The organism is Flavobacterium sp. LHD-80, assembly GCF_030929605.1.
GTDB lineage: Bacteria > Bacteroidota > Bacteroidia > Flavobacteriales > Flavobacteriaceae > Flavobacterium.
Window position 1 is genome coordinate 115,344 of the sequence record NZ_JAVFVS010000012.1, and the last position, 57,671, is coordinate 173,014.

Annotated in this window: 38 protein-coding genes, 2 tRNA genes and 1 pseudogene (2 of these 41 cut by a window edge); 15 read left to right on the forward strand and 26 right to left on the reverse strand. The window is 34.0% G+C overall.

Features of this window, described 5'->3' with window-relative positions; genetic code table 11:
- The 3 genes and pseudogenes from RB619_RS17475 to RB619_RS17485 form a co-directional block, all read right to left on the reverse strand.
- Positions 1-156: the start of a BamA/TamA family outer membrane protein gene (locus tag RB619_RS17475; protein WP_308099842.1), read on the reverse strand. It extends 2,139 nt beyond the left edge of the window; only the first 156 of its 2,295 coding nucleotides appear in the window; it begins with the start codon at positions 154-156; its stop codon lies off the left edge, out of view.
- Positions 157-160: 4 nt separating this feature from the next.
- Positions 161-5,260: a translocation/assembly module TamB domain-containing protein gene (locus RB619_RS17480; RefSeq protein WP_308099844.1), complete on the reverse strand. Its 5,100-nt coding sequence runs from the start codon at positions 5,258-5,260 to the stop codon at positions 161-163.
- Between the two features lie 195 nt (positions 5,261-5,455).
- Positions 5,456-6,413, reverse strand: a pseudogene (locus RB619_RS17485) (GSCFA domain-containing protein).
- Positions 6,414-6,658: 245 nt separating this feature from the next.
- Here RB619_RS17485 and RB619_RS17490 point away from each other — a divergent pair.
- Positions 6,659-7,807 carry a M12 family metallopeptidase gene (locus tag RB619_RS17490; RefSeq protein WP_308099846.1) on the forward strand — a complete coding sequence of 383 codons (1,149 nt, stop codon included), beginning with the start codon at positions 6,659-6,661 and terminating at the stop codon, positions 7,805-7,807.
- An 18-nt stretch (positions 7,808-7,825) separates the two neighbouring features.
- Here RB619_RS17490 and RB619_RS17495 read toward each other — a convergent pair whose 3' ends face one another.
- Positions 7,826-8,572 (reverse strand): membrane lipoprotein lipid attachment site-containing protein, encoded by a 747-nt coding sequence (locus tag RB619_RS17495; RefSeq protein WP_308099848.1) that lies wholly within the window; start codon positions 8,570-8,572, stop codon positions 7,826-7,828.
- Between the two features lie 376 nt (positions 8,573-8,948).
- Between RB619_RS17495 and RB619_RS17500 the strand changes: the two genes are divergently transcribed.
- Positions 8,949-10,694, forward strand: coding sequence for an ABC transporter ATP-binding protein (locus RB619_RS17500; RefSeq protein WP_308099850.1), 1,746 nt, complete (start codon positions 8,949-8,951; stop codon positions 10,692-10,694).
- Between the two features lie 94 nt (positions 10,695-10,788).
- On the opposite strand, the gene RB619_RS17505 is transcribed toward RB619_RS17500, so the two are convergent.
- Entirely contained in the window at positions 10,789-11,166 is a 378-nt protein-coding gene (locus RB619_RS17505; protein WP_308099852.1) for a GxxExxY protein, read from the reverse strand.
- Between the two features lie 182 nt (positions 11,167-11,348).
- Complete coding sequence (gene alaS, locus RB619_RS17510; RefSeq protein WP_308099853.1) at positions 11,349-13,979, reverse strand: alanine--tRNA ligase; 2,631 nt, start codon at positions 13,977-13,979, stop codon at positions 11,349-11,351.
- A 247-nt stretch (positions 13,980-14,226) separates the two neighbouring features.
- Between alaS and RB619_RS17515 the strand changes: the two genes are divergently transcribed.
- The 7 genes from RB619_RS17515 to RB619_RS17545 all read left to right on the forward strand — a co-directional run bounded on the left by RB619_RS17515 (position 14,227) and on the right by RB619_RS17545 (position 20,874).
- Complete coding sequence (locus RB619_RS17515; RefSeq protein ID WP_308099855.1) at positions 14,227-15,204, forward strand: peptidoglycan DD-metalloendopeptidase family protein; 978 nt, start codon at positions 14,227-14,229, stop codon at positions 15,202-15,204.
- 46 nt (positions 15,205-15,250) lie between these two features.
- Positions 15,251-15,583, forward strand: coding sequence for a MerR family transcriptional regulator (locus RB619_RS17520; protein ID WP_053470537.1), 333 nt, complete (start codon positions 15,251-15,253; stop codon positions 15,581-15,583).
- A 37-nt stretch (positions 15,584-15,620) separates the two neighbouring features.
- A complete protein-coding gene (locus RB619_RS17525; RefSeq protein ID WP_264552092.1) occupies positions 15,621-16,208 on the forward strand; it encodes a LemA family protein in 588 nt (195 codons plus the stop codon).
- A 90-nt stretch (positions 16,209-16,298) separates the two neighbouring features.
- Positions 16,299-16,736 (forward strand): TPM domain-containing protein, encoded by a 438-nt coding sequence (locus RB619_RS17530; protein WP_308099859.1) that lies wholly within the window; start codon positions 16,299-16,301, stop codon positions 16,734-16,736.
- Positions 16,737-16,739: 3 nt separating this feature from the next.
- Entirely contained in the window at positions 16,740-17,570 is an 831-nt protein-coding gene (locus tag RB619_RS17535; RefSeq protein WP_308099860.1) for a TPM domain-containing protein, read from the forward strand.
- A gap of 94 nt (positions 17,571-17,664) precedes the next feature.
- A complete protein-coding gene (locus RB619_RS17540) occupies positions 17,665-18,078 on the forward strand; it encodes an Rrf2 family transcriptional regulator (protein ID WP_053470541.1) in 414 nt (137 codons plus the stop codon).
- Positions 18,079-18,327: 249 nt separating this feature from the next.
- Positions 18,328-20,874: a TonB-dependent receptor gene (locus tag RB619_RS17545; RefSeq protein ID WP_308099863.1), complete on the forward strand. Its 2,547-nt coding sequence runs from the start codon at positions 18,328-18,330 to the stop codon at positions 20,872-20,874.
- 211 nt (positions 20,875-21,085) lie between these two features.
- Here RB619_RS17545 and RB619_RS17550 read toward each other — a convergent pair whose 3' ends face one another.
- The 3 genes from RB619_RS17550 to era all read right to left on the reverse strand — a co-directional run bounded on the left by RB619_RS17550 (position 21,086) and on the right by era (position 26,502).
- Positions 21,086-23,842 carry an outer membrane beta-barrel protein gene (locus RB619_RS17550; protein WP_308099865.1) on the reverse strand — a complete coding sequence of 919 codons (2,757 nt, stop codon included), beginning with the start codon at positions 23,840-23,842 and terminating at the stop codon, positions 21,086-21,088.
- A gap of 123 nt (positions 23,843-23,965) precedes the next feature.
- Positions 23,966-25,276 carry a ribosome biogenesis GTPase Der gene (gene der, locus RB619_RS17555; RefSeq protein ID WP_308099867.1) on the reverse strand — a complete coding sequence of 437 codons (1,311 nt, stop codon included), beginning with the start codon at positions 25,274-25,276 and terminating at the stop codon, positions 23,966-23,968.
- 344 nt (positions 25,277-25,620) lie between these two features.
- A complete protein-coding gene (gene era, locus RB619_RS17560; RefSeq protein ID WP_308099869.1) occupies positions 25,621-26,502 on the reverse strand; it encodes a GTPase Era in 882 nt (293 codons plus the stop codon).
- A gap of 116 nt (positions 26,503-26,618) precedes the next feature.
- Between era and RB619_RS17565 the strand changes: the two genes are divergently transcribed.
- Positions 26,619-26,691, forward strand: a tRNA-Met gene (locus RB619_RS17565).
- An 86-nt stretch (positions 26,692-26,777) separates the two neighbouring features.
- On the opposite strand, the gene RB619_RS17570 is transcribed toward RB619_RS17565, so the two are convergent.
- From RB619_RS17570 to RB619_RS17610, 9 genes are all read right to left on the reverse strand, one after another.
- Positions 26,778-27,413, reverse strand: coding sequence for a hypothetical protein (locus RB619_RS17570; protein WP_308099871.1), 636 nt, complete (start codon positions 27,411-27,413; stop codon positions 26,778-26,780).
- Between the two features lie 160 nt (positions 27,414-27,573).
- Positions 27,574-28,389: a DUF5694 domain-containing protein gene (locus RB619_RS17575; protein ID WP_308099873.1), complete on the reverse strand. Its 816-nt coding sequence runs from the start codon at positions 28,387-28,389 to the stop codon at positions 27,574-27,576.
- Between the two features lie 302 nt (positions 28,390-28,691).
- Complete coding sequence (locus RB619_RS17580; RefSeq protein WP_308099875.1) at positions 28,692-29,069, reverse strand: nuclear transport factor 2 family protein; 378 nt, start codon at positions 29,067-29,069, stop codon at positions 28,692-28,694.
- 102 nt (positions 29,070-29,171) lie between these two features.
- Positions 29,172-29,972 carry an SDR family NAD(P)-dependent oxidoreductase gene (locus RB619_RS17585; protein ID WP_308099877.1) on the reverse strand — a complete coding sequence of 267 codons (801 nt, stop codon included), beginning with the start codon at positions 29,970-29,972 and terminating at the stop codon, positions 29,172-29,174.
- A gap of 61 nt (positions 29,973-30,033) precedes the next feature.
- Positions 30,034-32,046 (reverse strand): M13 family metallopeptidase, encoded by a 2,013-nt coding sequence (locus tag RB619_RS17590; protein WP_308099882.1) that lies wholly within the window; start codon positions 32,044-32,046, stop codon positions 30,034-30,036.
- Between the two features lie 210 nt (positions 32,047-32,256).
- Positions 32,257-32,904: a hypothetical protein gene (locus tag RB619_RS17595; RefSeq protein WP_308099884.1), complete on the reverse strand. Its 648-nt coding sequence runs from the start codon at positions 32,902-32,904 to the stop codon at positions 32,257-32,259.
- Positions 32,905-32,942: 38 nt separating this feature from the next.
- Complete coding sequence (locus RB619_RS17600; RefSeq protein ID WP_308099886.1) at positions 32,943-33,401, reverse strand: SRPBCC domain-containing protein; 459 nt, start codon at positions 33,399-33,401, stop codon at positions 32,943-32,945.
- Between the two features lie 70 nt (positions 33,402-33,471).
- Complete coding sequence (locus tag RB619_RS17605; RefSeq protein ID WP_308099888.1) at positions 33,472-33,963, reverse strand: hypothetical protein; 492 nt, start codon at positions 33,961-33,963, stop codon at positions 33,472-33,474.
- Positions 33,956-34,570 carry a hypothetical protein gene (locus RB619_RS17610; RefSeq protein WP_308099890.1) on the reverse strand — a complete coding sequence of 205 codons (615 nt, stop codon included), beginning with the start codon at positions 34,568-34,570 and terminating at the stop codon, positions 33,956-33,958. Before RB619_RS17610 ends, RB619_RS17605 begins: the two co-directional genes overlap by 8 nt.
- 400 nt (positions 34,571-34,970) lie before the next feature.
- Between RB619_RS17610 and RB619_RS17615 the strand changes: the two genes are divergently transcribed.
- Together RB619_RS17615 and RB619_RS17620 are read left to right on the forward strand one after the other, a co-directional pair.
- Positions 34,971-35,042: transfer RNA gene (locus RB619_RS17615), tRNA-Glu, on the forward strand.
- 405 nt (positions 35,043-35,447) lie between these two features.
- Positions 35,448-36,542 (forward strand): exopolyphosphatase, encoded by a 1,095-nt coding sequence (locus tag RB619_RS17620; protein ID WP_308099892.1) that lies wholly within the window; start codon positions 35,448-35,450, stop codon positions 36,540-36,542.
- 76 nt (positions 36,543-36,618) lie between these two features.
- Here RB619_RS17620 and nagA read toward each other — a convergent pair whose 3' ends face one another.
- The 8 genes from nagA to RB619_RS17660 form a co-directional block, all read right to left on the reverse strand.
- Positions 36,619-37,737: an N-acetylglucosamine-6-phosphate deacetylase gene (gene nagA / locus RB619_RS17625; protein ID WP_308099894.1), complete on the reverse strand. Its 1,119-nt coding sequence runs from the start codon at positions 37,735-37,737 to the stop codon at positions 36,619-36,621.
- Positions 37,738-37,904: 167 nt separating this feature from the next.
- Positions 37,905-39,200: a serine hydrolase gene (locus RB619_RS17630; protein ID WP_308099896.1), complete on the reverse strand. Its 1,296-nt coding sequence runs from the start codon at positions 39,198-39,200 to the stop codon at positions 37,905-37,907.
- A gap of 4 nt (positions 39,201-39,204) precedes the next feature.
- Positions 39,205-41,706: a family 20 glycosylhydrolase gene (locus RB619_RS17635; protein WP_308099898.1), complete on the reverse strand. Its 2,502-nt coding sequence runs from the start codon at positions 41,704-41,706 to the stop codon at positions 39,205-39,207.
- Positions 41,707-41,716: 10 nt separating this feature from the next.
- The gene (locus tag RB619_RS17640) at positions 41,717-43,198 is read right to left on the reverse strand and encodes a family 10 glycosylhydrolase (RefSeq protein ID WP_308099900.1); all 1,482 of its coding nucleotides are present in this window, start codon (positions 43,196-43,198) and stop codon (positions 41,717-41,719) included.
- Between the two features lie 192 nt (positions 43,199-43,390).
- Positions 43,391-45,223, reverse strand: coding sequence for a PQQ-binding-like beta-propeller repeat protein (locus RB619_RS17645; protein ID WP_308099902.1), 1,833 nt, complete (start codon positions 45,221-45,223; stop codon positions 43,391-43,393).
- 311 nt (positions 45,224-45,534) lie between these two features.
- A complete protein-coding gene (locus RB619_RS17650) occupies positions 45,535-48,450 on the reverse strand; it encodes an FAD-linked oxidase C-terminal domain-containing protein (RefSeq protein WP_308099904.1) in 2,916 nt (971 codons plus the stop codon).
- Between the two features lie 133 nt (positions 48,451-48,583).
- A complete protein-coding gene (gene nagB, locus RB619_RS17655; protein ID WP_308099906.1) occupies positions 48,584-50,512 on the reverse strand; it encodes a glucosamine-6-phosphate deaminase in 1,929 nt (642 codons plus the stop codon).
- Between the two features lie 139 nt (positions 50,513-50,651).
- Entirely contained in the window at positions 50,652-51,401 is a 750-nt protein-coding gene (locus RB619_RS17660; RefSeq protein ID WP_308099907.1) for a DeoR/GlpR family DNA-binding transcription regulator, read from the reverse strand.
- Between the two features lie 245 nt (positions 51,402-51,646).
- Here RB619_RS17660 and RB619_RS17665 point away from each other — a divergent pair, with 245 nt between their 5' ends.
- The 3 genes from RB619_RS17665 to RB619_RS17675 all read left to right on the forward strand — a co-directional run.
- Entirely contained in the window at positions 51,647-54,913 is a 3,267-nt protein-coding gene (locus RB619_RS17665) for a TonB-dependent receptor (protein ID WP_308099909.1), read from the forward strand.
- Between the two features lie 32 nt (positions 54,914-54,945).
- Entirely contained in the window at positions 54,946-56,682 is a 1,737-nt protein-coding gene (locus RB619_RS17670; RefSeq protein WP_308099911.1) for a RagB/SusD family nutrient uptake outer membrane protein, read from the forward strand.
- Positions 56,683-56,932: 250 nt separating this feature from the next.
- On the forward strand, positions 56,933-57,671 hold the 5' portion of the coding sequence (locus RB619_RS17675; protein ID WP_308099913.1) for a DUF1343 domain-containing protein. It continues 461 nt past the right edge of the window; 739 of the gene's 1,200 nt are visible here — the first part of the coding sequence; it begins with the start codon at positions 56,933-56,935; its stop codon lies off the right edge, out of view.

The following is a 57,671-nucleotide window of genomic DNA, read 5'->3' on the forward strand; positions in this document are numbered from 1 at the left end:
TGCTTTTCTATCTTTCTTTTTAATAATCGAATCTTTCACTTTTACTGAAGCGCCAGTATAAAGCAACTCGCCTTCGGGCAAATATTTAGTATTACTGCATCCAAAAACAAAAAATAAGGACAGCGTAATAAAATATTTTATATATCTGTTTTTCATCTTATTATGTTTTTATGTCGGTGCCTTTAATTTGATCTTCTTCTTTATTCTCTTTTTCTTTCGCTTCTTTATCCTTTTGTTTTTGTCGTTCTTTACGCAGTTTTTCTTCTTTAATCAATTCTTTTTCTAATGCGGTACGATGAAAAAGTTCACGGAATTTATTGTAGCTCATTGTAATAATAAAAGCAATTCCGGTTTCGATGACCTGACCTTCAACTGCCACCTGATACTCGTTTTTACGATACGCACGAAGCATATAACGGCCGTCTTTCGTAAGTTGATAATCCAAGGCAACGTCTCCGGCAATATTCGTGCTTTGCTCGTTGGCACGTTCTTGTCCTTCAACTGCAAAACTGCTTCCAACAGTAACTTTCAAACGGTCGTCTAAAAGTTTTTTAGAAACACCAACATTCAAATCGGTTCTGTTTTCCATTGTTCCAGTCGTGTAATCTTCGGTGGATTCTAAATCAAATTCCAATTGAACACCGCTGATCAATTCTCCTGCAAAATCATTTAATTGTTGTGACAAAATCTTGCTCACACTTTGTCTAGCCAAAGATTCTGCGCTTGTACCTCCGCTTTCACTCGCAAACGGATTTTCGCCAATAAATCTATTTAATAATAAAAGCGCAAAAACCTGTTTGTTCATCTCAGCTGGCTCTTGTCTTAATTGTTCCAATTTTGTACGAGATAACTCTACAATATTAGAAGAAACGCCATAATTGCCTTCTGGAAGCACAATATCAAAAGTGATTTCTGGCTTCAATAATTCGCCATTCATTTTTAGATGTGTCTCAAAAGGTATTTTTTGTTTATAGGTGTTTTTTTCGGCCTGAGTTTTATCTCCTAATTGATTTCCAAGCAAATCTATAGGAGCAGTTTCTACTTTATAAATCGCCGTAATATTCAAACTTGCCATTGTTGGTTCTCCATTCCAGGTGATTGAACTTCCTTTTTGAATATTGAATTTTCTTCGGATCATGTTGAAATTCATTTCATATGCTCCATCCGTAAATTCATATTTACCCGTTAAAGTTGTTTTTCCCGAAGGATCAATTCCGCCTGTTAACTGCGCTTCGCCTTTTAAGTTCAAATAATCACCGTTCCCTTTGTCAATAATTAAAGTCAGTTCTGCTTCTTTATCAATTGAAATATCAACGCTAACATCCATCCCGATTAATTCTGACTGATTTAGCTTTTTCTCCATTGCAGCAGTTTGTCTCAAATACTGATTGTCTTCGTCAACAAATTCTACAATTCCTTCTCTGTCCGCAATCGAAGGGTCAGATTGTGGTAGAACAACCGTAAACTTCGTTTCTTTATTAACTTTAATATTTCCGCCAATAACTGGGTTTTCAAGCGTTCCTTTTACGTTTAATTTGGTATCCAAAAACAAATCTCCGTAGAACAAATCGTTATCTGGAGCTTTAGAATGAATCGCTCTAAAATCATCAGCGGTAATGGTTAAACCAAAATTATATTTCTTGAAATCAGGTGACTGAATGGTTCCGTCAACCGACAATTCGTTGTCATTTTCATCATGAAGCGTAAACTTGTCAAAAGCGATTACACCGTTATTAAAAGTGATTTTTTCTTGATCTATTTTGAAATACGAATTCAGCTGTGTAACTCTGAAAGCCGAGTTGTTAAAATTAAGTTCGCCGTTTATATTAGGCGCATCGGTCGTACCCTGAATTTTAAAATTTCCTGACAAATAACCTGTTCCTTCAGAAATATTATCCATGCTAAAACCTTGAATACTTTTTATATTCAGTTTGTTAATTGCTACATCAAAGTCAAAAGTTCCTGCATCAATTGCATAATCTCCCGATAAATTCACATCGTTTCCTTCATCGCTCAATTGCACATTTGCAGTAAGAATATTGGCTATTTTATTAGCAACTTTTACTTCTAAATCGCCCACTTTATCGCCTTTAAAAGTAAAATCATCAATTTTTAAATCAGAAGTAAAAGTGGGTTTTGTCATTACGTTTTCGACTACCGCATTTCCGTTAATCAAACCTTGCATGAGCAATTTGTCTTTTTTGACAATGTTCATGATGGTTTCAATTTTAAAGTTCACAAAATCGACCTGAATTGGTGCGTTATTTTGTGTTCCCTGCGATTGAATCTTCAATTCATTTCCGTCATTTTCAAGGAAAAATTTATTGATATAAAGCTGGTTTTTTCCGAATTCAATTGCATTCTCAGGATCGATTTTCCATTTGTCATAATTTAAAACAAAGTTTTCAGCATCAATTTTGAAGATGTTTTTGGAATCTTCGGCTTTGAATTGACCTCCAACAAAATACTGTTGTTTGTCTTTTGCGTCTTTTATTTCGAGCGCATAATCCAGAATATTATTCTCCACTTTTCCTGATAAACTTGTAAACGGAATTTTCAATGAACCGCTTTCAATTGTAGCAACAGAAATAGCATATTCTAAAGCATTTTCTTTGGCTTCAATATTTATTTTTCCGTCAGAAATGGTATTATCTGCGTAAACAATTCTAGGAATTGAACCTTTTATTTCTAAAGAATCGGTAACATTATTGTATTTTCCAGTAATTTTAATAGGCTCTAAACCTGTAAGTTTCGGAATTAATTTAAACAAAATCGGATCGTTATCAACCGTCAAAGTAAAAGCCAATCGTTGTTCATCTGATTCTCCATTTACTTTCGGATTTTTGAGATCGATATATTTAGATAATGATTTTTTTATTGCCGAAGTCAGCGTTGTCAATTTGTATTTTCCGTCAAATTCTGCTTTTAGAAACTGCGACGAAATTTTAATATTATTTCGGGTATTATCTGAAAAAGCAATAACACGAACCGAATCTAAAACAATTGGTTCTTTATCCTGCAAAATCTGAATGTTCGAAAGAAACACTTTTCCGTTCAAAAAATCAGGATTGCTGTTGGCAACATCGGCATCAATATTTCCGCGAAGTTTCATTGGTCCGGCGTGAAGATTCAGTTTTTCTAAATCGGCTATATCCAGATTTAATTTTAGTTTTATGGCCGGATATTTCTCTTTTGTATTTCCGCTGGCAACCAAATCAAAATTCAAATTTGGATCTTTCATTCCTGATTTTACGGCAAAAGATCCATTTTCAATATTTCCTTTTAATGCCAAATCTTTGTACGTATATTTATTAAAAACTGCTTTTTTAACCAATCCGTCAACAACTGCATTTGCCGTTTTTGGGTCTAAACCAGTTCCTTTAACTTTCGCTTTAAGCGTAATTTTTCCGATCGAATCATTTTTGATTAATCGACCAACATTAAAATCCAATAAATAAACCGTGGCATCGTATTTCTCTCTTTTTTTGACACGTTGATCAAATAATGCATCGACTTTTGCATTTCCGAAACTGCTGTTTAAAGCCAGATTTGTTTTAAAATTTTGAACCGAACCTTTAAATTTTCCTTGCAAACTAAGTTGTTGCGGAATTTGAATATTGGTCGGAATTGTTCCTTTTGGCACAAATCCATAAATGTCTTTTGAAGTGCTTGAGAGTTTTTTAATATTCAAATCATAATAGGCTTTTTGAGCATCTGGCAGGCCTTTTATCTTCCCCGAAAGGGAAACTTTTGTAGCTCCGATGCCGCTCATTTCAAATAATGGAATATCCAAATCTTTTACTTTTCCGCTCAAACGTGTGTTGATGGCTAAAACAGCATTTGGATTACTTTTAAACGGATTAGTATTTCGTAAATCAGGCGCAAAAAGTAAAATGTCTTTGAAACCAATTTTTGAATTCTTGACACTGGCTTCAATCGAAAGGTTTGCAATATCTTTTTGAAGTGCTTTGAGCGATTTATATTCTACTTTAATTTTATCCTGAAGAAGCGTTTGTGGCGTTTTTAAATATAAGTTATTCAGATATGCATTTTTTGGTCCGTAGAAAAAGTCGGTTTTTAAGGCCTGAATATTTAAACCACTTTTTTCATTTACTGCTAGCGATTTAATATTTCCTGAAATCGTATCGTTTGCGTAATACAATTTTTCAGCCTGAAAATTAAATTTATTCAAATCCAAATGACTGTAATCTAAACCTTTTGCAACTGGTTTAGACTGCATATCATCAAATTTGAAAGCCACATTTGTAATGTCAACTTTATTCAGTTTTGCTTTCCAACCCGCTTGTTTTATGGCTGTTGTATCTAAACTTGGAGTTTGAATTTGTTTGTCTTTTGCACCTAATCTTAAATTTCCGCTGAGATTTTTTAATTCGAAAGTATCGAAATCTAAAAGCTGTTTATTTAAATCAATTTCATTGAAAGACAAATTCAGATTTCCGAGTTTTATTCCCGAATCTAATTTTGAATCTTTATTATCATAAGCAATATCAATTTTTGACAAACTGATTTTTCCGAGTTTTAATTTGAAATCTGGTCGCTTGGAAATAGTATCAACCGTTTTTACCGAAACTTCAGCAATTTGCTCCACAACATCTTGATTTAAGACCAATTTCAATCCGTCAAGATCGATATTCGGAATATCAAAATTCATTTTATCCAAATCAAATTCCTTGAATTTAGTGTCAAAATGAGTCAGCTTTACGCGAATATCGTTTTTTGAAAAATCATCTTTAAAATTGAATTTGATGTTATCTAAATTGACTTTTACAACAGAAATTTTAAACGGTTTTGCATTTGGATCTTCAACTTTTGGTTCTTTTGATTCGAATGCCTTTATAATGTAATCAAAATTGAAAACACCGTCTTTATTTCGGGAAATGTTAGCAGTCGTATTTTCTAAAGAAACGGAATTGATTTCGAGTTCACTGCTAACCAGTTTAAAAAGATCAACATCGAGTTCTAATCGTTTAACAGCCAGCAAAGTATCCTTTTTTTGATCTTCAAAATAAAAACCTTCCAGCACTACATCTTTTGGAAATTTGATCGAAATATGATCTAATGAAACTTTGGTTTTTATCTTTTTATGAAGGTAAGAAACCGCTTTGTCCTTGACAAAATTCTGGACAGACGGAACCTGAATTAAAATAATTAAAAGCAATAAAAGCGTAACCACAGAACCCACGCACCAAAGAAGTACACGAAGTGTTTTTTTTAGAAAATGAATTGATTTCTTATTCATACGTCAGCAAAACACGATTAGATTAAAGTTGCAGTTTTATAAGGCTGTAATTATACAGTCTACAAAATTGTGGATTTTAAACCTTAACAATTTACATAATTATCTGCAATTATTCTAAAATTTCACTGTTGTTTTTTGCCACGAAGGCACTAAGGCGCTAAGTTTTTTTTTTTAAAATTAAAACAGATCGCTAGCTTAGAATTTGATTTGTGGCAGTTTTTCTCCTAAAAAATTTATTTTCTTTTGAAGATTTGCTAAGAATTTTTGATGTTGTTCTGATTCCGGATTGAAGCTTCTATGACGCAAGCTTTTTTTGGATTTCGTCAACTTCCTGCATAATCGAAACGCTTTCTTGTGCAATGTAATTTTCGCTGAAAAGTTTCCAGATATAATCTATGGCGATTTGATTTGGATGCAACATATCTTCGGTATAAAAACGATAATCGCGAAGTTCATCCATCATGATTTCGTATGACGGAAAGTATTCAGTGTTCAGTTTTAAGTGTTCGGTATTCAGAACGAAATGCAACGCAGTGAACAAATGTGATTTGCTTAATTGATTTTCGATAAAACCGTCTTTTATGTGACGGACTGGCGAAACTGTGAAAATGAAATTTATGTTTGGATTTATTGTCTGAATTAAATGGATTGTGTTTTGAATGCTTTTCTGAATAACTTCAGCTGATAATAATTCTTTTGAGAATTGTTTTTGAGGTACTTTATGGCAATTGGCTACAATTTCTTTACTTTCGAGATTTCTGTAAATCCAGGAAGTTCCGTATGTGATGATAATATGAGTGGCTTCTTTTAACTGTTTATTGATTTCTGTAATTGCTTTATTCAAAGTTTCAAGCAATTCTTGTCGGTCAGAATTACTTAAATCGGAATGTACTTCATACGAATGCCAACGCTCGTTGTAAAAGAAAATGTCTTTTTCCTGATAGAAATCCAATTCACAAACTCTCCGAAATATTTTCTCAATTGAAACCGGATTAAAAATAATCCCAAACGGATTGGTCTCATTCTGAAACTTAAAATAATCGAATTTCTCGGCAATATTTTCTGCAAAACAAGATCCAACAGAAAGTATTTTCGAATTATAATCGATTGGAGAATTACTTTTTGAAATTGGAATTTGGGTTCTGAATTGCATGAGATTTTATTTGAACACGAATTTCAGGAATTTTCAGCAATAAAAAATGAAATAGAAAAAGTATTTGGCGATAATTTTAAATTCCATATACATTTTATTTAGTTATCAATATTCAAAAGCAGTTTTTACAAAACCTCCCTAAAAGTTTTATTTGTATCATAATAAGACATAATTAAACTTTTCACTACAAACAAAATTATTTATTCCCTAATTTGCCAGCCGACTCTTGAATCAGAATAATTTACATGAAAAAAATACGATTTTTAATTGCCTTCCTGATAGTTACTTTATCATCAAATTCACAAATCATAAATAAAACCAGAACAGAAACTAAGTCATTTCAAAACATACATATGTGTACTTTTGATTTCATTAATTCACGTAATACTTCTGCCTCAAAACCAAGTGCCGCTATTATAATTTGGCCTAGATGGGAAACAGGTCAAACCATAAAAATTAAATTTTTAAATGGCGATAGTTCTCTACAGGAAAGAGTAAAAGAATGCGCCAAAGAATGGACATTATACGCAAATCTAAAATTCGAATATGTCTCCATTACTGAATACGCAGATATCCGAATCAGTTTCAGATGGAAGAACGACGGCAGTAGCTGGTCTGTGTTGGGAAGAAATTCTACCAGCTACTCGGCAAATTATCAGAACGAGCCATCAATGAATTTTGGCTGGACTACTTTAGGAAGTGAAACAACGACAAAAAGAGAGGTTTTACACGAATTTGGCCATGCACTTGGACTCGTGCACGAACAGTCAAATCCCGATTCTAACATTGCGTGGAATTTACCAAAAGTTTATAAATATTACAGTGATCTTATGGGCTGGTCTAAAGAAGATGTGGATCAATTTGTGCTTTTTAAATACAATGATAATCAGACTAATTATAGCAAATACGATCCTCTTTCCATAATGCATTACTATGTTTATCCTGCTCTGACCTTAAACGGAGTTGGTGTTCCAGAATCAAAAGAACTCTCTGAAATCGACAAACAATTTATAAGTATTTGGTACCCGTATCCTTCAAAATCTGTGGTAAATTCTAAAGAACGCATTGACCTGATTCCTTTTACACGTCGTATAAAATCACCTAACGGATTGTATATTCTCGATTTCAAAAAAGGCGTATTAAGCATTATTGATACAAAAAGTCTAAAAGCAATTTGGACTGCCGGAAACACATCACAACGCTCCACAAGTTGCTTATTGGAACAAGGTAATTTAGTTATTAAAAGCAAAATAAGCAACTTAGCCTCTTCAACGTATACGATCTGGAAAAGTAGCGATTTTGTCTATTTAGGCGAATGCCGTTTAGAATTACATGATAATGGAAATTTAGTTTTATTTCATGATCAAACCCAAAAGTGGTCCTCCCAACTTTGAACGAACTGATTTTATTTTTTAATAGAAATACTCTGAAGAATAGCTTTCTCCATTTTCTTTGTCCGTACTTCTTATAGGATAACCTCCACTATTATAGGTATAAGAATGTGATGATACCGCTTCGCCAGCGATAGTATTCGAAATTATATTATTGTATACTCCAATGCTCTCTCCGCCAACAAATGCAATTTTATCCATTCCCAAAATGTTTTTAGAAAAATTGCTTTTATTGTCAAAAACATATTTATGATTTGATGCATTTACACCTACAATTTCACTGACGTTTCCATTTGTAAATTTGATCACAAAAGTTCCCGCATCCAATCCTTGGGAAATGGCATCTCCTCGAAAAGATTGTACTGAAATTTCATCATTTCCTGTATATGTATAAATTTCTTTATATCCCGTTTTTAAGATAGATCCATCAACGTTTTCTGATTGCACTTTTAAAAAAGATTCCAGTTTTCCGTCAGCATTATAGGCAAAAGTATTTACTTGCTGTACTATGCCATTTTGCGTTTTAAAATCAATTTGAGTAATTTGATCACCAGTATAAGTATAAAAAAGATTCAGTTCTCCAGAATCATCAGTTACACTTACAATTTTATTTGCTTCATATTGATAGCTAATTGTAACTTTTCCTTCTGAATTGGTTATAACTTGCTTTTTAAGTAAAATTTGTTCTGTAGAATTAGGGTATGACTCTTCGTTTGAACAGGAAGTCAACAAAGCTAAAATACCGAAAAGGTATAGTATCTTTTTCATTTTCTTAGGTCAATTTGCTAGTGGTGACCTAAAATTAAATAAAAAAAACAACCTAAACGGAGTTAAAATTTAACTTATTTTATTATTTAAAAAACTTATTCTGGTATAAAACCGAGAAAACACATTAAAGCAGAATGTTAACTAATTAATACACAATCTCAAGGTTTCAAAGTTTTGTTTTTTTTTAAAGTCATATTATAATATCATCCTACAAAAATTTAAATACGTATTTTCTCAAGTTTTCTTTTCTTATCAATTGGATTTAACGAATAAAAAATAACTTCTAAAAATAAATTACATTTTAAATAACATAAATCAACTTTACAAACCCAAACAATTGCTTACTTTTGCATCTTCCACTTTTCTAAAAAATCATATGAAATTATTATATTCTTATATAATCAAACACAAAATGCTTTTGTTTTTTGCTTTGATTATGGCCTCTATCAACATTTGTTTCAGCTTATCAGATTCTATTATTACCGGTAAATTAATGCAGGACTGCGGTGTTGGTCTGCATAAATATGAGGGAAACGCTGCTGGTTTTATTAAATCGTTATCATTCTGGCTCGGGCTTTCTCTTGGAGCTGCAATGGTTTCAAGAATTACTAAAAACTTTCAGGATTATTTTACCAATGTTGTCATTCAGAGAACTGGTGCTCAAATGTATACTGACGGAATCAAAAAATCACTTGATCTTCCTTATGCCGAATTTGAAGATCAACGAAGCGGTGAAACTTTGAGCAAATTGACTAAAGTTAGAATTGATTCTGAAAAACTGATTACGCTTGCGATTTCTTTAATTTTCCAAACTATTATCGGTTTCATCTTTGTTATCGTTTATGTTGCTAGCATCGATTACAGAATTTCGATTATCTTTTTGATTACTGCGCCAATTATTGCTTTAGTAAGTTCTTATTTGGGTAAAAAAATTAAAATTGTTTCTAAGAAAATTGTAAATCAAACCAATGCATTGGCAGGTTCTACAACAGAGAGTTTGCGAAACATTGAGCTTGTAAAAAGTCTTGGCTTAACATATCAGGAAGAAAAACGTTTGAACTTAAATACTTTTAAAATTCTGCAATTAGAATTAGAAAAAGTACGTTTCATCAGAAGTTTAAGTTTCATTCAGGGAACCACAGTTCACTTTTTGAGGACTTGTGTCGTTTTCACTTTGTATTATTTCTTATTTGGAGGAAAAATTATTGTGGGTGATTTACTGACAATGGTTTTCTTTACTTTCTTCATTTTTGGTCCGTTGCAGGAATTAGGAAATTTTATTATTGTTTTAAATGAAACTAAGGTTTCGATGGAGAATTTCAAAAATCTGTTGAATGCTCCAAAGGAATTCCGTCCAAAAACTCCAAAACACGTGGGAGCAATTCAGAAATTGCTTTTCACAAATGTGAGTTTTCAGCACAGAACTGCCAAATTCAAAGCGGTCGAAAATATCAATTTTGAAATCAAGCAAGGACAAACTGTTGCCTTTGTAGGACCATCTGGATCTGGGAAAACGACTTTGGTAAAACTATTAGTTGGACTTTACACGCCTGCGGAAGGACAAGTTTTATATAATGACATCGATTCGACTGAAATTGATTTATTAGATTTAAGAAAGCAATTAGGTTTTGTAACGCAAGATGCGCAGTTATTCTCTGGAACAATTCGCGAAAACCTTTTGTTTGTAAAACCAAATGCAAGTGATGAAGATTTATACGATGCTTTAAAAAGAGCGAGTTGTGAAAAATTATTAAAACGTGCCGAAGATGGTTTAAACACAACAATCGGCGAAGGCGGAATTAAAGTTTCAGGCGGAGAAAAACAGCGTTTATCTATCGCCAGAGCGATCCTTAGAAACCCAAATTTATTGATTTTTGATGAAGCAACTTCTGCTTTGGATTCTATTACTGAAGAAGAAATTAACGCGACAATTAGAAATATTTCAGATAAAAACAGAATCACGGTTCTAATTGCGCACCGTTTGTCAACCGTAATGCATGCTGACAGGATTTTTGTTCTGGAACAAGGTAAAATCATCGAGCAAGGAAAACATGATGATTTGATTGTGGAGAAAGGGCTTTATTATGCGATGTGGCGCCAGCAGATTGGGGAAAGAAAATAATTGCGCGTAAAGAATCTCGCAAAGTCGCAGAGTCGCAAAGTTTTTTTATAGGCTTTGCAACTCTGCTTTTTTATTTAAGTTTTTAAGTGTTTAATTAAAGATTTGAAACTACTCGTTTTATTCCGAATTTGATAATTGGTACGTTAAAGTTAATTAGTAAACCTAATTTCATTTTTGTGATTTTGAGATATGTAAGAACTTGTTTTGCATGAATATCTGTTAGTTGTTCGATTGATTTAATCTCTAGAATTACTTTGTTTTCAACTATTAAATCTGCTCGAAAACCGATATCCAGATTTATTTGATCCCAAATAACGGGCAAAGTTTTTTGTCTTTCTACACTTAATCCTCTCTTAGTTAATTCATGATGCAAAATTGCTTCATAAACTGATTCCAATAATCCCGGCCCTAATTTTACATGTATTTTATAACAAACATCAACTACAACAGCCGAAATCTCATTCTCACTCATCTCTTAAAAATTAAAGTATAAACTTACAAAAATAAAATTTAAAAAACTTAGCGACTCTTTAACTTTGCGAAATAAAAACACATCTTACTTCACAAACAAAACCTTAGCGATTAAATAATAAAAAAAGTCGCAAAGCATAAAAATACTTTGCGACTCTGCGTCTTTGCGAGATTAAAAAAATCTTACTTCACGAAATCCACCGCTTTAGCTAAAGCCTCCCCAATTCCATCAACATTTTTACCTCCTGCAGTTGCGAAGAAAGGCTGACCGCCTCCTCCACCTTGGATATATTTTCCTAATTCGCGAACAACTTGTCCAGCGTTTAGGTTTTTCTCTGCAACTATTTCTTTAGAAATGTAACAAGTCAACATTGGTTTTCCTTCGTGAGCAGTTGCGAAAACAACGAATAGGTTATTATAAGAATTCCCTAATTCATAAGCCAAATCTTTTGCTCCTTCCGGATTCAAATCTACTTGTTTTGCTAAAAACTGAACGTCGTTGATTTCTTGTAATTCTTTAGCCAGATCCGCTTTCATATTTTTAGCTTTATCTTTTAATAAAGCTTCCAATTGTTTTTTCAACTGCACATTTTCATCTTGTAAAGCCAAAATCGATTTTACAGGATCTTGCGCATTTTTAAGCGCTTCTTTAATTTCGTTTAAAGAAACAGCCTGAGACTCAAAATATTCTTTTGCAGCTTCACTAGTGATCGCTTCAATTCTTCTGATTCCAGCCGCAACAGCTCCTTCAGAAACAATTTTGAAATGCCAGATATCAGATGTATTTGCAACGTGTGTTCCTCCGCATAATTCGACAGAATCACCAAATTTAATTGTACGAACTAAATCTCCGTATTTTTCTCCAAACAAAGCAATTGCCCCATCTTCAAGAGCTTGTTCTTTTGGAATTGCTCTTTTTTCGATTAATGGTAAACTCTCACGAATCCTTGCATTTACGAAGTTTTCTACTTCTACTAATTCTTCATCAGAAACTTTAGAGAAGTGAGAAAAGTCAAAACGCAATGAAGCATTACGAACCATCGAACCCTTTTGCTCAATATGCGTTCCTAAAATCTTGCGCAAACCTTGGTGCAATAAGTGCGTAGCTGAGTGATTTGACGAAGTTTTAGCTCTTTGATTTGCATCAACAACTGCGTTAAAAGTTGCTGTAATATTTTCTGGTAACGATTGTGTTAAATGTATCGTTTGGTTGTTTTCTTTTTTAGTATCAATGATATAAATGATATCTCCGTTTTGAGATTCTAAATATCCTTTGTCACCCGTTTGTCCTCCGCTTTCTCCGTAAAATGGAGTTGCGTTGAAAACCAATTGGTAAATTTCACCATCTTTTACACTATCAACTCTTCTGTATTTAGTGATTTTCACTTGTTGTGATAATCTGTCGTAACCAACAAATTCCTGAATATCATCTTCAACAATTACATTCCAATCTCCAGCAGTAACTTTTGATGCTGCACGAGATCTTTCTTTTTGTAATTGCAATTGTTCTTGGAATCCTTTTTCGTCCAATTTCAATCCTTTTTCTGAAAGAATCAAAGCTGTTAAATCGATTGGGAAACCGTATGTATCATACAATTCGAAAGCTTTTTTACCATCGATTGTATCTCCTTGATTATTTAAAATTACAGCATCTAAAAGAATTAATCCTTGATCAAGTGTACGCAAGAAAGAGTTTTCTTCTTCACGAATAACATTCGAACAAAGTGCTTTTTGCGTTCTGATTTCCGGGAAAGAATCTCCCATTTGCTCGCTTAAAGTCTCAACCAATTTATAAATAAATGGCTCTTTCGTATTTAAGAAAGTAAATCCGTAACGAATTGCACGACGCAAAATTCTTCTGATTACATATCCAGCTCCTGTGTTAGATGGCAATTGTCCGTCAGCAATAGCGAAAGCTACAGCACGAACGTGATCTGCTACAACACGGATTGCGATATTTACTTTATCTTCTGCTTCGTTTGAAGCCTTAACAGTATATTTTGCTCCGGTAATAGTCTCTATTTCTCTAATCAAAGGCATGAAAACATCAGTGTCATAATTTGATGTTTTTCCTTGCAACGCCATACACAAACGCTCAAATCCCATTCCGGTATCTACGTGTTGTGCAGGAAGTTTTTCTAGAGAACCGTCCGCTTTACGGTTGAATTCCATGAATACATTATTCCAGATTTCAACAACTTGTGGGTGATCATTGTTTACCAAACTTTTTCCAGAAATTGCAGCTTTTTCTTCCGGAGTACGTAAATCAACGTGAATTTCAGAACATGGTCCGCATGGTCCTTGATCTCCCATTTCCCAGAAATTATCTTTTTTGTTTCCAAGAATAATTCGGTCTTCATCGATTAAAGTTTTCCAGATATCCCAAGCTTCTTGGTCAAACGGAACATTATCTTCTTTACTTCCTTCAAAAACAGAAACATAAAGATTCTCTTTCGGAATTTTATAAACTTCTGTCAATAGTTCCCAAGCCCAGTTGATTGCTTCTTTTTTGAAGTAATCACCAAAAGACCAGTTTCCTAACATCTCAAACATAGTGTGGTGGTACGTATCAATACCAACCTCCTCAAGATCGTTATGTTTTCCTGAAACACGAAGACATTTTTGCGTATCGGCTATTCTTGGACTTTTTGGAGTTCCGTTCCCTAAGAAAAATTCTTTAAACTGGGCCATTCCCGAGTTATTGAACATTAAGGTTGGATCGTCTTTAAGCACAATAGGAGCTGAAGGAACAATTGTATGCCCTTTACTCTCAAAAAAATCTAAAAATTGTTTACGTACGTCTTGTGATTTCATATTAAAATTAGAAAATGTGTCAATTTATTAATGTGTCAATTTGATAATGTGTCAATTAGATAATTGAAGATTAAAAACTTATCGTTTACAACAATAAAGTAACCTACAAATACATTATCTAATTATCAAATTGACTCAATTATCTAATTATTTAATTCTTGAAAAAAAGCTTCGGACAACTGAAACATTTAGTAATTTTGTTCGACTAACTTATTTTACAAGCTGCAAAAATAGCGTATTTTAAAATATGGCGAAAGTAAAATATTATTACGACTCAGAAAATCTGGCTTATACGAAAATAAAAACCAGAAAAAGAATCAAAATCGGTTACGCATTGCTGTTTTTGCTGGCTTCGGCGTTGTTTGGCTTTTTAGTTTTTGTACTACTAATCAACACTCCTTATTTCGAAACTCCAAAAGATCGTCTGCAAGCACGAGAAATTGAGAATCTGAAACTGCAATATGCCATTTTAAACAAAAAAATGGACGAAATTGATGATGTAGCTGAAGCATTAGAAGACAGAGACAATAATATTTATCGTGTTTATTTTAATAAAAGTGAAATTCCAGATTCGATTCGAAAAGCAGGTTTCAGAGATCCGAAACGATATAAAAAATTAGAAGGCTATAACAATTCGCAATTGGTTATGAATGCTACAAAACGAATGGATAAACTTTCAAAAGAGTTGGCAATTCAATCCAAATCATTAGACGATATTTTAAAATTAGCAAGTACAAAAGGAAATTTATTACTTGCAATTCCGGCAATTCAGCCTGTTCAAAATGAAAATTTAAAACGAGTAGCTTCGGGATTTGGATATAGAATTGATCCTTTCACCAAAGTAAGAAAAATGCACAACGGAATGGATTTCACCGCAAATACAGGTTCTCCCGTATATGCAACCGGTGATGGTGTAGTCGCAAGAGCTGACAACTCCGCTTCTGGTTTTGGAAATCATGTGGTGATTAGGCATGGTTTTGGATACGAAAGTTTGTACGCGCATTTAAGCAAATACAACTGCAGACCCGGGCAAAAAGTCAAAAGAGGCGACGTAATTGGTTATGTGGGAAGTACAGGAAGATCTGAAGGGCCACATTGCCACTATGAAGTTCATAAAGACGGAAAAGTCGTAAATCCGCTTAATTTTTATTACGGAAATATTTCAGCTGTCGAATATGTAGCAATTTCACAAATGGCGAACCAGGAAAACCAATCGTTAGATTAATAGTATAAAAAGTATTATTTTTGAAATAAATTATAAATAAAAAAACATGCATATTGAGCTTTCAAAAGATAAAAGATATTACAGTATTGGCGAAGTTGCCAAGGCTTTTAATGTCAATGCATCCTTGATACGATTTTGGGACAGCGAATTTGATATTCTGAAACCAAAAAAGAACGCCAAAGGCAACAGAATGTTTACGCCAGAAGATGTTACGAACTTACAACTGATTTATCACTTAGTCAAAGAAAGAGGTTTTACGCTCGAAGGCGCTAAAACGCACTTAAAAGAAGGCCAAAAGAAAACATTAGATAAATTCGAAATAATACGTAAATTAGAGACCATAAAAACACAATTAAACGACATCAAAAACGAATTGTAATTAAATAAAAATAGAAACAAACTTAAATTAAACACTCATGAAAAGATTTTTGCCTTGGATTATTGGAGCTGTTCTTATTATTGGAATTTACAGCTGGGTTAAAGGAATTAACAACACTGCGGTAACATTAAATCAAAATGTAGAACAATCTTGGGGAAATGTTCAAACGGCTTACCAAAGACGTAACGACCTTATTGGAAATTTAGTAAATACTGTAAAAGGTGCTGCTGATTTTGAAAAATCAACTTTAACAGCTGTTATCGAAGCTCGTGCAAAAGCAACAAGCGTAACGGTAGATCCATCTAACATTACTCCAGAACAACTTGCAGAATTCAACAAAGCGCAAAGTGGCGTATCTTCATCTTTATCAAGATTATTAGTTTCGGTTGAGCAATATCCAACATTAAAAGCTAATGAGAATTTCTTGAAATTACAAGATGAACTGGCTAGTACTGAAAATCAAATCTTAACAGCAAGAACTCGTTTCAACGAAGCTGTGGCTCCTTACAACAACCACATTAAAACATTCCCAAATAGTTTGTTTGCAGGTATGTTTGGATTCAAAGAAAAAGCATATTTCAACGCTGTTGAAGGTGCTGATAAACCTGTTGAAGTAAAATTCTAAAGTTAGACTATTAGACTTCTTAGACTCCTTAGAATCTGAGATTTAGTCAAAAAATCTAATATCTGAAATCTAATATCTAAAATTACTCAAATGTCACAAGTAGAAGATTTTTTATCCAAAGAAGATGAACAAGCCATTGTTGAAGCTATTCGAATGGCTGAAAATAATACTTCTGGCGAAATTAGAGTACATATAGAAAAAACAACTTCTAAAGCTCATTATGACAGAGCTTTAGAAGTTTTTCATGAATTACGAATGGATGAAACTAAATTGCAGAATGGCGTATTGCTCTATTTTGCAGTTGAAGACAAAAATTTCGTGATTTGTGGCGACAAAGGAATTAATGATTTAGTTGCCGCTGATTTTTGGGATTGCACCAAAGATGTCATGACAAATCATTTTAAATCTGGTAATTTTAAGCAAGGAATTGTTGATGGTATTTTGAATGCCGGCGAACAATTGAAAAAGTATTTCCCATCTCAGGAAGACGATATAAACGAATTATCTAACGAAATATCAAAAGGATAAATAATGAAAAATTCCAACAATACAATCTCAAATTCCAATAGAATTTTTCAGTTTACACTTTTGTTTATCGCGTTTTTTATCAGCAATACTATTTTTGCTCAATTTGATATTCCTAAAAAACCTGATTTCCAGACTTCAGTTTACGACTATGCGAATGTTTTAAGTGCTTCTGAAAAAACACAATTAGAAGAAAAACTAATTCGTTATTCTGATTCAACCTCAACCCAAATTGTAGTCATTACTATTGAAAGCTTAAAAGGCGAAGATATTGGTATTCTTACGCCAAAATGGGCTCATGCATGGGGAATTGGGCAAGCGAATGAAGACAACGGAGTTTTAATTTTATTAGCCAAGACGGAAAGAAAAATATGGATTTCGCCTGGTTACGGATTAGAAGATCGCTTAACTGCTGGAATTGGTGGAGAAATTACAAGAAATATTATTATTCCAGAGTTTAAAGCCGGAAGTTATTATCGCGGACTTGATAAAGGAGCCGATGCTCTTTTTGATGTTTTTAAAGGAAAATACAAAGGCGAACGCAAACAAACAAAACAAAAAGATTTCCCAATACTGCCTTTCATCGTTATTGTTGTAATTGTATTAATATTACTTTCTCGCAATAAAAGAGGTGGCGGAGGAAATTCTGGAAACAATGGCGGTGGCCCTAGCCTGCTCGATGTTATTATTTTGAGCAATCTTGGAAGAAGCGGCGGAGGCGGTTTTGGAGGCTTCGGTGGTGGATCATCAGGAGGAGGTTTTGGCGGCGGAGGCGGTTTCGGCGGTGGATTTGGCGGCGGAGGTTTCTCTGGCGGTGGTTCTGGCGGAAGCTGGTAAAATTATTTTGTTTAAAGTTTTCTTTGTTTCACGTTTCAAGTTTAGGTTTTACTAAATTATTTTAGTTAAATTTACAATTCATAATTTAATATAGATGTTATCACATAAAGCAAAATACGCCCTTAAGGCCTTACTTTATTTAGCTGAACAAGACGAAAATCACATTTCTAGAACTATAGAAATTGCTGATGGAGCTAACATTCCTAAAAAGTTTTTAGAACAAATTTTATTAGATCTAAAACGAGGACGTTTTGTGAGCAGCAAGCAAGGAAAATTTGGCGGTTATTATCTGATAAAATCTAAAAACGACATTACTTTGGCAGAAATTCACCGATTATTTGACGGTGCAATTGCTCTTTTGCCATGCGCTTCTTTAAATTTTTACGAGCCTTGCTCTGATTGTAAAACCGAGTCTGAATGCAGTCTGCGTCACGGTTTAATGCTTATTAGAGACAAAACTTTGAAGGCTATGGAAGGCATTACAATTGCCTCATTAGTAAATAAATAAAAAAATATTCCCTAAACCCTATCGATTTAATAGAATTTGTATATATTTGCCAAAAATAATTAACAAACCATTACAAATTTTTAACTCATGAAAGAACATTTCAGTTTATTAGGCGTAACCAAAAGTCTTTTGCAAACAAATTCTAATAGTCAGTTCAAAACTGCAAAAAGCATTTCCTGTATGATGTGTATGTGTTGATAAAAAAAATTTTATTATAAACTCTACTAATCATATATACTTAATATAAAAATGAAAAATTCGATTAAAAATATACTTACATTATTATCTATTTTAACTTTTTCAATCTCATTTGGACAGAAGATCGAAGGTGTAGTTAAAACAACTGAAAATACTCCATTAGAAGCAGCAAATGTTGTTATTAAAGGAACTACTACAAACACTATTACAGACGCTACAGGAAATTTTAGTATCGACACTAAAGGAAAACTTCCTGTTACACTTTTAATTCAATACGTTGGTTATAAAACTACCGAATTAGAAATTTCTGATCTGCCTGCAACACCATTGCAAATCGTTTTAAATGAAGAAAATGAACTTGTGGAAGTTGTGGTTTCTTCAAGAAGAAGAATTGAAAAAGTTCAGGATGTGCCAATTGCAATTTCTGTAATTACAGGAAAGCAAGCGGAACAAACAGGAGCTTTTAACGTTAACCGCATCAAAGAACTTGTTCCTTCTGTACAGCTTTACTCTTCAAATCCAAGAAATACTGGTATCAACATTCGTAGTTTAGGTTCTCCTTTTGGGTTAACAAATGACGGAATCGATCCAGGTGTTGGTTTCTACGTTGACGGTGTTTACTACGCACGTCCAGCGGCAACAACTTTAGATTTTATCGACGTTGAGCAAATCGAGGTTTTACGTGGACCACAAGGTTCATTATTTGGAAAAAATACTACTTCTGGTGCTTTTAATATTACGACTAGAAAACCAAGTTTTTCTACTGGAGCTGATTTTGAAGTAAGCTATGGAAATTATAACTTTTTACAAGCTAAAGCATCTGTAACTGGAGCTTTAGGCAAAAAAGTTGCTGGAAGAATCTCTTTTTCAGGAACACAGAGAGATGGTTTAATTGACAATATTGTTACTGGAAGACCAACAAATACGTTAAACAACCAAGGTATTAGAGGACAATTACTTTGGACTCCATCTGTAAATACGAATATTATTTTGGCAGCAGATATTACAACACAACGTCCTGATGGATATGCTCAGGTTGTGGCTGGTGTTGCTCCTACTCAAAGAGCTGCTTACCGTCAATTTAATGCCATTATTAAAGATTTAAATTATCAATTGCCTACCTTGAATGCTTTTGACCGTAAAATCGATCAAGATACACCATGGAGATCTAATCAAGACATGGGAGGTGTTTCGCTTAACATAGATACAAAAGTTGGGCCTGGAACATTGACTTCGACTACAGCTTGGAGATTCTGGAACTGGGATCCATCAAATGACAGGGATTTTACAGGATTGCAAGTATTGGCAAAATCTCAAAACCCAACAAGACAAACGCAAGTTACTCAAGAGGTACGTTATGCTGGTCAACTTTCTACAAAAGTTAGTGGTGTTGTTGGAGCATTCTTCATCGATCAAACTTCTCAGACAGATGGTACTGAAGAATCTGGAAATGCACAATGGAGATTCTCTCAAAGTTCTACAAGTCCATTGTGGAAAACTCCAGGTCTTTTTGAAGGATACGGAATTAAGACTGATGCAAGAATCAGAGCATCAAGTGCTGCAGTGTTTGGTCAAATTGACTGGGCAATTACAGAACGTTTGCATATTTTACCAGGTTTGAGATATAACTTTGACAAAAAAGATGCTCACTATGCTCGTAAAACGTACGGAGGTCTACAAACTAATGATCCAGCATTAATTGCTTTGAAAAAATCTGTTTACTCTGATCAAGCATTTGACTCAAGTACAGACAATACCGATTTCTCAGGAAACTTAACATTGACTTATAAAGTTACAGACAAAATCAATGCTTATGCAACTTATGCTAAAAGTTATAAACCAGTTGGTGTAAACGTTGCTGGACTTCCAACAGATTCAAAAGGAAATCCGTTACTTGATCTTGCTGTAATCAGACCTGAAAAAGTAAATCATTACGAAATTGGAGTAAAAACTTCTCCTTTTAAAAATTCGATTTTCAACTTAACGTTCTTCAATACAGACATTAAAGATTTCCAAACAAACGTTCAGGCTGCTGAATTAGGTGTAAACCGTGGTTACCTCGCAAATGCTGACAAAGTACGTGTAAGAGGTGCAGAATTAGATGCAAGTTTCGTATTTAGCTCTCATTTAACAGTAAATGCTGCAGCAACTTATACGGATGGAAAATATGTGAAATTTACAAATGCTCCACTTCCATTAGAAGAAACTGGTGCACCAGTATCTTTCAAAGATGTTTCAGGAACTGATTTACCGGGAGCTTCAAGATGGGCAGGATCATTAGGCGGTGAGCTTTCTGACAATGCAACATTCTTTGGAAACAGAGGCAAAATATTTGTTGCTCTTGATGGGTATGCACGTTCTGAATTTTCTTCAAGCCCTTCGGCTTCAAAATATTTAATTGTACCGGGTTATGCTATTTTTAATGCACGTTTAGGTTTCCGCGCTTCGCAAGGCTTATCGGTTCACTTTTGGGGACGTAACTTATTGAATAAAGATTACTACGAGCAATTATTACCTGCAGGTGGTAACGCAGGACAATATGCTGGTGTTATTGGCGACCAAAGAACGTACGGAGTTACTTTAAAATATTCTTTGTAAAACAAAGTTTTAGAGTACAGAGTGACATAGATACAGAGTGACAAAGGCTCAAAAAAAAAGCGCATAAATCAAATTTGATTTATGCGCTTTTTCTGTATCAGAATTTTAGAACCTTTACCATCTTTGCCCCTTTGTCACTCTGTCACTTTGAACCTTCAAATAAAAGCCTTAAAGAGACGCACAATCGTACGTCTCTAAAGAAAGACAAAACCTACTCCTCTCTTTCTCGGCCTCTTCTCTTGCCTTTTTCATTTCCTGCAAAATTTCCGATTTTGTAAGCCAATGAAAACATTATATATCTTTTTAAAACTGTATTTTCTTCGTCACGGATTGATGTCGCCGAAATAGTTCTTGTGGCACTTTGATTCTGATTTAAAACATCATAAACTTTCACTTTCGCATAAAGCTTCTTATCAAAAAATCCATAAGACAGACTCGTATTCCATAGATAAAAATCTTTTTTGAAATCACTTGAAATATTAGAATTGTATGTATACCCGAAATCATTTCCAAAGATTAATTTATCTGGCCAGTAACTTGTTGTCTGCAAATTTATTCGGTGTACCACATTTGAAGTCGCATCGCGTGTATAGTTTTCATATTTTGTTTCATTGTATGACAAACTGTACGAAGGCGCAATAACCAGTAAATCACCGTATTCATATGACAAATAAACTTTTGGTGTTACCGCAGTACCTTTTGCGTTGTATAAAACTGCATTTGTATATCCTTTATCAAAACTATACGTCCCATTTAACTGCAAACCGTATCGAAAAGTATTTGCATCTTTCTTGATTGATTGATTCCAGTTTCCTCCAACACTTAAGGTGTACGTATCTGCTATATTTACATATGTTGTTGTTCTTTTACCGCTGTCATCATAAAGCGAAGTAGACGAAATATCACTAGTATAATAATCTCCTCTTGCATACACACTATAACCAGAACGCGTACGGAAATCAAAGTTTCTGAAACTGAAATTTGCCGAATTCTTTTCAATTGGTGTCAGATTTGGGTTTCCAATAATTGTATTTAACGGATTGCTCAAATTAGCAACCGGAAGTAAAAAACTCGAAGCAGGAAGGGTGTTTGAATAATCGTATTTGAACGTCAAATTCTTTGAACGGCTAAACTTATATCTAAACTGCGCAGTGGCATAAGGAAGCGCATATTTCTGATTCAAATCGGTCGCTTTTCCTAAATAAAAAGCATGATTGTCATAATCAATAATTGACGTTTTAGTATCCAGATTTATTGTGAATTTATTCTTCTGCAACGTAATTCCAACTTTTGGGCTAACCGAATTTTGTTTCGAAGTCGTATATGTTGTCAAAGATTGATTTATTTGAGAATATGATTGCGAAGCATCGTCAAAGTCAAATGTTTTCTGATCTTTTATTTCTTTTTGCCAATCAAAATCAGAACCAAATCTAATGCGAAGTGAATCTGTAATTGGTTCCGTATATTCAATATCTAACGAATAAGCATCATTAACATTGTCATTTCTGCTTTTTTGATTTCGTTCATCATTTGGTTTGTTGTCCTGATAAAAAATAGTTTCCGAAACGTTTGTTCCGTCTGTAATTGCATCGGTGTTATTATTATCAAAAACAAAACTCAAATTGCGGTTCTTTTTTGCAAAAACTTTATTGAAATTAAGTGTATTCGCAAAGTTTGTTGACGTATTTTCTCGATGCGAAACTGCAGTGCTTTCGTTTAAAGCCTGACCATTTTCGTCTTCAGAAGAACTAGAAGAAGCCGATTCACTGTCAACTCGCGTTTGATTGAATTTTGGAGTAAAAACAATTCGCGTTGTAGGATCTAGCTTGTATTCGAATTCAAAATTGGCTTTATTTCCTGTATTTTCAGTTCTCGTTTTGGCATCTGATTTCGTCAAAATATTTCCTGTCGGCAAAAAGCTCAATTGATTCGCTTTGCTGTCATTGTTAGTTATATTATTTGAAAAATTATAACTCCCGGAAGCTGAGAAGTCCTTAAACCATTCATCAGAATAATTAATTCCAGCCAGATTTGATTGAATAATCCCTTTACCACTTGTAGTACTTCCTTGATTGGCGTTATTATTTCTTCCACCTCCCATATTATCAAAAACATCATCCATGGAGAATCCGGTTGAATTAATATTATTTGACGAAGCCAAAACACTAATCTTCTGATTATTATTAAAGAAATTCATAATCAAACTGCTTTCATAACGATCATCAGAACCATAACCAGCAAGCGCTTTTCCAAAGAAACCTTTGTTTTTCTTTTCGTCAATTGTAAAGTTAATAGACGAGTTATCTGAACTTGATTCCTGTTTTGCCAGTTCTTCTTTCTTGGTTTTAAAATCTGAAACCTGAACCTTTTTGATTATTTCGGCCGGCATATTTTTCAATAACATCTGCCCATCTTTATCAAAAAAAGCTTTTCCATTGACTAAAAACTGTGTGACTTCTCGCCCATTTACAGTCACTTTTCCGTCATTATCGACATCGACACCGGGCAACTGCTTTAATAAATTTTCGACATTGGCATCGGGCCTGACTTTAAAAGCTGAGGCATTAAATTCTAAAGTGTCTTTTTTAACGGCAACCGGAGGCGCTTCTGTTTTAATGATAACATTCTCTAAAGCGTTTATATTTTCGGTCAAGTACAGTTTTCCAAAATCCTTGCTTTCAACTAATTCTTTTTGTTCTTCAACCAAAGTTTGGTACCCCATATAGTTGACTTTCAAAAAAACAGGCTTGTTGATTTTTTTTGTATTTATTCTGAAAACACCATTTTTATCGGTAGTAGCATATTCAATTACAGCAGAATCCTTTACGGTTGTAAAATATACAGTCGCCATTTCAAGCGGAACTTGCGTGTTAAGATCAACAACAGTTCCTTTTATGATAATATCATTTTGCGCATTGGCACCAACGCAAAAAAGAAAAAACAATAAATAAGAAAAATATCTGGTCATAATGGGTTAGTTAGAACCAATAAGACCTAGAAACAACTCAAAGGTTTAATTATATATGTAACATTTACAGCGCATTTTGTTTAGAAGCAAAAAAAAATCCCCATTTTACTGGGGATTTTAATTTTATTTTTCTCTGATATAAATATCGATCGGTACTCCTGCAAAGTCCCAATTTTCTCTGATTTTATTTTCAAGATATCTTTTATATGGCTCTTTAACGTATTGTGGCATGTTTGCAAAAAACACAAACTGAGGCGTTGGTGTTGGCAACTGCATACAATATTTAATTTTCACATATTTACCTTTTGTTGCCGGTGGCGGATACGCTTCAATTACTTTCAACATATATTCATTGAATTTTGAAGTTGCAATTCTTTGTTGTCTATTTTCATAAACCTGAACTGTAGCTTCAAGCGCTTTCAACAAACGTTGTTTTGTTAAAGCCGAAACGAACAAAATTGGCACATCTGTAAAAGGCATTAATTCTTTTTTGATTTTCTCTTCGTAATCACGAGTCGACATGGTATCTTTTTCAACCAAATCCCATTTATTTACCAAGATTACAACACCTTTACGGTTTTTCTCAGCCAACCAGAAAATACTCTGATCCTGACCTTCAAATCCGCGGGTTGCATCGATAACCAATATACAAATATCTGCATGCTCAATCGCTCTTACAGAACGCATTACAGAATAAAATTCTAAATCTTCTTTTACTTTAGCCTTACGACGGATTCCCGCAGTATCAACCAAGTTAAATTCAAAACCAAAACGGTCAAATTTTGTATCAATTGCATCACGCGTAGTTCCTGCAATATCCGTTACCATGAAACGTTCTTTACCAATTAATGCATTGATAAAACTAGATTTACCAGCATTTGGACGACCTACAACAGCAAAACGAGGTAAAACCACTTCTTCTTGAACTGGCTCTGGTTTCTCTGGGAAAGAGTCAATCAAAGCATCTAATAAATCTCCTGTTCCGCTTCCTGAAATACTTGCAAATGTGTAATATTCACCTAATCCAAGGTTATAAAACTCAACTGCATCTTTTTCACGCATTGCGTTATCAACCTTATTTACGGCCAATAAAACCGGTTTTGTTACTTTTCGAAGCAATTTAGCAACGGTTTCATCCATTGGAGTAATTCCTTCTTCAACATCAACCACAAAAATAATAACATCGGCTTCGTCGATAGCAAGCTCAACTTGTTTACGGATTTCACCTTCAAATACGTCATCACTTCCGCGAATGTATCCTCCGGTATCAATTACAGAAAACTCTTTTCCGTTCCACTCGCTTTTACCATAGTTTCTATCACGGGTAACCCCAGATACTGAATCTACAATAGCTTCTCTTCTTTGTATCAGCCTATTAAAAAGGGTCGATTTCCCTACATTAGGTCTTCCTACTATCGCAACAATGTTATTCATTTTTTTTGAATTTTAGACGTTAGACTTTAGATTTCAGATTTTTAGCTCACTAAAAACCTAAGCACTTATAATCCAAATGCCTTATTTAATTTTTTTGCAAAGGTAGTCTTTTTTAGTTTGCAGTTATCAGTTTTAAGTATTCAGTAAAAAAACTGATAAAACTGTGACTGTAAACTGAAAACTGACCACTTTTTTATGGAGCTTAATCCAGCTGTCCACTATATCTTTTATGGCGAACCCCGCCATAAAAGGATGCCGTTCCCATCTGGGCTAGGGCATCTCGGTTTCAACAATTTTTCGGTTAACGATTAAACAAATCAACAATTAACCGATTCAACAAAAAACTATTGGTTATAACCAAATCGTTTCAACATATTGGCATTGCTTCTCCAGTTTTTATTCACTTTTACGTAAAGTTCGATGTGAATTTGTTTTCCGAAGAATTTCTCCAAATCGGCACGGGCATCAGTTCCTACTTTTTTCAGCGCTGCACCTTTATGTCCAATGATAATTCCTTTTTGCGTATCGCGTTCCACCATAATTACAGAACGGATTCTGATAATTTTTTCATCTTCATGAAATTCTTCCGTAACGATTTCGACTGCGTACGGAATTTCTTTAGCGTAATTCAATAGAATTTTTTCACGAATGGTTTCGTTTACAAAGAAACGTTCTGGTTTATCTGTTAATTGATCTTTTGGATAATAAGCTGGAGATTCTGGAAGTAATTCGATAATTCTTCCGAAAACTTCTGGAACATTAAAATTCTGTAAAGCTGAGATTGGGAAAATTTCAGCGTTTGGCACTTTTTCTTTCCAAAAAGAAACTTGTTGCTCTAATTGTTCCTGATTTGAATTGTCGATTTTATTTAAAAGAAGTAGAACCGGAATCTTTGCATAAATAATTTTATTAAAAAACGCTTCATCTTTTAAGTCCTGCTCGCCTATTTCGACCATGTAGATTAAAATATCAGCATCTTCAAAAGCCGATTTTACAAAATTCATCATCGATTCCTGCATTTCGTAAGCCGGTTTTATAATTCCCGGAGTATCTGATAATACAAGTTGAAAATCTTCGCCATTTACGATTCCTAAGATTCTATGACGTGTTGTTTGTGCTTTTGAAGTGATGATTGATAATCGTTCTCCAACAAAGGCGTTCATTAGTGTCGATTTCCCAACATTTGGATTCCCGATGATGTTTACAAAACCTGCTTTATGTGACATTTGCATAATATTTAATGTGCAAAGGTAGTCATATCAACTCAATAGAGAAAATAAAACATTTTTTAATATTTTCGTTGGATTTCTCAAAAATCGCTGTATCTTTGCACCCGAAACATCGCGGGATAGAGCAGTAGGCAGCTCGTCGGGCTCATAACCCGAAGGTCACAGGTTCGAGTCCTGTTCCCGCTACTAAGTAAAGCTTCAGAGAAATCTGAAGCTTTTTTTGTTTTTACCTTGATTCACTTTGCGGCACAGATTGCAAATCTGCGCTATCGTTATTCATCTTGATACCAATCTATTTCACCCCTTTTATTTAGAGGGAAATTATCTGATTTTTTTTCATAAATTATTTCATTTTTATCTTGAATATTTCTAATTACTTTGGTTGCATATTCAATTTTGTCCTTAATAAAAAAGAAACGGAATTCTTGATACCAACTTCCTCCTCTTGACTCATATTCAATGCGAAAACCTTGTGCTACAAGTCTTTTATCTAATTCCATTGTAGGCATTAGTCCCCAATATTGTGGATTTATTGTTCCAGCCATAAAAGTATTAGTTTGCGCTGTCAAGATTTGTATGGAACGTCCAGAAATTTGCCTGTAATCTCCAAGATTACGGATACTAATTTTTAATTCATAGATTGGGTATTTACCATCATGTCTTAATACTAATGGATTGTGAATAGTTCCAGTAAAATCAAACAAACAAAAGCTATCTCCTCCCGTGACAATTTTCACAATTTCTTTATTTAGCGTAGCTATTTCTTCACTCTTCATCACTAACTGTTCACTTTTTTCTTTAGATTCTCTTTCGAACGATGATTGAGATTGTGAAGCCCATAATGCTCCTATGGCACTTAATATCGCTCCAAGCAATATTAAACCTGATGGTCCAATTAGAAAATCCATTTTTATCTTCATTTTAGGTTGTTGTTATTGCAGGTAATTAATTACAAAAGTGAAAAATAAAGAAATCTATCCAAACTTGATAGATTGTTTGCGTTAACTTTCTCCGATCCCCCGCTAGCGCGAGCGTCTCGCTCGTGAACGCAAGCGGTTGAAGGCAGTTTTATTTTAGTACATTATTCACTTCAACAATTTCAAAGTCGTCATTGTTTTGCAGTAGGTGTTTTAATATAGGAATATGTCCTTGTCCAAATAGTAATATAACATATTTGTCATTTGCATTTGTCTGAGTTATAATATTTGAATAAATAGCAAGATTTCTTAAATACCACTCTGATACATATTCTGCGCCAGCAAAATTTTTACCTGCACCAATCTTTGCTATAAATTTTAGATAAATGGATAAATTTCTTTTTAATTCTTCAGGTTTATTTATGTATTTTAAAACTTCGGTTATTGTGCCTTTTTTCAATTGATTATCATAATCATTTATCAAGGCTTTAGCATGAGTTCCTAAATCTTTCAGCAAATAAAGTTGATTATTTTCTTTGGCGGTTACAGCCATTAAGCTATCGTGCAGTCCGTAGAATTTGTCGACACAGCTTATTTGATTTAATTTTAATTTTTTGCCTAATCTAAAACCAATTTGTTCTCTTTCTGAAACGGTAAGTTTATAATGGCCTGTTAAATATAAACTATATAAACTGTCAGCAGAGCGTTGATTTTCAATAGGTCTTTCAATCATGATTTTAGTCGCTTTTGTTTGCGATAGAACATTCGTCAAATCTTCTAATTCACTTTGTCGCTTAGCACTTAAAAAATCATCCGTTTTTAGTTCAAAAGTATCTGTATGAGGGTTTTCAAAATGAATTGTTCCAATCAATAAAATTTTAGTTTTTTGTTTAGACTCTTGTCCAAAAGTTGCTGTAACTAATAAAAGTGAAATTAAAAATGTAGAAAGTGTTTTAATGAAGGTCATTTTTTAGTTTATTTTTTATCGTTTTTGTTTTTCAAAATTGCCTAACATAAGAATTTGGTTCGTAAAAATAAATCATTATGATTACTCCTCTTTACGTCTTTCCTCATTATTCAAAATAAATTGCTTTTTCACTTATCCTCACTCCGCGAAATGCTCTTTAAATAGCCTAAACACGATGTAAAAATGTCCCTGAATTTTCCGCAAACGCTCAATTTAAAGCTAAAAAAATGCGCAAAGTCAGAGACATTTGCGCATTTTTTATAAGTATACTTTGTTTTTAACTATATAAATATAGTAGCTTACTAATTTTTTTCCAATTCTGTTTCGGTATGCATTGCACACGCCCACTTGTCATTTTCTTTAATCCAAGTAGAAGTGCAGGCACACTTTATAGCTCCTTTTTGACTGTTATCTACTATCTCAAAATCGAGAAGATATCCTATTACGGCAGTATTTTCAGCTATTAGTTTTTCTTTAACCTCATAGATCTTGAGCACTTTTATTTTGTTGGTCTGACCAGAATCGAACATATTTTTGAAATCAGCCTCACTGATACTCTGAATACCATTTTTTCCAGCAACTATACAAGGAAATAGCGTCAGATTTCGTACTATTTCATAATCATTATTTTCAACCCCTTGCCAGTATTTTTTTTCTAGTTCTAAAATTTGTCCTTCCATTTTATCTTGTTCTTAATTAGACATTTTACAAATTTCAAATTAATATTGAAATAAAGCCGCTCTTTTAACATAGATTTAATTTCCGTAAAAAAGTTTACTCTTTTATGAATCTGGTTTTGGGCCTTTTGAAATTATAGACCTCATCAAGCTAGGAAACCATCTTTGCAACAAAACAGCTAATTTACCGTGACCAGTAAAAATGTAATTTCTCTTTCGTTTTAAAGTAGCCCTTACCATTACTTTTGCAGCTTTATCAGTGGGCCACATTAAATTTGACGGTCGTGGATCTGGGTCTTCAGGATGCCAAACTCCGTCATTGTCAATTCGAGCAATTTCTGAAACCACAAATCCAGGATGCATAGTAGTACAGCTGACACCTGTACCCATTAGTTCAACCTGCAAAGTTTGACCAATAGAGTTTACAGCCGCTTTTGAAGCACCATATGCACCTACATTAGGATTAGGAAGATACGCGCCTACACTTCCAACTAAACCGATTCGGCCCTTGTTTTTCTTTAAATGTGGAAGGGCATATTTTACTGTTAGGGCCAAACCCGTAACGTTGCCTTGCAATTGTCTATTCCAATCCTTGGCTGTTAGTTTTTCGATACTTCCAAAAACGCCAAAACCAGCATTAGCAATAACAACATCCAGACGTCCTAAATTTTTAATGATTTGTTGGACTGCATTTTCAATAGCGGTTTCATCCATTATATCACAAGGAACAACCAATGCTTCTCCACCTGAATGCCTAATCTGATCAGCGACTTCATCCAATAGTTCTTGACGTCGGGCGGAAAGAACAACTTTATATCCCAATCTTGCCCATTCAAAAGCCATTGATTTTCCAATGCCAGATGAAGCACCTGTGATCCATACTACGTTTTCTTGCGCATTTGTCATTTTTAATCAGTTTTACTTCCGATGGTTGATTTTTATTGCAATATTTGAGAAAGTGCAGACATTACCAAATCGTTATCCTATCTTTCTCAGGCAAAAACATTTTATCTCCAGGTTTTACATTAAATGCTTTGTAAAAAGGTGTCGTATTCATAAGAGGACCATTTACACGCCAATTTGGTGGAGAATGCGGATTATTGTTGATCCACAAACGCAGAAACTCGTCTTTCATTTTTACTCTCCATATTTTGGCTATAGAAATAAAGAAACGTTGATCTGGAGTAAAACCGTCGATTTTTGTGTTTCCTTTTCCTTGTTCAGTCATTTTAAAAGCATCATAGGCAACAGCTATTCCAGCAATATCTGCCGTATTTTCGCCAACTGTCATTGCGCCATTAATGTGTAGATCGCCCAAAACGGTATAAGTACTGTACAAATTAATAACCTGTTGTATTCTTGACTTGAACTGTGCATAATCCTCTTTTGTCCACCAGTTTTTCAGGTTTCCGTCTTTGTCATATTGAGCACCTTGATCATCAAACGTATGGGTTATTTCGTGGCCAATAACCATTCCAATACCTCCATAATTAAGTGCATCATCGGCATTGTTATCAAAATATGGCGCTTGCAAAATCCCTGCAGGAAAAACAATTTCATTTGCAGTAGGATTGTTATATGCTGTAACTGTTGGAGGTGTAGTAAACCATTCTGATTTATCGACTGGTTTGCCCAATCTTGCTAATTGAAATTGATAATCAGCTTTAGAAGCCGAAACCGTATTCTCAAAATAAGCGTTTCTAGCTATCTGTACATTGCTATAATCTCTCCATTTATCTGGGTATCCAATTTTCTTAGTAATGGCAAACAATTTTTCTTTCGCTTTTTGTTTCGTAGTAGGACTCATCCATTCCAAATTATCAATTCTTTTGCCATATGCTTTTTGCAAATTATTCACTAGAATTAACATACGCTTTTTGGCATCTTCTGAAAAATATTTCTTTACATACAATTCCCCCAACGCTTCGCCTAAGTAATTGTCAACGGCGCTAGCCATTTTTTCACCACGTGATTTCTGAACAGCTTGACCAGAAAGCACTTTGGTATATTCAAATGAAGCATCTACAAAAGGTTTACTTAAATCATCTGCATATCTTTCTAAAGAATTTGCTTTCAAGTAAATTTTCCAATTATCAATAGGAATGGTTTTTAAAAGCTTATTAAGTGCATCATAATAAGCGGGCTGACTTACATTGATAAAATCGGTTTGAGCACCAAGATTTTTTAAAAAAGTATTCCAGTCTATGTTTGGATGTCTTTTTACAAGATCTGTCACCGCTATTTTATTATAATTTGCCTGCACATCTCGAAGTTCAACTTTTGTTTTATGCGAAACAGCAATTTGTTTGTCAATATCGTAAACCAAATCAGCATTCTTTTTAGCCTCATTGGCATCGCTGCCTGTTTGCTGAAATAATGTAGCAAGATATTTTTTGTATGCTCCTTGTATAGCAACTGTCGATGAATCTGATTTGAAATAATAGTCCCGATCAGGCAAACCGATACCCGTTTGATAGATTTGGGCAATGTTCATACTGCTGTTTTTTTGATCAGGCGATACTCCAAGAGCAATAATAGATAAGTTGCCTGCTTTTTCTTCATTTGCTACAAAGCTCATTAAAGATGGCAAATCGTTAATTGCTTCAATTTTAGCAAGCAGAGGTTTAATAGGTGTATAACCGCGTTTGTCAATAGTTACAGTATCCATACCTGATGCATAAAAGTCTCCTACCTTTTGCGCTATACTTCCTGTTGGATTATCGCTTTTAGAAATACTGTCTAATATTCTTTGCAAGCGCATTCGTTGCGGGAAATTCATAAACATATAGGCACCTACTCCGGCTTGAGATGGCGGTATTGATACAGAATCGTACCATTTGCCATTTACATATTTAAAAAAGTCATTACCAGGTGTCAACGTGGAATCTATTCCTGTGATGGCAACATTTTTTTTCTCCTGATGTTTTGAACACGCTGTAAAAGCTAAGAATACAGTAAAGAGCACTAAGGATTTTTTCATAAGCTAGATGGTTTCTATTAAAATGAACTGAAAGACGTTTGGAAGCATCGTTAATTTTTAGCAGAACAATATACGAATTCAGTTTTTAATTTTGAAGTTTTTGTGAGAATTATTACTTATAAAAATCAGAATTACAAGCAGTTATTTATTGTTGATGAAATGAATCTACATAACGTTTTGAGGCTATAGCAGTTTTTACAAGTTCGTTATTTATACTTTTTGTTCTCCCGATTTAATTGCTATAAAGTCATCATATTGGGTAAAATACTCCAGTCCCAAAACTAATAATATCGAACTTGCATTATACACTTTCTGCATTATAATGGCTGAACTCAAATAACCAAAGCCAAACAGGAAAAAGAAGCAGTAAAAAGTTAATAAGCAAATAATACAGCAAAATTTAAGTAAATGAAGTTTTGACTTTAGAATCAATACAGTAATAATAAACAAACCGATTAATGTTAAAACGATCGATATTGTTCCTAGATCATGTAAGGGTGTTGCAATTAAGAAAATGAATAATATGTTGGCAACGCCTATAAATTTTAAAATTTTAGACCATTGCCTTAAAGCTATTTTTTTTGACATATGGATAAAAAAAACTCCATAACCAACCGATTGGAATGCCATTCCGATAATGGCCCAAATCCTGCCGGGGTTTTCTGCCCCATTTATCGCTTTTGCAGCAAACAAATTACTAATGAAATTTTTTGACCAGCCAAATCCAATAGAATTTTTGTCAAGCAATGATCCGCCTGGATACAATAAAGTTGCTATTACGATTAAAATCATGGAAATGACCAAACATATCAAAACCGAATGTTTCTGAACGATTTGCTTAATTGCTAAACTTTCCATTAAATTAATTGCTTAAATCTGTTTCATCTGTTCGTTTTTTATTGTTCCGAAACTTCTTTTAATTTATCCATTGCTTTTGGATAATTATCATTGAAATAATCCAAATATTCATCAATAACATCTATATCCACAATTAAGGTTGTACTACCGTTATTTTCCTGGAACGTGTAATTCTCGTGTCCGCCTGCCCATTTTTCAACCTGTTCGCCTGTCGTTACTTCCGTATCTCCGTCCAAAAATCCGTAATGACGAATGGAAACAAAATTGGCAGGTTTGTGCTCTGCAATTTCCGAAACCATTCCTCCTTTTTTACCATTTTCATCTACTCCAACAAAAAGGATTTTACTTCCTTTTTCCCAGCTTCCCTCATACGTTGAAGTAGGATTAAAAGTTGCGGTCCAATATTCATAAGTGGCTTTATTTTTTAAGCCTAACATCGTTTCGTACACTTTTTGAGCTGATGCTTTAATTTCTTTTTTAAATTGTAATTTTTGCATGGCTTTCTTGTTTTAAAATTTTTAAATCAGTTTAATACAACTTAAATCCTTTCGTTTGTAAGTGTCTAATTTACAACAATTTATTATTATTTAATATTTCAATTGTGCTATCATTAAAAGGTAATCGTATAATTTTTTTCCACTTTATTAGTGTAGATTGATCAAGTTGATTTTCTATATCACTAATTAAGATCTCTTTTTTTCCAACATAAAACTCGTCAAAATATTCCTTCTTGTCCAATGTCTTTACATACTTACTGGATGTTATCAATTGAATATTAAGAGATTTGATCTTTTTCCATTCTACATATTCAGAAAAAAATAAACTATTTTTCAGTATGCCTCTTTTATTTATTGTGACTACTGTTGAAAAGTAATTCAGTAAAGTCATCGCTAAAATAGTACCTGATGTATATAAAAAAAACAGCAAATTCCTTAACACACCTTCTCCTAATCCAATTTTAAAAGCACACCAGCCTACAAAAAAAACAAACATTAAAGGCCCTCCTAAATTGAAAATATTTTTTAAAGTGAAGTTTTTAATTATAAGTTCGTTATTCATTTTCTATTTCTATCCAAGTACTAGTTGTCTCCTTTAAAATCGCAGCTAAATAATTTGGATTTTCTTCAAAAAACTGAGCAACTTGATTTTTATTAAAATCTTTAAATCTTGGATCTTCTTTTAGATATTTAAGTCCAATTTTTTCTATTAGAATTGGCAATAATTGGTTTGCTTTATTGGTGAATTCACTTTCCTCATCTTTGAAATTTATATTCATTGTTGATTCTAAGTTTTTATTATTCACTACTAAAAGGGATTTTGACATCAACAAACCTGCAAGGTATACAACATGCAGTTGATCACTTAAATTAAATGCAATGTTTAAATGTATTTTCTTTTCAATTTTAAAGCCAATGCCAACAATATTTAATTTCGGCATATACAATAAATTAGATGCGCTAAGTAAAATCTCACCTTTACTTATATTATTCTGTTCGATAAAGTTGTTTATAACGACATCATTTTTATCACTTTCTAATTTAATTGCAGGAATTTTATAAGTCACTCCATTATTTTTTATTTTGCCGGAAAATCTTTCCGTATTTAAACAGACTACATAAGAGGTGATATTTTTTACAGATAGTAAATGAAATAATTTTGTTATCATTTTGCTTTGGTTTTTACAGTGAAAAGGCTTAGAATAAATTATTGTAAACTTTATTTGACTAAAATAGTATTTTTTCTTGATAAACTTAAAAATCCGAGAATTGTCTCCCAGCAAGACAAGGAGATCAAAAACCAAAAGAATATTCTTTCAAAACAAAAAATAACGCTTAAATTCTTCAACTTTTTAAAAATTTTATTTTGAAAGAAATAACTTCTCCGCCTCTTTCTTTACAAAAAACAACCAATTATTAATCAAATAAATACAACTCTCTTCACCAAATTTATTTCAATTTTATTGCTTCAAAAGCTGGTATTTTTAGAATAACTGAGAAAAGTTTTTTTCGAAAACGTTTTGCATATCTCAAAATTATTTGCACTTTTGCACCCGCAATAGCAAAACAGGTCCGTTCGTCTATCGGTTAGGACGCCAGGTTTTCATCCTGGTAAGGGGGGTTCGATTCCCCCACGGACTACAAACTAAGGCAAAAGCTTCAGAGAAATCTGGAGCTTTTTTTGTTTTTAAATTGTTCGAAAAAATATCCAGAGACTTTATCCGTTAACTATTATATCAAAAGCTGACTAAAAAATTCTAGACATTTATCACATTCGCTAAAAAATTTCATCAAACTCAATAATCCTTCAAAAAGTAACAATAAAAAAACATGTAAGTTCTTTTTTCTTCAAACTAATTATCGGATTTTTGCAAAAATTAATTAAAACCCAAATACCTAATCCTAATAACCTACAATCAACTCGTTCAATTTTTAAATGCGACCTACTGCTAAAAATTCGAGAGTTCATTTTCTACACAATTTACACAATCAAATCATTATCGTACATTATTATTCACAACTATATTACAACAACAATTAAATCCAATGATTAAAAAAAACAAACCCCAAATTTTATTTTTTATTCTTTTAAATTTATTTTTTTCTCTTAACGCCTTCTCTCAAAAAAGTGTTTACGCTGGAATCGAAATTGGACGAAGAGCGATCAAAGTTTCAGTTATTGACGTAAACAACATCAGAAAAGCTGATTATAAAATTTTGTACTTCGCTACTGAAAGACTTGATTTTGCTGCGCATATTGCCGAAAAAGGAGAACTTCCACAAGAAGACATCAACAAAATCAGCGTTACAGTGGTTGATCAATTGAAAAAAATTAAAACCGATTTTAAACTTCTTGAAGAAAACATCTTTATTGTTGCTGCACCTGTTTTTGCATCTGCAAGAAATGTTGAAGTTTTAAAAACCAAAATCAGTACTCTTACAAATAAAAAACTTGACGTATTAAATGTTGACGAAGAGGCTAAAACGCTTGTTAAAGGTGCTATGCCAGCTGTTGATTACGCTAATGCTTTTTTACTTGATATTGGTGCGCAAACTACTAAAGGTGGTTATATTGACGAGCTTGAAGACGATAAACTTGCGTTTATACCTTTAGAACTTGACTTTGGTACAATGACACTTACTGATGCTGTAAAAAAGACAGTAGCAAACCCAAATCAAGCTAATGACATGTCTACGTATCAAGAAAAATCTTTTGACTTTAACCCTGTTTTACGCAAGAAGGTAAAAGCAATGCTTGATGCAAATCCGCTTTTATTGAAAAAAGACAAAATGTATTTATCTGGAGGTGCTGTATGGGCTTTTTCAACTTTATATTATGATGAAAATGTAAAAGATCACTATATTTCATTAACTCTAGAAGATGTTATGAATTATGATGCAATCTTGAAAAACAATTTCATTAAGTTTACTACTATGGCAAAAACCAATAAAGAGGCTGCAAGAGTTTTGAGCACTTATGATCAGCAGTATCTTATTTCGGCAAACAACATTTTAGTGACTTGTCTTGAAAGTATTCCGAATTTATCGGCTAAGAAAATATACTTTGTAAAAGAAGGACAAGTAATCTGGCTTATCTCGCATATTGCAGATCGTTCTAAAAAAGTAAATACTAATTTCTAAGTTTTACTCTTTAATAATTATAAAAAAAGCTTCAGATTTCTCTGAAGCTTTTTTGTTTTATGAAATGATTTCTTTTTTAAAGAAAGTTCAATGTTTCAATTTGAGATAAATCAACATCAAATTTGACAAAACTTGCCGGAAATCCTTGTTTTATTTTTCCTAGTTGATTTTCTAAACCAATTGCGCTCGCCACTCGTGAAGTTGCCATTTTTATAGCTTCATCTGCCGAAACATCTAAATTTCTATACGCATTTTGAACTGCTTCCTGCATTGATATTGCTGCGCCTGCTAAATTGCCTTCGTTATTTCTGTAAAAACCATCTTGCAAATGCGCATCAAAATTATCCCATTTGAAGCTTTCAACTCTACGTCCTAAAAAGGTTGCATCACTAATTAAAAACATTTTATCCTGTTTTAATTTGTAGGCTACTTTTGCGGCTGCATAATCGCAATGTGCACCATCAAGAATAACCGGAGCGTAAACATTTTCATTTTCAAAAACAGCTCCAACCAAACCGGGTTCACGATGCCCAAATTGCGTCATTGCATTAAACAAATGCGTTACTAGCTTTATGCCTTTAGCAAAATAATACTGCGCCTCTTTATGCGTCATTGTTGAATGACCTGCTGATATAACAATATCACTTTCCAGTAACATATTTAATTGATCATCAGTAAAACATTCTGGTGCAATTGTGATGACTTTTATAACATCTTTTCCTAGGCGAATAATTTCCTCAAGCTCCGAATTTGTAGGTTTACGAACCTGATTGATACTGTGCGCGCCACGCTTTAACGGATTTAAAAACGGGCCTTCCAAATGCATTCCGATTACGCCATTATTGTGCTTTTTTCTATAATTTCGAACGGCCTCAATTCCTTGAAGAATAGTTTCGTGAGAAGAAGATATTAAGCACGGAAGCACGTGAGTTGTCCCATATTTAAGACTGGCAATGTAAATATCCTCAATTGCTTCTTCGGTTGGAGTTTGGCTAAAATAAAGTTTTTCTCCACCATTTATTTGAATATCTATAAAACCTGCAGCTATATGTTTTCCTTGCAAATCAATTGTTTCAACACCATCTGGAACTTCTTTTCGAATGGAAAGAATCTTTCCCTTTTCAATAATAATGACCTTATCGGTAATGATTTCATCACCGGTATGTATAACGCCATTGATAATTGCTTGTTTCATTTTTTTTGTTTTTTTTCTTTATAAATCAGATAATACTGTTACAAAATTTTTCTCGCAGATTTAGCAGATTTAACAGATTTAACAGATTTAGCAAATTTAATTCGTGGAAATTCGTGCAATTCGTGGCTAAAGAAATCCTTTTAATCTGTTTAATCTGCGTCTAACTTTTATCTATTAATTTGCCTCCAAATTTTAGCACTAAAATCATCTTTATACATCAATCTGTTTGTTCTTGTTGGATTTACGCGATTGGTCAGAATAATTAAAAATCGATTATTATCTGGATTCATAAAGAAAAAAGTTCCTGTAAAACCGGTATGTCCAAAATCATTTGCTTTAAAAAACTCATCTGGTTTTCGTTTGTCAAAACCAAGTCCGCGGTAGATTCCTTCTTTTGCTAAAGGCGATTCAGCAAACTCTTTTACCACTTTTGCTTTCAAAATTTGTTTTCCTTTATACTTTCCATTGTTCAACAACATTTGACAAATCACTGAGATTGATTGTGCATTCGCAAATAAACCTGCATTTCCTGAAACACCACCAAAAATCGCCGCCGCTTCATCGTGAACATATCCTTTAATGGTATCTTTTCTGAAAAAATTATCTAATTCTGTCGGCATTACATTTTCTTCTGAAGTCCATTTTAAAGGATTATATCCAATTTTTGAAATTCCTAGTTCCGAATAAATTTCTTTTGCCAATTGATCTAATTTCAAACCTGTTTTGGCTTCAATCATTTGTTTTACCAAAAGCAAATTCAGGTCGCTGTAAACATATTTCCCACGTACATTTGTATTTGCAGTGGCAATTTGAGCATAAACCGTTTTATAAAATTCTGGATTTATCCACATGTTTTTATAAACTTGAACCCAATTTTCTTTCGGTGTAAAAGAAAGATAATTGGCATCGTAAATAATGTTCTTATTAACATACATCGTATCAAACAAATCAGGATAAATATCTGATTTATCTTTGCTTAATAAAGGCAAACCATCAGGTGTTGAAAGCAAACTTTGATAAAAAGTAATACTGGCTTTCAATCCTGAAGTATGCGTTAATAATTCAAACAGCGTCAAATCGGCAATTGGAGTGTCTTTATAAACTGCAACTACATCACCTACTTTATCTTTTAAATTCATTTTACCATCGCCAACTAAACGCATTGTCACAAGAGTTGCTCCCAAAACTTTAGACATCGAAGCCAAATCGTAAACATCATCTGATTTTACAGGCTGTTTTTTCGAGTAATCGTGAAAGCCATAGTTTTTCGAAATTAAAACAGCATCTTTATTTCCCACTATAATTTCAGCTCCCGGAAAAAATCCTTTTTCGAGCGCATTTGTCATCATCGAATCGATGTAAACTTCATTTCGTTTTTCATCAAAAGATTTTTTCTGCGAATAAACATTTATTCCGAAAAAAACCAAAGAAACCATTATAATTCTAGTACCAATATTTTTCATATTTCTATGGATTAATTCGTAAGTCCTGACTTGCCATCAGCGGTTCGTTGTTTGTTCCTGTAATCACAATTTTAACTGCCTTTACAGGTTGTTTTGGATAGATTGAAGCATTTCCGTAATCAAAAGCATCGCCTTTTATAAAATCAATTCCGTTATACGAATATTCAACATAACCGTTGTTCACAATGAATCTTGGGTGATGTGGAATTCCCGTCAAAACATCAATTTTTGAAGAAGTTACAGGATTAGTAAAAGTATACAAAATCCAGTCGCCATTTGCACAAGGAACGTCGGTACGCAGATAACTTTCAATATTATAATCTTCTAAAGTTGCCATTGGGAATTTTGGATTTTCAGCCATCGACGACGTCACTTTTACTTCTGGCTCCAAATAAGGCGAACAATTGAAATTTACTTTTACTGATGATTCTTTTGCCTCTTTATTTTCAACTGTAAAATCTAAACGATAGGTGTTTTTTTCATTGTAATTTTCAATTACAAATCGGAAACGCGGTTTTGATCTCAATGTTTTTTCATCCGAAAAACTTTGTAATACTTTATCGTTTTCATAAAGAGAAACCGTTCTAACAACGCCATTTGCGCTTCCATCTGTTGGGTTAAATGCCAAATACCAAATACCGTTTTTATCTACATGTTCCGAAATATTTTCTGAAATATTCAAAACCTCAACTTTTGAAGTATTCCAATTGGCAACAGGTAATTTTTCTGCTTTTACAGCCGGACTTGCCACATCTTCATTAAAAAAAGTACGGAACATAAATTGTTCGTAATCCTTTGTCTGAATTGGTTTTGTATACAAAGCTGATTGTCTTGTTGGTTCATTTCCCTGCGCATCATAACGTACAACTGCGCCTTCGTAAGGTGGCGTTACGGTAATTGTCCCGTTTTGATAAATTGCAGTTGGCGGAAAATCTCTAAAAGCAATTCCCATATTTGCCAAACGTTGTAAATGGCTGCGCGTTAATCTTCCGTAAAAATCATCCCAGTTTTTGTCTTCTTTTTTAGACCAGCCAATTTCAGATAAAGCACTGATTCTCGGATAACTTTGATATTCTACAAAACGTGTCGGGCGATCTAAATATTCGCTCCATAAAGCCCCTTGAACTCCTTTTATCAATTTCTGTTGTTCTGGCGTTAAATCATCATTCGGAATTGGCTCAAACGAATACGCTCTTTTGGTGTCCGTTATAGCGGCCCAGCGATGACCTCTTTCAGTATCAGATTGCGCCATATCAAAATATAGATATTGCCCCGGCATCATTATGGTTTCATATCCTTTTTTAGCCGATTCAATTCCGTAACTTATTCCTTGCCATGCAGAAATTAAAGTATTCGGGTTGATTTCTCCTCCTTTCAAAATTTCATTCCATCCATCCGTTTTTTTATGGTATTTATCCACAATCGCTTGAACTCTTTTAAAGAAATAATTCTGAAGCTGAAAACTGTCTGTAAAACCTTCTTTAGCCATCAGAGCTTGACATTTTGGGCAATGCTCCCAATTGGCTCTATTTACCTCATCTCCTGCAACATGAATATATTCAAACGGAAACATCTCTGAAAATTCTCTGATAATCGAATCTAAAATTTGGTAGTTTTCTTCGCGACCAACGCACCAAACGTTTTTTACTTCGCCCTGAACACTTTTAAGTTCCTGGCTTATAGCACATCCAATTTCTGGATACGAAGCCGTTACCGCACGCGAATGTCCCGGAATTTCAATTTCGGGCATTACCGAAATACCTCGAGCCGATGCATACGCCACGACTTCTTTCATATCGGCCTGCGTATAAAATCCGCCGTAACGCTTATCGCCAGATCCGTAAGATGGAAGCAAAACTTCTCCCGGTCCTCTCCAAGCTCCTTTTAAAGTCAAGTCTGGCATTGATTTGATTTCAGCTCTCCAGCCGTTATCATCAGTTAAGTGCCAATGAAAAATATTCATTTTATGTGCTGCAAGCCAATCGATATAATTCAGAACAGTTTGCTTGTCAAAAAACTGTCTTGAACAATCGAGCATCATGCCACGCCATTCAAAACGTGGATAATCTTCTATTTTTGCAAATGAAACACTTCCTTTTTTAACGTCTTTTGCTGAAGAAATCTGTAGTAAGGTTTGAAGTCCGTTTAAAACTCCGTTTGAAGATTTTCCTTTTATCAGAATTCCTTTTTTATTGATAGTCAATTTATAACCATCGTTTGGAATATTCATTTTTTCATCAACCAAAAATGCAATTGTGTTTTTTTTATGTGTGTTTCCAATGGAAATCACGGGACTAATTCCTGTGTATTTTGAAACAGAAGCTTTTATATAATCAGCACTTTTTTCTACTTTTTTGTCTACAATAATTTGTACCGATGAAGGAATAATAAACATTCCTTCTTTTTGTTCGACTTTTACCGGTTTCGGAATTATATCTAATTGCTGTGCTTGTATTGCATTTAATGAACTAAGAAAAATGGCAATTAATAGAATGCTTCTTTTCATTACTATATTTTTATTTTGTTGTAAATTCTATTGGAGCGCTTTCTGTCTGTGTCTGACTTAAAGCGGAAACGGCATAAATAGAATGCTCCAAATCAGCATTTGGAACTTCTAATTTTGTTGCTGTTGTTACGTAATAAATATTTGCTGGATTTGAGAAATCGGTTATTTTTCCTTTCGGAAATTTATAAATCACATATTTCTTGTCGTTAATTCCTGCCTTCCAAGTCAATGATGCAGTATTACCTTTTTTGGCAATTACCGCATTTGTTGGCGGTTGCGGTTTTATCCTTGTAATTCTATTTGCTTCGGGCGTTAAGGCAATGTATTTATATGGTTTTTGAATAAGAGGATTTCGCAATGTATCGCCTTTCTTAAAGAATGAATTTGCTGTAAAATGCATCGAACCGTCTATTTGAGGTATTTTACGAATCATTTCGATCTGTTTTACGATTTGATCTGGGCTTCTCCACTCTGGTTCTTTGGCGGTATTCGAAATTTTGTAATCGCCGTGGCCTACATAAACATTGGCTCCATATTTATGTTCGGCCCACCATTTTGCCAAAACTTCAAAATTAGCTCTGTCAAAACCAATGTGCCAATAAATTTGCGGTGTTACATAATCAATCCAGTTTTCCTTCTGCCATTTTAAAATATTAGCATATAAGTCATCATAATTGGTAGCTCCTGCTTTGGTATTAGAACCTTGTGAATCTTTTGCGATATTTCGCCAAACGCCAAAAGGTGAAATTCCGAATTCAACTTCTGGTTTATTAGCAATTATCGTGTCTCTGATTTGTCTAATGATCAAATCGACATTGTCTCTTCTCCAATCGTCTTTGTCTTTAAATTGACGTGGTTCTTTTGCAAATGCTTTTTCATCAGGAAACTCTTGTCCTTCAATTTTATATGGATAGAAATAATCATCCATGTGAACGGCCTGAATGTCATAATTTCGAACTATTTCGCCTACTACAGAAGAAACGAAATCTCTGGTTTCTTTGTAACCCGGATTAAAATATCTTGATTTTCCGTACGTCAAAAACAATTCTGGTTTCTTAAAATATAAGTGTGTTTTTGTCAATACATCTTTTAAAGTATCTTTTTGCACACGATATGGATTCAGCCAAACGTGAACATTCATTCCTCTTTTTCCGGCTTCATCAATCATCATTTGCAAAGGATCAAATCCGGGAGCAACGCCTTGAGTTCCGGTTATCCAATGCGATGCCGGTTCTTTTGTTGATTTGTAATACGCATCAGCAGTTGGACGGATTTGGAAAATTACGGTGTTCAAATTATTTGATCTTAGATTATCTAAAATCATAATCATTTCCGATTTCATCTGTTTGTCTGATAAACCTGGTTTTGATGGCCAGTCGATATTATCTACAGTCGAAATCCATGCCGCACGCATTTCTCTTTTTGGTGATTCCTGACTGAAAAGTTTCGTTTGAAACAGCAATATTAGAATTAAGATTTTTAGACTTTTCATATGATCGCATTTTTGATTATTGTTGAAAAATTTAACCGCAAAGTTCGCGAAGATTTACGCAAGGTTCGCAAAGTTTTCTTTTTAATCTCGCAAAGTCGCAGAGTCGCAAAGCATTATTAAAAAGCTTAAAAAAACTTTGCGACTCTGCGACTTTGCGAGCAAATTTGTACGCTAGAAAAAAAACTCTTAAAATTATTCCAGTGAATAAATTCCGCCTTCGATTAATGATGCCCAAACTTGTCCTTTGTCATCGACTGTAAAACCGTTGATGCTTGAACTTCCCAAGTTAATTTGTTTTATAATTTCAAATTTAGCAGCATCCACAATTACCACTTCACCTTTTCGGCTTCCTACGTATATTTTATTGTTCTTTTCCAATATTCCAGCAGGGTTGTGTTCGTACCCCCATTTTAAATCCAAAACTTTAGTTTGGTTGACAAAACTTTCTTCTGTCAATTCAATATCATCGTTAAGCGGTACTCTTATCAGTTCTCCATCCATTGTTTTGCCATAAAACCATTTTCCGTCTTGGCTTTTGCCCATTGATTCTCTAATTTTCCATTTCTGAGTTCTTAGAAGCGTTTTACCGGTTTCAATATCTAAAACAGTTAAAAAACGTTGTGGCGTAACGAAATAAAGTCGGTTTTTTGATGCAACCATATTTACATTTCCAGCAGAATATAAGATTTGTTTATCGTTGCCATTATTCCATTTCCAGATCAGTTTCCCTGTGTTTTTATCCAAACAATATACATACGAATCCCAAACTCCAAAAATGATTTTATCACCTTGAATCAACGGAATCCCTTGTGAATACGAAGTTGGTAAATTATTTTGCCAAATTACTTTACCGGTAACAGCATCGGCACAAATAAACGCTGTTGAACTTGCTGTATAAACTCTATTATTTTCTGCAATTGGCGAACCTACTAAAACACCGCCAACAGGAATTGTCCATTTTTGTTTTCCTGATTGCGTGTCAAAACCTTGCAGATTTCCTTCTATTGTTCCAATTACTAAATTATTTTTTACAATTATTGGTGAAAAATAAATTGAATTTCCTGTTTCAGTTTTCCAATTCTGTGCTTTACTTTTCAGATTAATCGATTTTATTTCGCCAATAGAATTGGTAAAATAAAGATTCTTTTTGTCAAATACCGGAAGAGAGTAAATCGAAGCAATATCTTTTAAAAATGGAGATTGCATAACCAAATTATCTTTCGGAATTTCAATATTTGAAGGTTTAGACGGAACTGAAAATTTAAAAACTCCCGGTTTATCAATTTCTTTTTGATAAATGCTGATACTGTCTTTGCTGATAATTACTTGGTTATAACTTTGTGTTTTTCCGTCAAGCGAAGTAATTGATGTTCCCATTAAACCACTCAAACCAGAAAAATCATATTTTCTTAAAGTGTGCCCGTGACCGCAAAAAGTGGCAACAGTTGGGTATTTTTGTAAAACAGAAAGTACTTCTTTATAATTGCTTACACTATTATCTAATGGATAATGAGCAAAATTCAGTACTTTTTTATTGCTGTTTTTAAGATTCTCTTTTAGGGTTTTATCCAACCAAAGTACATCTTCGTGTTTAACAAATCCATCTCCCATTTTCATATAAGGCCCACACGGAAAGCCGATGAAAACATAATCTCCTTTTGAAAATACAAATCGATCTTCTCCAAATATCTTTTTATAAGTCAAACCGGCACTTTCGCTCCAGTTGGTTTCGTGATTTCCCGAAACTACATAATAAGGTTTATTCAATTTAGAAAGTATTGAATGTACTTGTTTTAGTTCGTCATCGGCACCACGATTGGTTAAATCTCCAGTTACGACAACAAATTCAAAATCAGAATTATTGATTTCTTTTACGATGTTTTGCAGTAAAAAATCATTATCATTTCCTACTGAAACATGCAGGTCAGTAAGCTGTACAAACTTGATATTTCCTGATTCTGCATTTTGCGAAAACCCGGAAACGACTATAAAAAGCAATAATATTCTTAAAAATAGATTTTTCATGTGTATTTTTTTTATTTATTGAATTCCCTTTTAAATTATATTGTGGTTAAGTTTTTTTTCACGCAGATTTAGCAGATTAGACTGATTTTATTCGTGGAAATTTGTGCAATTGCTTCGCCAGTTCGCTGTTGCTCGGGTCGTGGCGAAAATCATTTTAATCCTTTTATCCCGATAGCTATCGGGAGTGGCTAAAAAATACCTAACAGGTTTTAAAAACCTGTTAGGATAGGTAACCAACCTAATTTTATGCGTTACTTGATGTAAATCGCAACACACAATTTTTTATTTATTTTCTGCTCTCTTTGAGAGACTTATTTCAAACAGTCTCTTAAAATCGTCACCGGATGCATTGCTTTTCTGTTTGTTCCGTCAAAAATCTGGTGGCGACAGCTTGTTCCCGCAGCAGCAATTGCTGTTGTAGATTCTGTTGCACGAATTTTTGGAAACAAAGTATCTTCTCCCATTTGCATACTGATTTCGTAATGCTCTTTTTCATAACCAAAAGATCCTGCCATACCACAACAACCCGAATTATAAATCGTAACCGTACTATTTTTTGGTACATTCAGCATTGCAAAAGAAGCTTCAACGGTACTTAATGACTTTTGATGACAATGTCCGTGAATCTTTATTGTTTTTTCTACATCTGAAAATTGTCCGGAATGAATTTTTCCAGTTGTAATTTCTCTTTTGAAAAATTCTTCGATAGTAAAAACATTTTTTGACAGTTTTTCTGCGCTTTCTTTGTCTTTTGCCAATCGCAGATATTCGTCTCTAAAAGTCAATATAGCCGATGGTTCTATTCCGATTAATGGAATAGCATCAGAAATTAAATCTTTGAAAATAGTCACATTTTTATTGGCAATTTCCTGTGCTTCTTCCAGAAAACCTTTTGATATGAAAGCTCTTCCACTTTCTTCGTGATCTATAATAATGACTTCGTAACCTAGCGCCGTCAGTAATTCGTATGCGTCAATTCCAACCGGCACATCATAATAATTGGTAAACTCATCACAAAAAAGATATACTTTTCCGTTTTTAAAAGAATTATTTACTGCCGATTTTTTATTTTTTTCGTACCATTTTTTAAAGGTTTTTGGAGCCAAAAGCGGTACTTGTCTTTCAGGAGCAATTCCCATGCTTTTTTTGACCAAAGACAAATTGGCCACAAAATTTGTCATTGACGGCGCAATGCTTCCAAACTTATTCAACTTCGAATTGAAAGCAAATATTTTATTGCGAACAGAAAACCCGTTTGCTTTTTGATATTGGTATAAAAATTCGGCTTTCAAAGTTGCTACGTCAACATTACTTGGGCATTCGCTGGCGCAGGCTTTACAGCTCACACACAACTCAAATACTTTGTATAATTCTTCGTGGTCGAATTTATTTTCTTTTTCAGAATTGGTTAAATATTCTCTGAGCGCATTTGCTCTAGCGCGAGTAGTATCTTTTTCGTTTCGAGTAGCGCGATAACTTGGACATAAAGTTCCACCTGCCGAAGGTAATTTTCGACAATCGCCAGAACCATTACATTTTTCGGCAGCGCGTAAAATCCCTAAACTGTCTGAGAAATCCTGAATCGTTTTAATATCTGGTTCAACTCTTCCCGCTTCAAAACGAAGATTTTCATCCATTTTTGAAGCATTTACAATTTTCCCAACATTCAAAATGGTATTTGGGTCAAATGCTTTTTTTATTCGTTTTAGCAGTTCATAGTTTTTATCACCAATCATAAAAGGCAGAAACTCCCCTCTTAAAATTCCGTCGCCATGTTCACCGCTTAACGAACCTCTGTATCTTTTCACCAAATGAGCCACTTCCGTAGAAATATTTCTGAATTGGTGTAATCCTTCTTTTGTTTTTAAATTGATCTTTGGACGCAAATGCAATTCTCCGGCTCCAGCATGTGCGTAATAAATCGCACTTTGTCCGTGTCTTTCCATCATTGCCGCAAAATCGGCAATATAATTAGGTAAATCGCTCAATTCAACTGCCGTATCTTCAATAGAATCGGCTGCTTTATCATCACCAACAATACTTCCTAAAAGTCCAAGACCAGCTTTTCGAACCTCATTTACTTTATCAATATCGGCACCGTAAATTTTAGGGAGCGCATATCCAAAATTATTATCTTGAAGATCTTTAATCAAAGCGTCAGCTTGTAGTTCGGCATCTTCCATACTAATATGCGATCCCACTTCAAGCATAATAACAGCTTTAGGTTCGCCTACAATAAAAAATCGGTTTTTAGATTGTTCCCTATTGGTTTTGGTACAATCTAAAATCGTATCGTCCATCATTTCGCAAGTGTACAAATGATGTTTCATTGCCGTAACCACCGCTTCTAAACTTTCGTGAATGGTATGAAAATGCGCCACAACCATAATATTGTTTGTGGGTGGCAAATCATCAACTTTCAAAGTAATCTCAGTCGTAAATGCCAAAGTTCCTTCACTTCCGCAAAGCAATTTCCCTAAATTGATTGTATCTTCAGTTCCCGAAAAAAGTTCTGATTTTAATAATATGTCAATCGCATAACCTGTATTTCGTCTGTGAATTTCAGGTTTTGGAAATTCTCTATTAATTTCTTCCTGATTTTCTTTATTCGAAAGTTCCTCGTAAATCGTTTTATAAATTTTATTTTCTAAAGAATCGCCTTTCGTTTTCTCAATAAATTCCTCTGAAGTTAAATCTTTAAAAACCGCAATACTTCCGTCACTTAAAACCGTTTTTAACGCTACAATTTTATCTCGGGTAACGCCATAACGAATCGAAGTTGTTCCTGATGAATTGTTCCCCACCATTCCACCAATCATACAGCGATTTGTCGTTGAAGTTGTTGGGCTGAAAAATAATCCGTGTGGTTTTAAATACAAATTCAGTTCATCTCGAATTACTCCGGGTTGGACTGTAATGGTTTTCTTTTCGGCATCAAAAGCAACAATTTTGGTAAAATGTTTTGAGACATCTACAATAATTCCGTTTCCAACCGTTTGTCCCGCCAACGAAGTTCCTGCCGTTCTGGGTGTTATTGAAATATTATTTTCTGAAGCAAAGCGAATGATTTTTACAATATCATCTTCGGTTTTAGGAATCGCAACGGCTTCTGGCATAATTCTATATGCAGAAGCATCTGTAGCGTACAGTTTTTTATGAAGATCATCATAAAAAAGCGTTCCTTCTAAGGAATCAGATAGTTGTTTTAATTGATTTAAATCAGGCATTATTGTATTGTGTTGTTTTTGGTAGTTAATTTGAAAAGCTGCTATGATTGTATAATTTTAAACCTGACGTCCCGATCCCGAAGCTTCGGGACGGGATAAAATCTCGCCAGGTTCTTTCATACAAGCATACTAACTAATAATCAAAACGTTTGAAAGCTTCAATAGCTTCATATTCTGCTAATCCTAATTCATCATAAAGGATTGCTGTATTTTTATTTCGGTCTTCGGCTCTAACCCAGAATTCTCTTGAGTCGTTTCCTTGGAACATAACTCGGTCTTTTTGAGACTGGTGATATAAAATCGCGTGGCGTTTCAACAATACTTCTGATGGAGAAAGCGGTACTGCCATGTCAATTTCATGAATATCCCATTCGTGCCAAGCGCCTCTGTACAACCATAGCCAGCAGTCGTCCATGTATTTTTCTGGTTTCAATGCTGCCATCGCTGCAAAAATTGCGTTCAGACAAACTTCGTGTGTTCCGTGCGGATCTGCTAAATCGCCCGCAGCAAAAACTTGATGCGGTTTTATTCTTGAAATGATTTCTTTTACAATTTCAATATCTTCCTGACCTAACGGATTCTTTTTAACCTGTCCTGTTTCATAAAACGGAAGATCTAAAAAGTGCGTGTTTTCATCTTTTAATCCGATGTATCTTGTTGCTGCGTACGATTCTCTTCTTCTGATTAATCCTTTAAGTTTTCTAACTTCTAAAGAATCAATCTGATTTTCAGATTTGTTATTTAAAAATTCAATAACCGATTTGAAATTGATGTCTTTTGGAAGATTTTCTCCAGCAAAATCGTTGCAAACTTCGGCGAACTTCAATGCTTCGTCATCAGTCACAGCAATATTTCCAGAAGTCTGATATACAACATGTACATCATGGCCTTGTTTAATTAATTTTGAGAAAGTTCCTCCCATCGAAATCACGTCATCATCTGGATGCGGACTGAAAAGGATTACTCTTTTTTTAGCTGGATTGGCTCTTTCAGGACGATGCGAATCGTCTGTATTGGGTTTTCCGCCCGGCCATCCTGTAATAGTATGCTGCAATACGTTGAACATATTGATGTTCAAATCGTAGGCAGAACTTCCAAGCGCAAGTAAATCAGACATTCCGTTGTTATTATAGTCACGGTCTGTTAATTTTAAGATAGATTGTTTCGTTTTTTTACAAAGCCAAACGATGGCTTTACTTTTTAATTCTTCTGTCCAAATACATTCTCCAACCAGCCAAGGCGTTTTAAAACGCGTTAATTCTGATGCTGCAGATTGATCTAAAACGAAAGTTGCATTTGGATGATTTTGTAAAAACGTTGCTGGAACTTCAGAACTGATATCGCCTTGGATTGTTCTTTTAATAATAGAGGCTTTATTTTGTCCCCAAGCCATCAAGACAATTCGCTTTGATTTCATAATGGTCGAAACTCCCATTGTGATTGCACGTTTTGGAACATTGTCAATTCCATTAAAGTCAGATGATGCATCGACTCTTGTAATATGATCTAAAGTAATGATTCGAGTTCCTGAATTGATGTGAGATCCAGGCTCATTGAATCCAACGTGACCCGTACGACCGATTCCTAGTAACTGAAAATCAAGTCCACCAGCATTTTTAATTTTTAATTCATAATCAATGCAATATTGATTTAAATCATCTAAAGCAATTGTTCCATCAGGAATATTTACGTTTTCAGGCTTAATATCAATATGATTAAAAAGATGCTGGTGCATGAAGTAATGATAGCTTTGGCGATTCTCTTTATTCATTGGATAATATTCATCCAGATTGAAAGAGATTACATTGGCAAAGCTCAATCCTTCTTCTTTATGCATTCGAACCAATTCTTCGTATACTTTAATTGGCGAAGATCCTGTAGCCAGGCCAAGTACACATGATTCATTAGTAGATTGTTTGGAACGTATTAATTCAGCTATTTCTTGAGCGACATTTTTTGAAGCTTCAGCAGAATTTTCAAAGATTACATTATGATTTTTTTCAAATCGGGTTTCTTCAAATTTTCCAGGTATGTCGTAAGCCAAAGAAGTAGTGGTTTTCATAATATATCTATTGTAGTTAAAATTTAGTTTTAACAAATATAGATACAAAAATCAAAACAGTTACATTATTTTGCGTTATTTAACAAAATAAAATTAAAATAACGCAAAAAAACGCATAAAAGCTAAACTGAATTTTAAATTACAATATAAAAACGCCTGATTTTCGGTATTCTTCAAGCCTTGCATCTTCCGGATTTAAATTCGTTACAATTGTATCCAAATGGTTTAAATCGCAAACAACATGAGGCATTTTTGTATCAAGTTTTTCTGAAGAAAACATGGAAACCACTCTATCAGAAGCTTCTATCATTGCCTTTTTTACCATTGAGACTTCATAGCCAATCTCAGTAAGTCCTTGTTTAATATTGATACTACTCGCGCCTATGAAACAAATATCGGCTTTAATTTTAGATACAACCTGCATTACATCGATACCAATTGTTACCATTGCGTTTTTTTGCATTTTTCCTCCAATAAATATTAAATCGATATTTGGATGCTGCGACAACTGCATTGCAATTGGAAGACTATACGTATATATTGTAGCTTTTAAATCTGAAGGAATCAGTTTTGCAAATACTAAATTTGTACTTCCTCCACTCATAATAATAACCTGATCATCATGCAACAAAGACAATGCTTTTGTTACGATCTGTTTTTTTTCCTCTTCATCTGAAATATGTATATCAAAAACATTTGCAGATTTTTCTTTAACCTGAACTGCCCCGCCATACACCTTTTCCAGTAGTTTCTTGCTGTCGAGTTCGTTTAAATCTCGTCTAATAGTATCTTCCGACAAATCCAGAGCCAAAGCCAAATCAGTTGTCACAACCTTCTGTTCTTCAACAAGCTTAGTCATTATATATTTATGTCTTTCGGCTTTCAGCATTTTTTTAAAAAGTTAAAATTCAGAGCAAATATATCAAATAATTCTATTGAATGTGTAGGATTAAGAAAAAACTGCAATAGTTTGCGTTTTTGTCTCTAAAAACTTAAAATTGAAAAAATGAATATTTAAAAATTGCGTTATTTTGCGTTATTTTAGTTAATTTTTGAAAAAAAATACAAAATAATGCATTTGTATGCAATAAATAAATATATTTGCTCAACAACCATAAAAAAAACCAGATAATTATGAAAAAACTATTTCTTATTTCATTGTTGGTTTTGTTCATTCAAGCAAGTTTTGGGCAAACAAAAACAATCACTGGAACTGTAAAAAACAAAGCAGATGGATTTCCGATACCCGGAGTCAGTGTAATGATCCAAGGAACTTCCAATGGAACTACAACTGATTTTGACGGAAAATTCAGCATCGGCATAGCGCCAGGCCGAGCACTGGCTTTTAGCTACATGGGATTTGAAACTCAAGTAGTAAAAATCGAAGGGCAACAAACTGTTAATGTTGAACTATCTTCAAGCACTGCAAAATTAGATGAAGTAGTTGTAGTAGGATTCTCTTCTCAGAAAAAAGCAAATCTTTCAGGAGCTGTTGCTAAGGTAGATGTTAAAAAAGCTTTAGGAAGTATTCCTATTACAGATATCACAAAAGGTTTACAAGGAACTACTCCAGGACTTAATATTACTTATAATTCAGGTAACATAAGCAAAGGATCGAATGTTAATATTCGTGGAGCTGGAACTATTGTAAATGGAGTAGCTACAGGATCACCACTTATTTTAGTAGATGGTGTTCCAGGAGATTTGTCAATGTTAAATTCAGAAGACGTAGAATCTATGTCTGTACTTAAAGACGCAGCTTCTGCTTCTATTTATGGTGCACGTGCTGCTTTTGGAGTTATATTAATTACTACTAAAAGCGGTAAAAATGCTAAAGGAAAAGTACGATTTGCTTACAGCAACAATACAGGTTGGAGCAACCCAATTTCTTTGGTTCAATTTAATGATCCTACTGTAGAACTTCCTGCAATGATCGAGGCACAAGCCAGAGCTGGTAACGCAAATCCAGAATCTTTTGGTATGAACTACAAAACATTATTGCCTGGTATCATTAACTGGAAGCAAAAATATGCTGCAACAAGAAACCCAAATGACAAAAATATGATCTTAGGAGAAGATTTTGATGTTATTGGTGGAAAAGAATATTTCTACAGAATTTGGAATCCGCATGATGAAATGTTGAAAAAGAATTCGGTACAAACACTTCATAATTTATCAGCTCAAGGTTCTTTGGGAGAAAAAAGTTCATTTATTGTTTCGTTAGGTCTTGCTAATCAAGAAGGTGTAATGAAAATCAATACTGAAACCAACAAAAGATTCAATCTTAACCTTGGTATGACTACACAGTTAGCAAGCTGGCTTACTGGAGATTTTAAAGTATTAGGAACTTTCCAAGAATATGATTCTCCTTTCAACTACTACAACAGTGGTCTTGATACTGATGGTAATGGATATTTTGGATACTACATGCGTTGGGGTTCTTACTTCCCATATGGCACTTATAATGGTACTTACTTTAGACATGCGCCAGGTTATATGGCAAATGCTTCTCAAAATGAAAGCAAATCGAATGATATGAGGATAAGTGGTAGACTTACTGCTCAAATCACAAAAGACTTTAATATCGTTGGAGAATACAGTATAAACAACAATTTCTCAAGTCTTAAAATGAACGGTGGCCAGATACCTCTTTGGGACTGGTGGACAAGTGCAGCTGACTTAGTTGCAGGAAAACCTACAATGATGGAAAGTGCAAATGATTTTGTTGCACAAGCTAAATCATCTTATACAAGAAATGTGGCAAATATCTTTGGAAATTATAGCAAAACATTAGGTGACAACCATAACTTTAAATTATTAGGTGGTTTGAACTCTGAATGGTATGATTTTGAAAGAACGTATGCTCGTAGAAATACACTTTTAGATAAAAACAAACCAGAATTTAACTTAGCTATTGGTGATCAATTTACTTCACCACTTGTTTCTACTGCAATTTTAAATCCAGGTTTATCAAGATATGCAATTGCCGGATTCTTTGCACGTGTGAATTATGACTACAAAGGGAAATATTTATTGGAATTAAACGGACGTTATGACGGTTCATCAAAATTTCCTACTGATGAGCAATGGGGATTCTTCCCTTCTGCTTCTGTTGCATATAGAATTTCTGAAGAAGGTTTCATGGAAGGCACAAAAAGCTGGTTAAATGATTTAAAAATCCGTGGATCTGTTGGTTCAATTGGAAATCAAAACATCGCGGCTAATGCCTTTTTACCAACTATGACTAACGCTAACCCTTTTTGGTTAGGAAGTGGCGCAACTGTACCACCTTCTGTTAATCAGCCATCAAACGTTGATCCAAACTTAACATGGGAAAAAGTAAACTCTCAAGATGTTGGTATTGATATTAGAATATTTAATATGTTAGGTTTGACTTTTGATTATTACCAACGTGATACAAAAGGAATGTTAGCTCCAGGTAAAACGCTTCCAGGTTCATTTGGTCAGGCTGCTGCCAATACGAACTCAGGAAATTTAAGAACAACTGGTTGGGAATTAGCGATTAACTTTAACAAACAAATCAATAAAGACATTAATGTTTATACTGATCTTGCTCTTTATGACAACACTACAGAAGTAACGGAATGGAACAACACTTCTAAACTTTTGGGATCTTTTTATGCAGGTCAAAAAATTGGAGAAATCTGGGGATTAGAAACAGACCGATTAATTCAATCAACAGATCAGATTGACGCAACAGGATTAATAGTAAACGGTGTTGATTATAAAAACATTAGAACAGGTGCTTTTAGATATGGTGCAGGAGATGTAATGTACAAGGACTTAAATGGTGACGGAGTAATCTCAAGAGGAGATGGAACAGCTACTAATCCTGGAGATTTAAAAGTTATTGGTAATACAACGCCTCGTTATCAATATAGTGCTCGTGTAGGAGGTACTTTTTATGGATTTGATATTGATGCTTTCTTTCAAGGAGTTGGAAAACGTGAATATTGGGCAACTTCTGACTTAATATTACCGTTCTATAATAGAACAGATGCGCTGTACGAAAACCAAAATGACTATTGGACACCACAAAATACAGATGCGTATTTCCCTAATCCATACCCTGGACATGCAGGTAACGCTTTTGGAACTTATGCACCTGGATCAAACAATTTTGTTGCGCAATCACGTTATTTATTAGACATGTCTTATTTACGTTTAAAATCGATGACTATTGGATATACTTTCCCTAAAAGTATTACACAAAAAGTGGGAATTGATAAAATCAGACCGTACATTTCAGGCTTGAACTTAGCTACTTGGAAAAGCAGTAAATTGCCAGTAGATCCTGAAATCAATGAAACTGAAGCAGCATGGGGAAGAACTTTCCCTTACTCTAAAACATGGTCAGTTGGTATACAACTTGCGTTTTAAAAAATGTATTTAAAAATTAAAAATTAATCAAAATGAGAAAACTAATAATAAACTCTAGGATAAAACTATCAGTTGCCTTGCTTACTTTTGCAAGTTTAGCTGTTAGCTGTTCAGACTTTTTGGATACACCTCCAGAAGATGTGTTTACAGACGACAATTTTTGGACTTCAGAAAATAACGTAAAGACATATTCTTGGCTAAACTATAACACCTTTAATGGGTACGGAAATAATGCTGGAACTACAGCTGATTTTTACTTTCATGCTACATCTACAGGATTAATAGACGACAACTTAGCCATGAACGTTTTCACCAACTTTCCGACGGCTGCAAATGCTACTAATGCAAACTGGAACGAATATTACACATTGATTCGTCGTTGCAATCTTATGTTAGAAAGAGTGCCTAATGTTCCTATGGATCAGACAAAGAAAAACCACTACATAGGTGTTGCAAAGTTTTTTAGGGCTAATACGTATTTTCGTTTAGCACAACAGTTTGGAGATGTACCTTATACAGACCAATATTTAGCTCAAAATGATGCTAATGTTTACAAACCTGCTATAACGAGAGCACAAGTAATCGACAATGTAATTAAAGATTTGGAAGAAGCAATTCCAATGTTGTTAAACGTTGATGATAGTAATGTTACCGTAAATAAATATACTGCATATGCATTATTAAGCAAAGTGTGTTTAACTGAAGGTACTTACAGAAAATATAACTTGGCGCAAAATGGAAATGCTTACCTTCAAAAAGCAAAAGATGCTTCTTTAGCAGTAATGAATAATAACTCTTACAAACTAAACGCAGATTGGAAAGCACTTTACAATTCTCTTGAGTTATTAGGAAACACTGAAGTAATTTTGACAAAAAGATACATTAAAGGTGTTTTAGGAAATGGTATTCAAGCATACACAAATACATCTACTGTTCAAAACGGATTGACAAAATTTGGTGCAGAAAGTTATGTAACTACTAACGGATTGCCTATCAAACAAGCTGGAAACGCTCAATATTTAGGTGATGCTACAATTGCTAATACTTTTGCTAACAGAGATCCAAGATTTGCTAAAGCTTTCAGCAACGCAGATTACGCTTATTCTGACAAGCCATTTAATGGTTTGACATCGATAACAGGATATGTATTCCAACTGTACAACAACCCCGCTACAACAGGTACAGAGGTTACAACAATTGGACAAAATCAAATTGATGCTCCAATTTTTACACTTAGCGAAGTTTACTTGAATTATGCTGAAGCGTGTGCAGAATTAGGTACAATAACGAATGCTGATCTTAACTTGTCAATTAACAAAGTTCGTACACGTGCAGGAATCGCTGTTTTAACTACAGACGGAACAAATGCTGCTGCTAATGGCGTACAAATCGATGACCCACAAAGATCAACTGCATTAGAAGCAAAAGCAGGAATTGTTAATCCAATTATCTGGGAGATTCGTCGTGAGCGCAGAATTGAGTTTATGAGCTGGACAACAATGAGAAAAGAAGATCTTATGCGTTGGAAAAAAGGAGATTATTTAGATACTAATGCTAATCCAGATGTTATTTTAGGAGCTAGAATAGTTGCCTTGATCGGAGGAAACACTAAAACAAAAGTAAATGCGCAAGGATATGTAATTCCTTATGCTGCAGGTGTAACAAGATTATTTGTATCACCAAAAAATTACTTAAGTGCAATTCCAACAAATGACATCAATTTATACGCAGCAGAGGGTGTAACATTAAAACAAAACCCAGGCTGGTAATTCGGAATTCATAAAATAGATTGCCCCTTAAAATAAAAAACTGCCTCTGGAACCTAATTAACCAGAGGCAGTATTTAAAAAAGTCTTTTCTCATCACATCAAGAGACAGACGAAATAAAATCCCAATCTGAAAACTCAGATACCCATTTCTACAATACCACACTACAACAATCAAAAAAACATCAATAGCAATCAAATTATAACTAATTTTATTAGTGCATTTTTGCCTTAACTATTAACTGTAATTACAATGATAAAATTCATAGCAAAAAGTGTTCTTATTGTAACTTCTTTCTTTGTTACGACTTCTTATTCAAATTCACTTGAAGCGGTGGCAAAAAGCAGTAGCTCAGCAATTAATCCTCCTGCAATCAAAACGGGAGCCGATAATTATGAGAAATACTTGCCGCTTTTAAAGGATAAAAAAATAGGAATCGTCACCAATCAAACCGGACTTTTGTCTAACAAAACGCATTTGGTAGATTTTTTGCTTGAAAAAAAAGTTGCAGTACAAACCATTTTTGCTCCTGAACACGGATTTAGAGGAACTGCAGATGCAGGCGAACATGTTGTTGACGGAAAAGATGCTAAAACCGGTTTATCAATAATTTCTCTTTATGGAGACAATAAAAAACCAAAACCGGAACAATTAGCGGGAATCGATATTATGATTTTCGATTTACAAGATGTTGGCGCTCGTTTTTACACTTATATTTCTTCTTTACATTATGTAATGGAAGCTTGTGCAGAAAACAATGTTCCCCTAATAATCCTTGACCGTCCAAATCCTAACGGAAGTATTGTTGACGGTCCCCTTTTAGAAAAAGAATTTACAAGTTTTGTAGGCATGCACCCTATTCCGCTTTTACACGGAATGACAATTGGAGAATATGCACAAATGGTAAATGGAGAAAAATGGCTAAAAAATGCTGCACAATGCAAACTTACTGTTATTCCATGTGTCAACTACAATCGAACAATGCAATACA

What these genes read in the sequence shown, in the direction of transcription:
- RB619_RS17610 (WP_308099890.1), bottom strand. Translation starts at nt 34,570, where the DNA reads ATGATAACAAAATTATTTCATTTACTATCTGTAAAAAATATCACCTCT.
- RB619_RS17645 (WP_308099902.1), bottom strand. Translation starts at nt 45,223, where the DNA reads ATGAAAAATCTATTTTTAAGAATATTATTGCTTTTTATAGTCGTTTCC.
- RB619_RS17620 (WP_308099892.1), top strand. Translation starts at nt 35,448, where the DNA reads ATGATTAAAAAAAACAAACCCCAAATTTTATTTTTTATTCTTTTAAAT.
- RB619_RS17630 (WP_308099896.1), bottom strand. Translation starts at nt 39,200, where the DNA reads ATGAAAAATATTGGTACTAGAATTATAATGGTTTCTTTGGTTTTTTTC.
- der (WP_308099867.1), bottom strand. Translation starts at nt 25,276, where the DNA reads ATGAATAACATTGTTGCGATAGTAGGAAGACCTAATGTAGGGAAATCG.
- RB619_RS17520 (WP_053470537.1), top strand. Translation starts at nt 15,251, where the DNA reads ATGCATATTGAGCTTTCAAAAGATAAAAGATATTACAGTATTGGCGAA.
- era (WP_308099869.1), bottom strand. Translation starts at nt 26,502, where the DNA reads ATGTCACATAAAGCAGGTTTTGTAAACATCATCGGGAATCCAAATGTT.
- RB619_RS17490 (WP_308099846.1), top strand. Translation starts at nt 6,659, where the DNA reads ATGAAAAAAATACGATTTTTAATTGCCTTCCTGATAGTTACTTTATCA.
- RB619_RS17595 (WP_308099884.1), bottom strand. Translation starts at nt 32,904, where the DNA reads ATGGAAAGTTTAGCAATTAAGCAAATCGTTCAGAAACATTCGGTTTTG.
- RB619_RS17600 (WP_308099886.1), bottom strand. Translation starts at nt 33,401, where the DNA reads ATGCAAAAATTACAATTTAAAAAAGAAATTAAAGCATCAGCTCAAAAA.
- RB619_RS17515 (WP_308099855.1), top strand. Translation starts at nt 14,227, where the DNA reads ATGGCGAAAGTAAAATATTATTACGACTCAGAAAATCTGGCTTATACG.
- RB619_RS17580 (WP_308099875.1), bottom strand. Translation starts at nt 29,069, where the DNA reads ATGGAAGGACAAATTTTAGAACTAGAAAAAAAATACTGGCAAGGGGTT.
- RB619_RS17500 (WP_308099850.1), top strand. Translation starts at nt 8,949, where the DNA reads ATGAAATTATTATATTCTTATATAATCAAACACAAAATGCTTTTGTTT.
- RB619_RS17590 (WP_308099882.1), bottom strand. Translation starts at nt 32,046, where the DNA reads ATGAAAAAATCCTTAGTGCTCTTTACTGTATTCTTAGCTTTTACAGCG.
- RB619_RS17665 (WP_308099909.1), top strand. Translation starts at nt 51,647, where the DNA reads ATGAAAAAACTATTTCTTATTTCATTGTTGGTTTTGTTCATTCAAGCA.
- alaS (WP_308099853.1), bottom strand. Translation starts at nt 13,979, where the DNA reads ATGAAATCACAAGACGTACGTAAACAATTTTTAGATTTTTTTGAGAGT.
- RB619_RS17540 (WP_053470541.1), top strand. Translation starts at nt 17,665, where the DNA reads ATGTTATCACATAAAGCAAAATACGCCCTTAAGGCCTTACTTTATTTA.
- RB619_RS17545 (WP_308099863.1), top strand. Translation starts at nt 18,328, where the DNA reads ATGAAAAATTCGATTAAAAATATACTTACATTATTATCTATTTTAACT.
- RB619_RS17585 (WP_308099877.1), bottom strand. Translation starts at nt 29,972, where the DNA reads ATGACAAATGCGCAAGAAAACGTAGTATGGATCACAGGTGCTTCATCT.
- RB619_RS17550 (WP_308099865.1), bottom strand. Translation starts at nt 23,842, where the DNA reads ATGACCAGATATTTTTCTTATTTATTGTTTTTTCTTTTTTGCGTTGGT.
- RB619_RS17670 (WP_308099911.1), top strand. Translation starts at nt 54,946, where the DNA reads ATGAGAAAACTAATAATAAACTCTAGGATAAAACTATCAGTTGCCTTG.
- RB619_RS17575 (WP_308099873.1), bottom strand. Translation starts at nt 28,389, where the DNA reads ATGACCTTCATTAAAACACTTTCTACATTTTTAATTTCACTTTTATTA.
- RB619_RS17660 (WP_308099907.1), bottom strand. Translation starts at nt 51,401, where the DNA reads ATGCTGAAAGCCGAAAGACATAAATATATAATGACTAAGCTTGTTGAA.
- RB619_RS17480 (WP_308099844.1), bottom strand. Translation starts at nt 5,260, where the DNA reads ATGAATAAGAAATCAATTCATTTTCTAAAAAAAACACTTCGTGTACTT.
- RB619_RS17535 (WP_308099860.1), top strand. Translation starts at nt 16,740, where the DNA reads ATGAAAAATTCCAACAATACAATCTCAAATTCCAATAGAATTTTTCAG.
- RB619_RS17505 (WP_308099852.1), bottom strand. Translation starts at nt 11,166, where the DNA reads ATGAGTGAGAATGAGATTTCGGCTGTTGTAGTTGATGTTTGTTATAAA.
- RB619_RS17525 (WP_264552092.1), top strand. Translation starts at nt 15,621, where the DNA reads ATGAAAAGATTTTTGCCTTGGATTATTGGAGCTGTTCTTATTATTGGA.
- nagA (WP_308099894.1), bottom strand. Translation starts at nt 37,737, where the DNA reads ATGAAACAAGCAATTATCAATGGCGTTATACATACCGGTGATGAAATC.
- RB619_RS17650 (WP_308099904.1), bottom strand. Translation starts at nt 48,450, where the DNA reads ATGCCTGATTTAAATCAATTAAAACAACTATCTGATTCCTTAGAAGGA.
- RB619_RS17640 (WP_308099900.1), bottom strand. Translation starts at nt 43,198, where the DNA reads ATGAAAAGTCTAAAAATCTTAATTCTAATATTGCTGTTTCAAACGAAA.
- RB619_RS17495 (WP_308099848.1), bottom strand. Translation starts at nt 8,572, where the DNA reads ATGAAAAAGATACTATACCTTTTCGGTATTTTAGCTTTGTTGACTTCC.
- RB619_RS17605 (WP_308099888.1), bottom strand. Translation starts at nt 33,963, where the DNA reads ATGAATAACGAACTTATAATTAAAAACTTCACTTTAAAAAATATTTTC.
- nagB (WP_308099906.1), bottom strand. Translation starts at nt 50,512, where the DNA reads ATGAAAACCACTACTTCTTTGGCTTACGACATACCTGGAAAATTTGAA.
- RB619_RS17530 (WP_308099859.1), top strand. Translation starts at nt 16,299, where the DNA reads ATGTCACAAGTAGAAGATTTTTTATCCAAAGAAGATGAACAAGCCATT.
- RB619_RS17635 (WP_308099898.1), bottom strand. Translation starts at nt 41,706, where the DNA reads ATGAAAAGAAGCATTCTATTAATTGCCATTTTTCTTAGTTCATTAAAT.
- RB619_RS17570 (WP_308099871.1), bottom strand. Translation starts at nt 27,413, where the DNA reads ATGGATTTTCTAATTGGACCATCAGGTTTAATATTGCTTGGAGCGATA.